The 54,471-nt window shown below is 63.3% G+C and carries 58 protein-coding genes and 4 tRNA genes (2 of these 62 cut by a window edge); 21 read left to right on the top strand and 41 right to left on the bottom strand.

The window, feature by feature from the left end:
- Positions 1 to 484, bottom strand: the beginning of a protein-coding gene (locus ACKTEK_RS07275; protein ID WP_409164565.1) for a two-component system sensor histidine kinase NtrB. Its footprint begins 692 nt before the window's first position; the window shows 484 of its 1,176 coding nt (coding positions 1-484); its start codon is at positions 482 to 484; the stop codon falls past the left edge of the window.
- The gene (dusB, locus tag ACKTEK_RS07280; RefSeq protein WP_409164907.1) at positions 481 to 1,509 is read right to left on the bottom strand and encodes a tRNA dihydrouridine synthase DusB; all 1,029 of its coding nucleotides are present in this window, start codon (positions 1,507 to 1,509) and stop codon (positions 481 to 483) included. Before dusB ends, ACKTEK_RS07275 begins: the two co-directional genes overlap by 4 nt.
- 132 nt (positions 1,510 to 1,641) lie before the next feature.
- On the opposite strand from dusB, the gene ACKTEK_RS07285 reads away from it, so the two are divergent.
- Together ACKTEK_RS07285 and ACKTEK_RS07290 are read left to right on the top strand one after the other, a co-directional pair.
- The gene (locus ACKTEK_RS07285; protein WP_409164566.1) at positions 1,642 to 2,859 is read left to right on the top strand and encodes a bifunctional 2-C-methyl-D-erythritol 4-phosphate cytidylyltransferase/2-C-methyl-D-erythritol 2,4-cyclodiphosphate synthase; all 1,218 of its coding nucleotides are present in this window, start codon (positions 1,642 to 1,644) and stop codon (positions 2,857 to 2,859) included.
- A gap of 2 nt (positions 2,860 to 2,861) precedes the next feature.
- On the top strand, positions 2,862 to 3,392 hold the full coding sequence (locus ACKTEK_RS07290; RefSeq protein ID WP_409164567.1) for a CinA family protein: 531 nt from the start codon (positions 2,862 to 2,864) through the stop codon (positions 3,390 to 3,392).
- 13 nt (positions 3,393 to 3,405) lie between these two features.
- Here ACKTEK_RS07290 and ACKTEK_RS07295 read toward each other — a convergent pair whose 3' ends face one another.
- From ACKTEK_RS07295 to ACKTEK_RS07345, 11 genes are all read right to left on the bottom strand, one after another.
- Positions 3,406 to 3,864: a type II toxin-antitoxin system RatA family toxin gene (locus ACKTEK_RS07295; RefSeq protein ID WP_409164568.1), complete on the bottom strand. Its 459-nt coding sequence runs from the start codon at positions 3,862 to 3,864 to the stop codon at positions 3,406 to 3,408.
- Between the two features lie 18 nt (positions 3,865 to 3,882).
- Positions 3,883 to 4,845, bottom strand: coding sequence for a lipoyl synthase (lipA, locus tag ACKTEK_RS07300; protein ID WP_409164569.1), 963 nt, complete (start codon positions 4,843 to 4,845; stop codon positions 3,883 to 3,885).
- Between the two features lie 26 nt (positions 4,846 to 4,871).
- Positions 4,872 to 5,120, bottom strand: coding sequence for a GlsB/YeaQ/YmgE family stress response membrane protein (locus ACKTEK_RS07305; RefSeq protein ID WP_409164570.1), 249 nt, complete (start codon positions 5,118 to 5,120; stop codon positions 4,872 to 4,874).
- A gap of 26 nt (positions 5,121 to 5,146) precedes the next feature.
- Entirely contained in the window at positions 5,147 to 5,398 is a 252-nt protein-coding gene (locus ACKTEK_RS07310) for a GlsB/YeaQ/YmgE family stress response membrane protein (protein ID WP_409164571.1), read from the bottom strand.
- Between the two features lie 34 nt (positions 5,399 to 5,432).
- Positions 5,433 to 6,872 carry a dihydrolipoyl dehydrogenase gene (lpdA, locus tag ACKTEK_RS07315; RefSeq protein WP_409164572.1) on the bottom strand — a complete coding sequence of 480 codons (1,440 nt, stop codon included), beginning with the start codon at positions 6,870 to 6,872 and terminating at the stop codon, positions 5,433 to 5,435.
- Between the two features lie 33 nt (positions 6,873 to 6,905).
- Entirely contained in the window at positions 6,906 to 7,493 is a 588-nt protein-coding gene (locus ACKTEK_RS07320) for a GNAT family N-acetyltransferase (RefSeq protein ID WP_409164573.1), read from the bottom strand.
- An 18-nt stretch (positions 7,494 to 7,511) separates the two neighbouring features.
- Positions 7,512 to 7,751: a YdcH family protein gene (locus ACKTEK_RS07325; RefSeq protein ID WP_409164574.1), complete on the bottom strand. Its 240-nt coding sequence runs from the start codon at positions 7,749 to 7,751 to the stop codon at positions 7,512 to 7,514.
- A 215-nt stretch (positions 7,752 to 7,966) separates the two neighbouring features.
- On the bottom strand, positions 7,967 to 9,409 hold the full coding sequence (locus ACKTEK_RS07330; RefSeq protein ID WP_409164575.1) for a pyruvate dehydrogenase complex dihydrolipoamide acetyltransferase: 1,443 nt from the start codon (positions 9,407 to 9,409) through the stop codon (positions 7,967 to 7,969).
- Between the two features lie 40 nt (positions 9,410 to 9,449).
- Positions 9,450 to 10,889 (bottom strand): pyruvate dehydrogenase complex E1 component subunit beta, encoded by a 1,440-nt coding sequence (locus ACKTEK_RS07335; protein WP_409164576.1) that lies wholly within the window; start codon positions 10,887 to 10,889, stop codon positions 9,450 to 9,452.
- Positions 10,890 to 10,941: 52 nt separating this feature from the next.
- Positions 10,942 to 11,970, bottom strand: coding sequence for a pyruvate dehydrogenase (acetyl-transferring) E1 component subunit alpha (gene pdhA / locus ACKTEK_RS07340; RefSeq protein ID WP_409164577.1), 1,029 nt, complete (start codon positions 11,968 to 11,970; stop codon positions 10,942 to 10,944).
- Positions 11,971 to 12,120: 150 nt separating this feature from the next.
- Positions 12,121 to 12,420, bottom strand: a complete 300-nt coding sequence (locus ACKTEK_RS07345) for a hypothetical protein (RefSeq protein WP_409164578.1) — start codon at positions 12,418 to 12,420, stop codon at positions 12,121 to 12,123.
- A gap of 126 nt (positions 12,421 to 12,546) precedes the next feature.
- Between ACKTEK_RS07345 and ACKTEK_RS07350 the strand changes: the two genes are divergently transcribed.
- The 6 genes from ACKTEK_RS07350 to ACKTEK_RS07375 all read left to right on the top strand — a co-directional run bounded on the left by ACKTEK_RS07350 (position 12,547) and on the right by ACKTEK_RS07375 (position 18,681).
- Positions 12,547 to 12,622, top strand: a tRNA-Asn gene (locus tag ACKTEK_RS07350).
- A gap of 177 nt (positions 12,623 to 12,799) precedes the next feature.
- Complete coding sequence (locus ACKTEK_RS07355) at positions 12,800 to 14,236, top strand: cryptochrome/photolyase family protein (RefSeq protein WP_409164579.1); 1,437 nt, start codon at positions 12,800 to 12,802, stop codon at positions 14,234 to 14,236.
- 96 nt (positions 14,237 to 14,332) lie between these two features.
- Positions 14,333 to 15,373: a cysteine synthase A gene (locus tag ACKTEK_RS07360; RefSeq protein WP_409164580.1), complete on the top strand. Its 1,041-nt coding sequence runs from the start codon at positions 14,333 to 14,335 to the stop codon at positions 15,371 to 15,373.
- Positions 15,370 to 16,098, top strand: a complete 729-nt coding sequence (locus ACKTEK_RS07365; protein ID WP_409164581.1) for an alanyl-tRNA editing protein — start codon at positions 15,370 to 15,372, stop codon at positions 16,096 to 16,098. The genes ACKTEK_RS07360 and ACKTEK_RS07365 overlap by 4 nt, the downstream gene beginning before the upstream one ends.
- Positions 16,099 to 16,119: 21 nt before the next feature.
- On the top strand, positions 16,120 to 16,968 hold the full coding sequence (gene sseA, locus ACKTEK_RS07370; RefSeq protein WP_409164582.1) for a 3-mercaptopyruvate sulfurtransferase: 849 nt from the start codon (positions 16,120 to 16,122) through the stop codon (positions 16,966 to 16,968).
- A gap of 186 nt (positions 16,969 to 17,154) precedes the next feature.
- The gene (locus ACKTEK_RS07375) at positions 17,155 to 18,681 is read left to right on the top strand and encodes an OmpA family protein (protein ID WP_409164583.1); all 1,527 of its coding nucleotides are present in this window, start codon (positions 17,155 to 17,157) and stop codon (positions 18,679 to 18,681) included.
- Positions 18,682 to 18,790: 109 nt separating this feature from the next.
- Here ACKTEK_RS07375 and ACKTEK_RS07380 read toward each other — a convergent pair whose 3' ends face one another.
- From ACKTEK_RS07380 to ACKTEK_RS07395, 4 genes are all read right to left on the bottom strand, one after another.
- Positions 18,791 to 19,498, bottom strand: a complete 708-nt coding sequence (locus ACKTEK_RS07380) for an amino acid ABC transporter ATP-binding protein (protein ID WP_409164908.1) — start codon at positions 19,496 to 19,498, stop codon at positions 18,791 to 18,793.
- Between the two features lie 335 nt (positions 19,499 to 19,833).
- Positions 19,834 to 21,165 carry an amino acid ABC transporter permease gene (locus ACKTEK_RS07385; RefSeq protein ID WP_409164584.1) on the bottom strand — a complete coding sequence of 444 codons (1,332 nt, stop codon included), beginning with the start codon at positions 21,163 to 21,165 and terminating at the stop codon, positions 19,834 to 19,836.
- Positions 21,166 to 21,175: 10 nt separating this feature from the next.
- Positions 21,176 to 22,363: an amino acid ABC transporter permease gene (locus ACKTEK_RS07390; protein ID WP_409164585.1), complete on the bottom strand. Its 1,188-nt coding sequence runs from the start codon at positions 22,361 to 22,363 to the stop codon at positions 21,176 to 21,178.
- 146 nt (positions 22,364 to 22,509) lie between these two features.
- Positions 22,510 to 23,523, bottom strand: coding sequence for an amino acid ABC transporter substrate-binding protein (locus ACKTEK_RS07395; RefSeq protein ID WP_409164586.1), 1,014 nt, complete (start codon positions 23,521 to 23,523; stop codon positions 22,510 to 22,512).
- A 478-nt stretch (positions 23,524 to 24,001) separates the two neighbouring features.
- On the opposite strand from ACKTEK_RS07395, the gene metC reads away from it, so the two are divergent.
- On the top strand, positions 24,002 to 25,195 hold the full coding sequence (gene metC / locus ACKTEK_RS07400; RefSeq protein WP_409164587.1) for a cystathionine beta-lyase: 1,194 nt from the start codon (positions 24,002 to 24,004) through the stop codon (positions 25,193 to 25,195).
- 24 nt (positions 25,196 to 25,219) lie between these two features.
- Here metC and ACKTEK_RS07405 read toward each other — a convergent pair whose 3' ends face one another.
- From ACKTEK_RS07405 to ACKTEK_RS07435, 7 genes are all read right to left on the bottom strand, one after another.
- Positions 25,220 to 26,737, bottom strand: a complete 1,518-nt coding sequence (locus tag ACKTEK_RS07405) for a methyl-accepting chemotaxis protein (protein ID WP_409164588.1) — start codon at positions 26,735 to 26,737, stop codon at positions 25,220 to 25,222.
- Between the two features lie 219 nt (positions 26,738 to 26,956).
- Positions 26,957 to 27,033 (bottom strand) — tRNA-Arg (locus ACKTEK_RS07410).
- Positions 27,034 to 27,069: 36 nt separating this feature from the next.
- A complete protein-coding gene (locus ACKTEK_RS07415) occupies positions 27,070 to 27,375 on the bottom strand; it encodes an ETC complex I subunit (RefSeq protein ID WP_409164589.1) in 306 nt (101 codons plus the stop codon).
- Positions 27,376 to 27,446: 71 nt separating this feature from the next.
- Positions 27,447 to 27,523 (bottom strand) — tRNA-Pro (locus tag ACKTEK_RS07420).
- 149 nt (positions 27,524 to 27,672) lie between these two features.
- A complete protein-coding gene (locus tag ACKTEK_RS07425) occupies positions 27,673 to 28,254 on the bottom strand; it encodes a DUF192 domain-containing protein (RefSeq protein ID WP_409164590.1) in 582 nt (193 codons plus the stop codon).
- Positions 28,255 to 28,261: 7 nt separating this feature from the next.
- Positions 28,262 to 28,912, bottom strand: a complete 651-nt coding sequence (locus ACKTEK_RS07430) for a cold-shock protein (RefSeq protein WP_409164591.1) — start codon at positions 28,910 to 28,912, stop codon at positions 28,262 to 28,264.
- Positions 28,913 to 29,152: 240 nt separating this feature from the next.
- Entirely contained in the window at positions 29,153 to 29,938 is a 786-nt protein-coding gene (locus ACKTEK_RS07435) for a Sir2 family NAD-dependent protein deacetylase (protein ID WP_409164909.1), read from the bottom strand.
- Between the two features lie 127 nt (positions 29,939 to 30,065).
- Between ACKTEK_RS07435 and ACKTEK_RS07440 the strand changes: the two genes are divergently transcribed.
- The 4 genes from ACKTEK_RS07440 to ACKTEK_RS07455 all read left to right on the top strand — a co-directional run bounded on the left by ACKTEK_RS07440 (position 30,066) and on the right by ACKTEK_RS07455 (position 31,655).
- Positions 30,066 to 30,506, top strand: coding sequence for a VOC family protein (locus tag ACKTEK_RS07440; RefSeq protein ID WP_409164592.1), 441 nt, complete (start codon positions 30,066 to 30,068; stop codon positions 30,504 to 30,506).
- Positions 30,507 to 30,590: 84 nt separating this feature from the next.
- A tRNA-Glu gene (locus tag ACKTEK_RS07445) sits at positions 30,591 to 30,666 on the top strand.
- A 59-nt stretch (positions 30,667 to 30,725) separates the two neighbouring features.
- The gene (locus ACKTEK_RS07450) at positions 30,726 to 30,887 is read left to right on the top strand and encodes a hypothetical protein (protein WP_409164593.1); all 162 of its coding nucleotides are present in this window, start codon (positions 30,726 to 30,728) and stop codon (positions 30,885 to 30,887) included.
- Positions 30,888 to 30,947: 60 nt separating this feature from the next.
- The gene (locus ACKTEK_RS07455; RefSeq protein ID WP_409164594.1) at positions 30,948 to 31,655 is read left to right on the top strand and encodes a DUF2848 domain-containing protein; all 708 of its coding nucleotides are present in this window, start codon (positions 30,948 to 30,950) and stop codon (positions 31,653 to 31,655) included.
- Positions 31,656 to 31,677: 22 nt separating this feature from the next.
- On the opposite strand, the gene ACKTEK_RS07460 is transcribed toward ACKTEK_RS07455, so the two are convergent.
- The 12 genes from ACKTEK_RS07460 to ACKTEK_RS07515 form a co-directional block, all read right to left on the bottom strand.
- Positions 31,678 to 32,058 (bottom strand): cupin domain-containing protein, encoded by a 381-nt coding sequence (locus tag ACKTEK_RS07460; RefSeq protein WP_409164595.1) that lies wholly within the window; start codon positions 32,056 to 32,058, stop codon positions 31,678 to 31,680.
- Between the two features lie 9 nt (positions 32,059 to 32,067).
- A complete protein-coding gene (locus ACKTEK_RS07465) occupies positions 32,068 to 33,552 on the bottom strand; it encodes a 4-hydroxyphenylacetate 3-hydroxylase family protein (RefSeq protein ID WP_409164596.1) in 1,485 nt (494 codons plus the stop codon).
- A 30-nt stretch (positions 33,553 to 33,582) separates the two neighbouring features.
- On the bottom strand, positions 33,583 to 34,119 hold the full coding sequence (locus ACKTEK_RS07470; protein ID WP_409164597.1) for a flavin reductase family protein: 537 nt from the start codon (positions 34,117 to 34,119) through the stop codon (positions 33,583 to 33,585).
- Complete coding sequence (locus ACKTEK_RS07475) at positions 34,116 to 34,616, bottom strand: MarR family winged helix-turn-helix transcriptional regulator (protein WP_409164598.1); 501 nt, start codon at positions 34,614 to 34,616, stop codon at positions 34,116 to 34,118. The genes ACKTEK_RS07470 and ACKTEK_RS07475 overlap by 4 nt, the downstream gene beginning before the upstream one ends.
- Positions 34,617 to 34,791: 175 nt before the next feature.
- Positions 34,792 to 36,429 (bottom strand): benzoate-CoA ligase family protein, encoded by a 1,638-nt coding sequence (locus ACKTEK_RS07480; protein WP_409164599.1) that lies wholly within the window; start codon positions 36,427 to 36,429, stop codon positions 34,792 to 34,794.
- Positions 36,430 to 36,468: 39 nt separating this feature from the next.
- The gene (locus ACKTEK_RS07485; RefSeq protein ID WP_409164600.1) at positions 36,469 to 37,212 is read right to left on the bottom strand and encodes an ABC transporter ATP-binding protein; all 744 of its coding nucleotides are present in this window, start codon (positions 37,210 to 37,212) and stop codon (positions 36,469 to 36,471) included.
- Entirely contained in the window at positions 37,209 to 37,979 is a 771-nt protein-coding gene (locus ACKTEK_RS07490; RefSeq protein WP_409164601.1) for an ABC transporter ATP-binding protein, read from the bottom strand. Before ACKTEK_RS07490 ends, ACKTEK_RS07485 begins: the two co-directional genes overlap by 4 nt.
- Positions 37,976 to 39,034 (bottom strand): branched-chain amino acid ABC transporter permease, encoded by a 1,059-nt coding sequence (locus tag ACKTEK_RS07495; RefSeq protein ID WP_409164602.1) that lies wholly within the window; start codon positions 39,032 to 39,034, stop codon positions 37,976 to 37,978. The genes ACKTEK_RS07490 and ACKTEK_RS07495 overlap by 4 nt, the downstream gene beginning before the upstream one ends.
- 7 nt (positions 39,035 to 39,041) lie before the next feature.
- The gene (locus ACKTEK_RS07500) at positions 39,042 to 39,929 is read right to left on the bottom strand and encodes a branched-chain amino acid ABC transporter permease (RefSeq protein WP_409164603.1); all 888 of its coding nucleotides are present in this window, start codon (positions 39,927 to 39,929) and stop codon (positions 39,042 to 39,044) included.
- Between the two features lie 94 nt (positions 39,930 to 40,023).
- The gene (locus ACKTEK_RS07505; RefSeq protein ID WP_409164604.1) at positions 40,024 to 41,238 is read right to left on the bottom strand and encodes an ABC transporter substrate-binding protein; all 1,215 of its coding nucleotides are present in this window, start codon (positions 41,236 to 41,238) and stop codon (positions 40,024 to 40,026) included.
- Positions 41,239 to 41,501: 263 nt separating this feature from the next.
- A complete protein-coding gene (locus tag ACKTEK_RS07510) occupies positions 41,502 to 41,957 on the bottom strand; it encodes an RrF2 family transcriptional regulator (RefSeq protein WP_409164605.1) in 456 nt (151 codons plus the stop codon).
- A 27-nt stretch (positions 41,958 to 41,984) separates the two neighbouring features.
- Positions 41,985 to 42,449, bottom strand: coding sequence for a GNAT family N-acetyltransferase (locus ACKTEK_RS07515; RefSeq protein WP_409164606.1), 465 nt, complete (start codon positions 42,447 to 42,449; stop codon positions 41,985 to 41,987).
- Between the two features lie 369 nt (positions 42,450 to 42,818).
- Here ACKTEK_RS07515 and ACKTEK_RS07520 point away from each other — a divergent pair, with 369 nt between their 5' ends.
- The 6 genes from ACKTEK_RS07520 to ACKTEK_RS07545 are packed head-to-tail and all read left to right on the top strand — an operon-like array spanning position 42,819 to position 49,417.
- Positions 42,819 to 45,740 carry a xanthine dehydrogenase family protein molybdopterin-binding subunit gene (locus tag ACKTEK_RS07520; RefSeq protein ID WP_409164607.1) on the top strand — a complete coding sequence of 974 codons (2,922 nt, stop codon included), beginning with the start codon at positions 42,819 to 42,821 and terminating at the stop codon, positions 45,738 to 45,740.
- On the top strand, positions 45,737 to 46,570 hold the full coding sequence (locus tag ACKTEK_RS07525) for an FAD binding domain-containing protein (RefSeq protein ID WP_409164608.1): 834 nt from the start codon (positions 45,737 to 45,739) through the stop codon (positions 46,568 to 46,570). The genes ACKTEK_RS07520 and ACKTEK_RS07525 overlap by 4 nt, the downstream gene beginning before the upstream one ends.
- Positions 46,558 to 47,082, top strand: a complete 525-nt coding sequence (locus ACKTEK_RS07530; RefSeq protein WP_409164609.1) for a (2Fe-2S)-binding protein — start codon at positions 46,558 to 46,560, stop codon at positions 47,080 to 47,082. The genes ACKTEK_RS07525 and ACKTEK_RS07530 overlap by 13 nt, the downstream gene beginning before the upstream one ends.
- A complete protein-coding gene (locus tag ACKTEK_RS07535) occupies positions 47,079 to 48,110 on the top strand; it encodes an MBL fold metallo-hydrolase (protein WP_409164610.1) in 1,032 nt (343 codons plus the stop codon). The genes ACKTEK_RS07530 and ACKTEK_RS07535 overlap by 4 nt, the downstream gene beginning before the upstream one ends.
- Before the next feature lie 33 nt (positions 48,111 to 48,143).
- On the top strand, positions 48,144 to 48,614 hold the full coding sequence (locus tag ACKTEK_RS07540) for a cupin domain-containing protein (protein WP_409164611.1): 471 nt from the start codon (positions 48,144 to 48,146) through the stop codon (positions 48,612 to 48,614).
- An 11-nt stretch (positions 48,615 to 48,625) separates the two neighbouring features.
- A complete protein-coding gene (locus ACKTEK_RS07545) occupies positions 48,626 to 49,417 on the top strand; it encodes an alpha/beta fold hydrolase (protein ID WP_409164612.1) in 792 nt (263 codons plus the stop codon).
- 29 nt (positions 49,418 to 49,446) lie between these two features.
- On the opposite strand, the gene ACKTEK_RS07550 is transcribed toward ACKTEK_RS07545, so the two are convergent.
- Positions 49,447 to 49,905 (bottom strand): MaoC family dehydratase, encoded by a 459-nt coding sequence (locus ACKTEK_RS07550; protein WP_409164613.1) that lies wholly within the window; start codon positions 49,903 to 49,905, stop codon positions 49,447 to 49,449.
- A gap of 203 nt (positions 49,906 to 50,108) precedes the next feature.
- On the opposite strand from ACKTEK_RS07550, the gene ACKTEK_RS07555 reads away from it, so the two are divergent.
- Together ACKTEK_RS07555 and ACKTEK_RS07560 are read left to right on the top strand one after the other, a co-directional pair.
- Positions 50,109 to 50,993, top strand: coding sequence for an alpha/beta hydrolase (locus ACKTEK_RS07555; RefSeq protein WP_409164614.1), 885 nt, complete (start codon positions 50,109 to 50,111; stop codon positions 50,991 to 50,993).
- Between the two features lie 143 nt (positions 50,994 to 51,136).
- Entirely contained in the window at positions 51,137 to 51,697 is a 561-nt protein-coding gene (locus ACKTEK_RS07560) for a PadR family transcriptional regulator (RefSeq protein ID WP_409164615.1), read from the top strand.
- Here the strand turns inward: ACKTEK_RS07560 and ACKTEK_RS07565 are convergent.
- The 4 genes in view from ACKTEK_RS07565 to ACKTEK_RS07580 are tightly spaced (at most 43 nt apart) and all read right to left on the bottom strand, a layout consistent with a single transcriptional unit that may run on beyond the window.
- Positions 51,694 to 52,311, bottom strand: coding sequence for a phenylacetic acid degradation protein PaaY (locus ACKTEK_RS07565; RefSeq protein ID WP_409164616.1), 618 nt, complete (start codon positions 52,309 to 52,311; stop codon positions 51,694 to 51,696). The genes ACKTEK_RS07560 and ACKTEK_RS07565 overlap by 4 nt on opposite strands.
- Positions 52,312 to 52,328: 17 nt before the next feature.
- Entirely contained in the window at positions 52,329 to 53,132 is an 804-nt protein-coding gene (locus ACKTEK_RS07570) for an enoyl-CoA hydratase (protein ID WP_409164617.1), read from the bottom strand.
- Between the two features lie 43 nt (positions 53,133 to 53,175).
- A complete protein-coding gene (locus tag ACKTEK_RS07575) occupies positions 53,176 to 54,399 on the bottom strand; it encodes an acyl-CoA dehydrogenase (protein WP_409164618.1) in 1,224 nt (407 codons plus the stop codon).
- Positions 54,396 to 54,471, bottom strand: the end of a protein-coding gene (locus ACKTEK_RS07580; RefSeq protein ID WP_409164619.1) for a tetratricopeptide repeat protein. The gene runs 1,340 nt beyond the window's last position; only the last 76 of its 1,416 coding nucleotides appear in the window; the start codon falls outside the window, past its right edge — the gene reads right to left on this strand; it ends in the stop codon at positions 54,396 to 54,398. The genes ACKTEK_RS07575 and ACKTEK_RS07580 overlap by 4 nt, the downstream gene beginning before the upstream one ends.

Below are 54,471 nucleotides of genomic sequence, written 5' to 3' on the forward strand. Positions count from 1 at the left end.
GCGGGTTCTTGATCTCGTGCGCCAGCATGGCCGCAAGGCCGGTGACACTGCGTGCCGCGCCGCGATGGGTCAGCTGCCGGTCGAACTTGTCGGCAATCGAGCGCTCCTGCAGCAGCAGGATGGTCGCACCGGGCATGTCCGGCAGCGGAGCGGAATAGATGTCGCATACGCGCTCACCATCCGAGCGCGGCGTCGTCAGGTCGACCTTGTATTCGTGGACGGGTGTCAGCCGGTCTTGCACCTGCTTCACCAATGCGAGGATCGGGCTGCCAAACGGCACGAAGGCATCCAGCGTGTTGCGCTGGAGCACGTTGCGGCTGGCCGCGAAGAAGGCTTCCGCCGCGTCGTTGGCATAGCGGATTTCGCCGTTCGGCCCGATGACGACCGCCGGCAGCGGCAATGCATTGACGACCGACTCCGAAATGGCGACGCCGCGCTGTGCAATCGCCGCCGGCACGGTTGCCGTGTCCCCTGCCCCCTTCATGCCGCCACCTCGAGCTTTGCTACGTCTTCATCGTGTTCGAGACAGGCTGAAAGCGCGCGAAGCACGTCCTTTGGATCGGCCTTTGTCAGAACCTTGCGGCGCAGCTCGGCATAGACCGGGTCGCGCTTTTCCAGCCCCGCGCCGAAGGCTGAGTCCAGATACCAGCCAAGATGTTTGCGCGCGGCACGCAGGCCGATGCGCAACCCGTAGTGCGACAGCAGGTCCTGGTAATGCTCGCTCGCGATCTGACCGATCTCGACGCGTGACGGTGGAGCATCCGGGGTCTCGCCCTTAAGGCCCTTGTCGATCTCACCGATGGCCCACGGGCGGCCATACGAGCCGCGCCCGACCATCACAAGGTCCGCACCGGACGCTTCGAGTGCCTGGTTCGCGGTATCAAGGTCGGTGATGTCGCCATTGACGGTGAGAGGCACGTCGACCGCGTCGCGAACCGCGCGCACCGCGTGCCAATCGGCCTCGCCCTTGTAGAACTGGCAGCGCGTGCGGCCATGAACCGTGATGGCCTGCACGCCGGCATCGACGGCGCGGCGCGCAATTTCCGGGGCATTGAGCGAGCCGTGATCCCAGCCAAGCCGCATCTTGAGCGTTACGGGGACCGCCCCCGCGGCCGCAACGGTCGAATCGACAAGGTCGAGCGCATGGTCGGGTTCGCGCATCAGGGCCGACCCTGAATAGCCGTTCGTCACCTTGCGGGCGGGACATCCCATGTTGATGTCGATGATATCGGCACCACTGTCGACCAGCCGGCGCGTGGCTTCCGCCATCCAGACGGATTCGCGACCGGCGATCTGCACAACGTGCAATCCGCATCCAGCGGACTGCGCCTTGAGCTGCATTTCCTCGTTGCCGGTGCACAAACCTTCGCTTGCCACCATCTCGGAGACGACAAGCGGCGCACCGAGGCGAACGGCCAGCTGCCGGAAGGGTGCATCCGAGACCCCCGACATCGGCGCCAAGCACGCGCGTGCGTCAATTTCGTGCGGCCCAATACGGATCACCGGCAACCCCTCAACAATGCACACCAAAAGGGCAAACGTCCTTTTGCCCTGTTTATAATCAATCGCACCCCATGACAACGGGGGTGGCTGCGTATAACACCGAAGCCCCTTGCAGTTGGGTCAAGGCAGCGATGCAATATGAGTGAAGTTCTGCAAAGCGTCGGCGTCGTCATCGTCGCAGCCGGGCGAGGAAACCGGGCACGGGGCGACGATTCAGCGCGACCGCCAAAGCAGTATCGGACTGTCGGTGGTATTCCGGTTCTCGCAAGCTCGGTCAAGGCTTTCACGGCCCGCGATGACGTCACCGCCATTGTCGTGGTCATCGGTGCGGAGGACGACGCCCACTTCGACGCGCTCGGGCTGGACGACTCGCGGCTGCGCGTGGTCGCCGGAGGCGATACGCGGCAGGCATCCGTCTCCGCAGGGCTGGAGGCACTCAAGGCCGAAAGCTCCGTTCCTGCCCTCGCCCTGATCCACGATGCGGCCCGCCCCTTCGTTGCCCATGAATTGATCGACCGCGTGATCGCTGCACTTGCTATGTGCGACGCAGCAATCCCGGTGGTCGCCGTTACGGATACGCTGAAACAGGTCGACAATGACGGCCATGTGCTTGCGACCGCGGACCGGGATGCACTGCGCGCGGCACAAACACCGCAGGGCTTCCGCCTTGAGGCAATCCACGCAGCGCACGAAGCGGCACGCGAGGCCGCCGATGTCACGTTCACGGACGACGGATCAATCGCCGAATGGGCCGGATTGCGGGTTCAGGTGGTGGATGGTGACGCGGCCAACTACAAGCTGACGACACCGGACGATTTCGAACGGGCGGAAGCAGCTTTCAACGCCAGCAATGGAAGCGCCAGCATGATGCAGACGCGCACAGGCCAGGGTTTCGATGTTCACCGGTTCACGGACGGCGACCGCGTCACGCTCGGCGGGATCATTATCCCGCACGACCGCGCCCTCTCTGGCCATTCCGACGCGGACGTGGTCCTGCACGCCATCACCGACGCGATCTACGGCGCGTTGGCCGACGGCGATATCGGCCACCACTTTCCCCCGAGCGAACCGCAGTGGCGCGGCGCGGATTCCAGCATTTTCCTCGAACACGCCGTGTCTTTGTTGAAAGCACGCGGCGGCGAGATCGTGCTGCTCGACGCGACCATCATGTGCGAGGCACCGAAAATCGGCCCGCACCGTGATAGAATGCGCGAGAGGATCGCAGAAATTGCGAAAATCCGCCTTGGCCAGGTGGCGATCAAGGCCACGACCACCGAGCAGCTCGGGTTTGCGGGCCGCCGCGAGGGCATTGCCGCCATGGCGCTGGCAACCGTGAACCTGCCGCGGGAGAACTGACCATGTCCGCCCACCGTCATGAACCGCTGGCGCGTGCCGTCATCCTCGCCTGCCGGCAGCGTCATCTGATGATCGCGACCGCTGAATCCTGCACCGGCGGCAAGGTGGCTGTCGCGCTCACTGATATCGCGGGCTCCTCCGACGTGGTCGAGCGGGGTTACGTAACCTACTCCAACCGCGCCAAGTCCGAGGCGCTCGGAATTCCCGAAGGCATCATCGAGCGGCATGGCGCGGTCAGCGTCGAGACGGCCTGCGCAATGGCGGAAGCAGCACGTGACCGGTCGGGGGCAGACATGGCCGTCTCCATCACCGGGATTGCCGGTCCGGGCGGCGGCACTGCGACGAAGCCGATCGGGCTGGTGCATTTCGCGTGTTCCGGCCCCGGCGACCATTTTGCCGAGCGGACGCGTGAGTTCGGAGATGTGGGTCGCTCGGAAGTGCGCGAGCTTGCGACCGAACAGGCATTGAAGATGCTGTTGCAGGCTGCGAAATCGGCCCCGGCAGGCAGCCAGGCAGCCGTTCCCACGAAGTAAGCCGGATAAAGTCCTATGCGGCCTCGCCGTAGACCTCATCGGCGCGCTTCTCGAAGGCTTCGGAGAAGTGCGAGAACGCCCTGTCGAATACGAGGCCCGCGACCGCCTCGAACGTGCGGCTCTGGAATCCGTAGACCAGCGAGAATTCGACGTTGCAGGACGTCCCGTCGATCGGGTGGAACCGCCAGTTGTTTTCCAGCCGTTTGAATGGCCCTGCGATGTTGCTGACCTCGATGGCCATCCCCGGGCGGTCAAGCATGATGCGGCTCGTGTAGGTCTCGCGGATCAGCTTGTACTTCACCGTCATGTCGGCGAAGACGATCTCGCGTCCCTCGCCGTCCGCCTTGCGGCTGCGCACCATGATGGCCGAGCACAACGGCACGAACTGCGGGTACTTCTCGACATCCGCTACGAGCGCGAACATGTCTTCGGCAGAGTGCGGGACCTGCCGCAATGTCCTGAACTGTTTCATTTCAGAAGGTGCCGCCGCTCAGGCCCTTGCCGCGCCAGCGCGGGCGGCACGCAGCTTGGCGAAGTCATCGCCCGCATGGTGCGAGGAACGCGTCAGCGGGCTGGACGAGACCAGCAGGAAGCCCTTGGCGGAGGCGACGGTCGCGAAGGACTTGAACTCCTCCGGCGTCACGAACCTGTCGACAGGGTGGTGCTTGCGGGTCGGCTGTAGGTACTGGCCGATGGTCAGGAAATCCACGTCGGCGACGCGCAGGTCATCCATCAGCTGCAGGACCTCGTTCCGCTCTTCGCCAAGCCCGACCATGATGCCGGACTTGGTGAACATCTCGCGGTCAAGCTCCTTCACCCGCTGCAGCAGGCGGATGGAATGGAAGTACCGCGCACCGGGCCGAACGGTGAGATAGAGCGAAGGCACGGTTTCAAGGTTGTGGTTGAAGACGTCCGGCTTTGCCTCGACCACCGTTTCCAGTGCGCCGGGCTTGCGCAGGAAATCGGGCGTCAGCACCTCGATCGTTGTCTTGGGGCTCGCCTCGCGGATGGCGCGGATGACGTCGGCGAAATGCTTCGCACCGCCGTCTTCCAGGTCGTCGCGGTCAACCGAGGTGATGACGACGTGTTCCAGACCGAGCTTCAGCGTCGCATCCGCCACGCGGGTCGGCTCGTCCAGGTCGAGCTTTTCGGGAAGACCCGTGCGCACGTTGCAAAAGGCACAGGCGCGCGTGCAGATCTCGCCGAGGATCATGAAGGTCGCGTGCTTCTTCGACCAGCACTCACCGATATTCGGACACCCGGCTTCCTCGCAGACCGTGACAAGGTTGTGCTCGCGCACGATCTCCATTGTCTCGCGGTAGACCGGCGAGCCTGGCGCCTTCACGCGAATCCATTCCGGCTTGCGCAGGACAGGCGTGTCTGGACGCTTCGCCTTTTCCGGGTGGCGAGGACGAATCGGCTTGCCCGATACGGTATCGACGAGCGTGACCATGTGCGGCAGTACCCCTGCGCGTCAGTTCAGGCGAGCAGCCTTGCGATAAGCACGACTATGATTGCACCGATGGTGGCGATCAGAATCTGCTCCACGAAGGCATTGCCGAAACCGAAGCTGAAATTGAACCGGTTCGCAAGCCAGCCGCCGACAAACGCACCGACGACGCCGGTCAGCAAGTATCGCAGCAGCCCCCCGCCGCCGACGATAAAGCTGGCCAGCCAGCCTGCAATCAGGCCGATGAGCAAGAAAATCAGTAGCGCTCGTGTATCCATTTGAAGGGACCCACCCCGTTCAAGTCTTAGCGCGAGCGGATCGCGCGGTAGGCGAAGATCAGCCCGCAGGCACCGATGACGGCAACGATCAGCTGGCCGATGAAGCCACCAAGCGTCGAGCCGACGACGGCCACGAGAATGAGATTGAGGACGACAGCGCCCAAGATACCGAGAAGGATGTTCGTCAGCAGCCCGTGGTCTGCCTTCATGATTTTCTCGGCGATCCATCCGGCGAGTGCGCCGATGATGATCGACATCAGAAATCCGTAACCAGCCATATTAGGTCTCCTTTGTTGCCTCTAGGTGACGCGTCTAGATATGGATCGCACGTCCGTACGCGTCCAGCGCACTTTCGTGCATCATTTCCGACAGCGTCGGGTGCGGGAAGACCGTGTGCATCAGCTCTTCTTCGGTCGTTTCCAGCGTCATGGCAACCACATAGCCCTGAATAAGTTCCGTCACCTCGGCTCCGACCATGTGCGCACCCAGCAGCTGACCTGTCTTTTCGTCGAAGATGGTCTTCACCAGTCCGTTCGGCTCGCCAAGCGCGATGGCCTTGCCGTTTCCGGTGAAGGGAAAACGCCCGACCTTCACCTTGTAGCCGGCCTCCTTGGCCTTGGCCTCCGTCAGGCCGACCGAGGCCACCTGCGGATGGCAATAGGTGCAACCGGGGATTTTTAGCTTGTCCATCGGGTGCGCATCGAGACCTGCGATCTTCTCGACGCAGATGACGCCCTCGTGCTCCGCCTTGTGGGCGAGCATCGGCGGGCCTGCGACATCGCCGATGGCGTAGATACCCTCGACATTGGTGCGGCCGTAGCCGTCGATCACCACGCAGCCGCGCTCCGTCTTCACGCCGAGGTCTTCAAGGCCGAGTTTCTCGATATTGCCGACGACACCGACGGCGGAGATCAGCTTGTCGGCCTTCAGCTCCTGCGTCTTGCCATCCTTGGTCTCGACGCTTGCGGCGACGCCCGATCCGGACTTCGTCACCTTGGCGACCTTAGCCTCGGTGAGGATCTTGATGCCCTGCTTCTCAAGCTGCTTGCGTGCAATACCGGCGATCTCGGCGTCTTCCACCGGCATGATCTGCGGCAGCAGTTCGATGACCGTCACGTCGACGCCCATGGTGTTGTAGAAGCTGGCAAACTCGATACCGATGGCACCCGAGCCCATGACCAGCAGCGATTTCGGCATCTCCTGCGGGACCATGGCTTCGAAATAGGTCCAGATCTGCTTGCCGTCCGGCTCGATGCCCGGCAGCACGCGCGGGCGCGCGCCTGTTGCAACAATGATGTGCTTGGCCTTGTAGGTGCCGGGCTCCTTGACGCCTTTCGGCACCGGGTGCTGCGGCTCCATGGCCTTCTTCTCCGGCTTGGAGACGGTCACCTCGCCGCGCTTGGCAATCTTCGCCTCGCCCCAGATCACATCGACCTTGTTCTTCTTCAGCAGGAAGCCGACGCCACCATTGAGCTGTCCGGAAACCCCGCGCGAGCGCTTGACCACGGCAGCGGCATCGAAGCCGATATCCTTGGCCGACAGGCCGTAATCCTTGGCATGCTGCATGTAGTGGTAGATCTCGGCAGAACGCAGCAGCGCCTTGGTCGGGATGCAGCCCCAGTTGAGGCAGATGCCACCCAGGTGCTCGCGCTCGACAACCGCCGTCTTCAGGCCGAGCTGTGCCGCGCGTATGGCCGTCACGTAGCCGCCCGGCCCACCGCCGATCACGATAACGTCGTAGCTGTCTGCCATGTGTCCTGCCTGCTCTCTATCGGTCCCGGCGCGTCACAGCGCCTTGGTCAGAAGTTGCCATTTGGTCGACTTGCCACGTTCGTTGAACGCAACAAAGTCGCGCTCGCCCGTCACCGCGTAGCCTTCGCGTTCATAGAGTGCGCGTGCACCGGCGTTGGAATTTTCAACAATCACCGAAAGGCCTTTGGCGCCGGCCTCGCTCGCAATCTGATCGGCCTTGCGCAGCAGTGCCGTACCGACACCCTGGCCGCGGAATTCCGCATGGGTGCCCAGCACGTTGACGTACCAAGTCGACGGCGCCATCGCTTCCAGCTCCGCCAGCGGGCGGATGAGCGGGCCGAGTTCGGCGAACTCGGACGTGTCGAAATCGTCGGGCTGCATGTAGCCGGTCAGCATGCCGGCAACGCGGCCGTCAAGTTCCGCCATGAAGGCGTTGCGCCAGGAAAATGAACCTTCGTCACGCAAAGCGCGCAAGCGACCGATCTCCAGCACCGAGTCAGGACTATCGGGACCGCGGCCCTTCTCCCAGAAATAGGCAGCAAGGCCGTGGCCCGCGATATCGACAAGCACGGCCATATCGGACGCATCAGCCTGCGTCGCGGGTCGGATCGATATGGTCATGCGTGTCAGGTCACTCCATCATGGCTGGCGCAGCATTCCCGCCAGTTCATCGACCAGCGCCAGGCGCTGCTTCTTCAGATCCTCCAGATGAAAGTCATCCGTCGGCTCGACTTCGGTCTCGGCGCGGTGAATGGCGCGGTTGACCTCGTGATACTTGCCCGCGAGTTGCGCGAAGTGCGGACTTGAGACCTTGAGCGCATGAATCTTCTCGGCGTGCTCGGGGAACTCGTCATGCAGTTCGTGGGGCGTGTGGCTCATGGGGCGTCTCCAGTGAGTGAATGGTGTCACCACCACCTTGGAACCGCCTCCTTTGCGCGCCCTTGCGCTATCGCAACTCCGGGTCTGTCTCGTCCTTTTCCAAGCCGTTTGTCTTCTGCTTCGGCTTTCGCATGTGATCCAGAAGCATCGATCCGATCATCGCCGGGATCGAGATCGCAACAAGAATATCGAGAAACGTCTCCAATTCCTGCCCGTCAAACCAGCATGGACATGGGGTTCTCGATGTAGCGCTTCACCAATCCGATGACTTCCGCCGAAAGCGCCCCGTCGAGGCAGCGATGGTCGGAGGTCAGCGTGATGCTCATGATCGTCGCAACCGCCAGCGCGCCATCCTTCACCACCGGGCGCTGCTCGCCCGCGCCAACCGCAAGGATCGAGGCGTGCGGCGGGTTGATGACGGCGGTGAAGTCTTTCACGCCGAACATGCCGAGGTTGGAAATCGCCGTGGTGCCGCCCTGGTATTCCTCGGGCTTCAGCTTCTTGTCGCGCGCACGGCCAGCAAGGTCCTTCATCTCGTTTGAAATCGTGGACAGCGACTTTTCCTCCGCCCGGCGGATGATCGGCGTGATCAGCCCGTTGCCCGGCAGCACGGTCGCGACGCCGATATCGACGTTCTTGTGGCGCACCATGGCACTCTCGGTCCACGAGACATTGGCGGCAGGCTTCGCCTTGAGCGCCATCGCCATGGCCTTGATGACCATGTCGTTGACTGAAATCTTGTACGCCGGCTTGCCATCGACGTCCGGCGCGGCCGCGTTGAGCTGTGAACGCAGGGCCAGCAGCGCATCGATCTCGCAATCGAGCGTGATGTAGAAGGCCGGCACCTGCTGGCGTGCTTCCGTCATCCGCTTGGCAATGGTCTTGCGCATCCCGTCGTGCGGGATCAACTCGTATGAGCCTTCGGCAAAGAGCTTGAGGACCTGGTCGTCCGACGGCGGCGCGGAAGAAGCCGCCTTGGCCGGCGCATCGGCCTTCTTGCCCTGTTCTGCCGCCTTGCCCGGCGCAGCTTTCGCCCCGCCCGAGCTGATCGCATCTTCCACGTCCTTCTTGACGATGCGGCCATGCGGGCCACTGCCCTTCACGGCGGACAGGTCGATGCCCTCGGCCTTGGCGATGCGGCGCGCGAGCGGCGAGGAAAAAATGCGCTCGCCCTTGTCGTCCTTCGGTGCGGGGCCTGCCTTCACGTCGTTGGGGACGGACGCGCCGCCACCGCTGGCGCGCGGCTGGGCACCGGCATCGTCCTTCTTCGCCGGTGCGGCGTTCTCGGACTTCTTCTCTGCGGCCTCTGCGGTCTTGCCTGCCTCGGCATCGGGCTTTGAATCCGCCTTGGCATCCGCTTTCGGCTTGGCCGGCGCGTCGCCACCGGACACTTCGTCCAGCGCGCTCTCGTCTTCGCCTTCTTCCAGCAGCAGCGCGATCAACTCGTTGACCTTCACCGCCTCGGTGCCTTCTTCGACGAGGATCTTGCCGACCTTTCCCTCGTCCACGGCCTCGACTTCCATCGTGGCCTTGTCGGTCTCGATCTCGGCGATCACGTCGCCGGAATTGACCTCGTCACCTTCCTTCACGTGCCACTTGGCGAGCGTGCCCTCCTCCATGGTGGGCGACAGCGCGGGCATCAGGATCTTGATGGGCATTGTTTGCTTCGCTTCCGGTTCTGGCCGACGGCCGCACGTATCAGAGGTAGAGGGTGCTCTTCACCGCCGCGACGACTTCATCGACGCTCGGCAGGGCAAGCTTTTCCAGGTTGGCAGCATAGGGCATGGGCACGTCCTTGCCGCAGACGCGGACCGGGGGCGCATCGAGCCAATCGAAGGCAAGCTCGGTGACGCGCATACCGATTTCCGCACCAACGCCGGACTGCGGCCAGCCTTCCTCGACGCTGATGACGCGGCCAGTCTTCTTCACCGACTTCACCACCGTCTCGATATCCATGGGGCGGATGGTGCGCAGGTCGATCACCTCGACCTGGATGCCGTCCTGGGCAAGTTTGTCGGCTGCCTTCATGGCGTAGGTCATGCCGATGCCGAAGGACACGATCGTCGCCGCATCACCTGACTTGACAACCTTGGCCCGCCCGATGGGGACGATCCAGTCCTCGACCTGCGGGACCGGGAAGGTCTGACCGTAGAGGATTTCGTTTTCGAGGAAGATGACCGGGTTCGGGTCGCGGATGGCGGCTTTCAGCAGGCCCTTGGCGTCGGCAGCCGTCCACGGCTGCACGACCTTGAGACCGGGAATCTGCGAATACCAGGCCGCATAGTCCTGGCTGTGTTGTGCACCGACGCGCGCAGCGGCGCCGTTCGGCCCACGGAACACGATGGGACAGCCCATCTGCCCGCCGGACATGTAAAGCGTCTTGGCGGCGGAGTTGAGGATCTGGTCGATCGCCTGCATTGCGAAATTGAAGGTCATGAACTCGACGATGGGGCGCAGGCCCGTCAGCGCCGCACCGACGCCGAGACCGGCAAAGCCATGCTCGGTGATCGGCGTATCGATGACGCGCTTGGCGCTGAATTCATCCAGCAAGCCTTGCGTGATCTTGTAGGCGCCCTGGTACTCGGCAACTTCCTCGCCCATGACGAAGACATCGCCATCGCGGCGCATTTCCTCCGCCATCGCGTCACGCAGTGCCTCGCGCACCGTCGTGTCGGCCATTTCCGTGCCTTTGGGCACTTCCGTGTCCGCCGGCGGCTCTTCGCGGGTGAGCTGCGTCTGAACGGCGGGCGCGACGGGCGCATCCTGCGTGGCGAGATCGCCAGCGCGCGAGCCGTCACTCTCCGGCTTGCTCTCGGCTTCATCGTCCTCGCTCGAGGGTTCGGCCTTCGCCTCGCCGCCGGACTTGGGCGAAGCGTCGATGTCGTCGGCGGATTCGCCCTCGCCGAGAATGACGGCGATCGGCGTGTTCACCTTCACATTCTCGGTGCCCTCGGAAATGAGGATCTTGCCGAGCGTGCCCTCATCGACCGCCTCGACCTCCATGGTCGCCTTGTCGGTCTCGATTTCGGCAATCACGTCACCGGCGGTGATCGTGTCGCCTTCGGATTTCACCCACTTGGCAAGCGTGCCCTCCTCCATGGTCGGGGACAGGGCTGGCATCAGGACTTCAGTCGGCATCTTGTTCGTTTCCTCGCATGACGCGCGGTTTCAGCGCCGCGCACTGGGGCGCTCAGGCGTAGACGTCAGTCCACAGTTCCGACGGATCGGGCTCGGGGCTCGACTGGGCGAAATCGGCGGCTTCGGCCACGGTCTCGCGGATCTTCTTGTCGATGGACTTCAGCTCGTCCTCGGACATGGAATGCTGGTCCAGCAGCCGCTTCTTCACCTGCTCGATGGGGTCATGCTCCTGACGCATCTTCTGCACCTCTTCCTTGGAGCGGTACTTCGCCGGATCGGACATGGAGTGGCCGCGATAGCGGTAGGTCAGCATTTCGAGAATGAACGGGCCCTTGCCGGAGCGCGCGTGTTCGATGGCGCGCTTCGCGGCGTCCTCGACGGCGCGCACGTCCATGCCGTCGACCTGCTCGCCGGGAATGTCGAAGGACGCGCCGCGCTGGGACAGGTCCGTGGTGGACGAGGCACGGTTGATGCTCGTGCCCATGCCGTACTTGTTGTTTTCGATGACGTAGACGACCGGCAGGCTCCAGAGCTTGGCCATGTTGAAGCTCTCGTAGACCTGGCCCTGGTTGATGGCACCATCGCCGAGATAGGTCAGCGAGACCTTGCCGTCTTCCCGGTACTTGTTGGCGAAGGCGAGACCCGTGCCGAGCGACACCTGCGCACCGACGATACCATGGCCGCCGTAGAAACCCTTTTCCACGGAGAACATGTGCATCGAGCCGCCCTTGCCCTTGGAATAGCCGCCCTCGCGACCGGTCAGCTCGGCCATCACGCCGCGTGATTCCATGCCCGTGGCCAGCATGTGGCCGTGGTCCCGGTAGCTTGTGATGACCTGGTCACCGTCCATCATCGCGAGCTGGACGCCGACGACAACCGCTTCCTGGCCGATATAGAGATGGCAGAAACCGCCGATCAGGCCCATGCCGTACATCTGGCCCGCCTTCTCCTCGAAGCGGCGGATCAGCAGCATCATGCGGTAGGCTTCGAGTTCCTGATCCTTGCTCAGTTCCAGCTTGGCGGAACCCGACGGCTTTTTCGCCGTGCTCTTGCGTGATGCGGTCTTCGGCCTTGAAGCCATGGAGCCCCTCTCCCTGCATCGCCGGGCCGTGGCGGCCGGCTGTCGTTTCTGCCCGCACTGCGGGTGCGACGAAATTCATACACGATTGCAGGGCGGCATGCACTAAGTAATTGTGCGCAAACACATTTCCGGGATTTAACCGAAATCTTGTTAATTGCGAAATCCGGCTTTAATTTTTCGCAATGCACCCACGACTTTTACCTCCACCCTGCGCCGCCATCTGCGTAGCGTTGCACTGTCGCTCGAAAGAACAATGACACCGAGCGGGAGCATCCACAATCCCAGAACCGGCAGGAACCAGAGCAGCCCGCCGAGGATCAGCGCGATGCCCAGCGCCGTCCGCGCGAGGCGCGTCGCCGGCAGCGCAACCTTGAAGCGCCCGAAGCCGACTTTCCTGCGATCACCGGTCCGGCAGCGCGCCGCGTCTTGCTCGTCGGTCTGGGTGGTCAAGCGCCCTCCTCGCCCGCCGGTTGGCAGGCGTCTTTCGGAGTCGTTCAACTTGGTGATGGGAAACGCGTCTGAAAAGGTTTGCAAACGCAAATGTCTCTGCTATTACCGCGGCCCTGAATTGCGCTTTCCCCGGTAGCTCAGTTGGTAGAGCAAGCGGCTGTTAACCGCTTTGTCGCTGGTTCGAGTCCGGCCCGGGGAGCCAATTCAAGCAACAAGGCACGATCCGTCCGCGGATCGTGCTTTTTTCTTTTGTGGTCTGCCGATTTCGGGCGTGCCGCCGGAAGAACGGATTTGCAACACGCGGCGTTCATCCAATCGTGCCGGCACTGCGTAGTGTCTGCGAACCCGTTTGAACTGCCCGCGAAAGACCACCTTCCCCATGCCTGATGCCCCTGCAATCGCCTGGCTGCGCAATGACCTGCGCCTTGAGGACAATCCCGCGCTCGCCGAAGCCGCAAGGGCCGAAGGCGGTGTCGTCGTGGTCTATATCCTTGATGAGGAAAGCGAGGGACTGCGGGCCAAGGGCAGCGCATCCCGGTGGTGGCTGCATCACAGCCTCGCCAGGCTGTCGGGGGCCATTGCCGACAAGGGCGGCCGCCTCGTGCTGCGCAGCGGCAACGCGCTGAATCACCTGCTCGACATCGCCAACAAGACCGGCGCCGAGGACATTCACTGGAATCGGCGTTACGGGCCGGGCGAGTTCGACGTCGACACGCAGATCAAGGACACGCTCAAGGAGCGCGACCTGAACCCCGTCAGCCACCCCGGCAACCTGCTGGTGGAGCCGTGGGAGGTGAAGACGCAGGAGGGCAATCCATACAAGGTTTTCACACCGTTCTGGCGCTCGGCGCGCGAACATGGCTGGCGCGACACGCTGCATGCCGCCCCGCGCGAGATGAAGGACGCATCCGGCGATCTCGGCAGCGACGATCTGGATGACTGGAAACTGCTCCCCACCACCCCGAACTGGGCAGAGAACTTCTCTGAACGCTGGCAACCGGGGGAAGACGGCGCACGCGGACGCCTGCGCGATTTCATCGACAGCGAGCTGGACGGCTACGGCAAGATGCGCGACCGGCCCGACAAGGACCACACGTCGCGGCTGTCCGCCCACCTGCATCACGGCGAGATCAGCCCGCACACCATCGTGCGCGCGGTGAACCACGCGGTCGACAAGGGCGATGTGCCGGAGAACGATGCCGCGAAGTTTCTCTCCGAAATCGGCTGGCGGGAGTTCTCCCACAACCTGCTCTATAACTTTCCGAAAATCCTGAAGGACAACCTGCAGGAGAAGTTCGACAATTTCCCGTGGGAGAAGAACGATAAGGCGCTGACCGCCTGGCAGCGCGGGCGCACCGGGTACCCGATCGTCGATGCCGGGATGCGCGAGCTCTGGCGTGATGGAATCATCCACAACCGCATCCGCATGGTCGTCGCGTCCTTCCTCATCAAGGACCTGCTGATCGACTGGCGCACGGGCGAGGACTGGTTCTGGGACACGCTGCTGGATGCCGACCTCGCCAACAACACGGCAAGCTGGCAGTGGGTCGCCGGCAGCGGCGCGGACGCTGCGCCCTATTTCCGCGTGTTCAATCCGGTTCTGCAGGGCGAAAAATTCGATCCCAAGGGGGATTACGTGCGCCGCCACGTGCCGGAACTGGCGGACATGCCGGACAAGTACATCCATAAGCCGTGGAAGGCGCCGAAGGACGTGCTGGAAAAGGCAAGCGTGACGCTCGGTGATACGTATCCCGAGCCGATTGTCGATCATGGCGAGGCGCGCGACCGCGCGCTCAAGATTTTCGAGGATCTCTAGGCCAATAGTCTGTTTGCAACGGCGCGCGTGGTGTTGCCGCCCTATCTTTGCGCGGATACCCTCTCCGCCCGAATTTCAGGAAGCGCCGAACATCCCATGAAGATTGCCAACGATATCGTCGAAACCATCGGAAACACGCCGCTCATCAAGCTGCGGCGCGCCTCCGAGGAGACCGGCTGCACCATTCTCGGCAAGGCCGAATTCATGAATCCCGGCCAGTCGGTGAAGGATCGTCCGGCCCGGCAGATGATCCTCGAAGCGGAAGCACGCGGCGACCTGAAGCCTGGCGGGCTCATCGTGGAAGGCACTGCGGGAAATACCGGCATCGGCATATCGCTTGTTGCGCGTGCGCGCGGCTATCGCAGCGTGATCGTCATGCCCGACACGCAGAGCCAGGAAAAGAAGGACACGTTGCGGCTGGCGGGCGCGGAACTGGTGGAGGTTCCGGCTCTTCCTTACTCGAACCCGAACAACTACCAGCACGTGGCGCGCCGAACGGCGGAGAAGCTTGCAGAAAGCGAGCCGAATGGCGTGTTGTTCGCCGACCAATGGAACAACCTCGACAATCGCAAAGCCCACTACGTCACGACCGGCCCGGAAATCTGGGATCAGACCGCTGGCAAGGTCGACGGCTTCGTCTGCGCGGTCGGGACCGGCGGCACGCTGGCCGGCATCTCGACCTACCTCAAGGAGCAGAACGGCAACGTCCGCATCGCCTGCGCCGACCCGGAAGGTGCCGCGATGTATTCGCTGTTCACCACCGGCGAGGCTGTCGCCAGCGACGGCGGGTCCGTGGCCGAAGGCATCGGCCTCGGGCGCAATACACCGGTGATCGACGGCATTCCGGTCGATACCGCCTACCTTGTGCCGGATGAGGAGGCGATTCCGCTGCTGTTCACGCTCGCGGAAGAGGAAGGTCTGCTTCTGGGCGGCTCCAGCGCGATCAATCTCGCCGGGGCCTACCGCCTGGCACGCGAACTTGGCCCCGGGCACACCATTGTCACCATCCTGTGCGATCACGGCTCGCGCTACCAGTCCAAGCTCTACAACCCGGACTTCCTGCGCTCCAAGGACCTACCCGTTCCCGCGTGGCTTGAGGCGGGTTCGTCCGTCAGCCCGGAGTTCGTCGACGAATGAGCGACCCTGCCGAGCCACTGTTCAGCCGCAATGCCTACGCGCGATCGTTCGACGCGCGCGTTGTCGCCATCAACGAACGCGGCGGCATCCTCCTCGATGACACCGCCTTCTACGCGACCAGCGGCGGCCAACCGGGCGACACCGGGTCCCTGACGCTTGATGATGGCCGGCAGATCATCATCGCCAAAACGGTGAAGGGCGAAGTGCCGGGCGAGATCGTCCACGTACCGGCGGACGGTGCCGACCTGCCGCGTGTCGGTGATAGCGTTCGCGGCGAGATCGACTGGGCGCGGCGGCACAACCTGATGAAGATGCACACGGCGTGTCACCTTCTGTCGGTTGCCTGCCCCTTCCCCATCACCGGCGCATCCGTCGGTGAAACCGAGTCGCGCGTCGATTTCGACATGCCGGGCGATCCGCCCTTGAAGGACGACCTCAACGCTGCGCTTGCCGAGATGATTGCAGGCTCCCATCCCGTCACCACGAACTGGATCAGCGAAGCCGACCTGGAAGCGAACCCGGGGCTTGTAAAGTCGAAGAACGTGCGCCCGCCGCGCGGGGCCGGCCGCATCCGGCTCGTGCTGATCGGTGAGGACGGAGTCGTCGACAGTCAGCCCTGCGGCGGCACCCATGTTGCTGACACGTCCGAAATCGGCACATTGATCGTCAAGAAAATCGAGAAAAAAGGCCGCGAAAACAGGCGTATCCGCATCGCGCTTGCCTGATCCTGGAGGGGAACGACCACAATGAGCGACAATCGCGACAAGTATCTGGTTTCGACTGATTGGCTGGCCGACCACATGGATGCGCCGGATATTCTCGTCATCGACGGAAGCTGGCACCTGCCGCCGACCGGCCGCGATGGACGCGCAGAATACAACGAAGCCCATATTCCGGGCGCGATCTTCTTCGACATCGACGACATCTCGGATGACGCCTCCGACCTGCCGCACATGCTGCCGCGCCCGGAGAAGTTCGCCTCGCGGATGCGCGCGCTCGGGATCGGCGATGGTCAGAAGATCATCGTCTACGACCAAGCCGGCCTGTTTTCAGCTCCGCGCGTGTGGTGGATGTTCCATGCCATGGGCCATCAGGACGTTGCGATTCTTGATGGCGGGTTGCCGAAGTGGATGGCCGAAGACCGTCCCGTGACCGACGAACTTCCGAAGGTCCGGCATAGCCATTTCAGCGCGCGCCGCAACGCGGGCATGGTGGTGGATGCCGATGAGGTCGCTGCGCGGCCGGACCATGTCCAGCTTCTCGATGCCCGCCCAGCCAATCGGTTTGCCGGCGAAGCGGATGAACCCCGCCCCGGATTGCGCAAGGGCCACGTGCCCGGTGCCTGCAACCTGCCCTTCGGCAATCTTCTCAACGAAGACAAAACCTTGAAGGGCAATGACGAGCTGAAGCGCGCGTTTGCCGATGCGGGGCTCGACCTGTCCCGCCCGGTAATGACCATGTGTGGTTCCGGCGTAACGGCGGCCATTCTTTCCCTCGCTCTGGAAATCACCGGCAATAAGCCGGCTGGCCTCTACGATGGCTCGTGGGCCGAATGGGGCGGCGACGCCTCACGGGACATCCAGACAGGAGCCTGAGAGCGCGGAACCTTTCTCGGACCTTGGTGTTGATCTGACCTGAATTCATTCAGGCGGGGCGATGGATTTTGAGGAAACCGCGCAAGAAAGCGTCGTTCAGGTGAGGTTCAGCCGGACTTTGCCATGTTGGTCATCGAGGCAACGACCATCGCTTAACTGCACACTCCCCCAACCAAGGTGCAACCAATGAAATACACCACATCCAAACTGGTCATTGCCACGGCGGTTTTCGCCTCGGCGAGCCTCGCCGTTCCGGCATTTGCCCAGGATGGCAAGGTCGAGACTCCCGAGCAGAATTACGTGGAGCCCTCGGACCGCCAGGCACAGAATCAGCAGGAAGCCGCTGAAGAGGCGCTTCGCCATCAGCAGGCCGCCGAGGAAGCTGCCAAGCAGCAGGCTGCAGAGGCTGCCGCACAGCAGCAGGCCGCAGAAGCCGCTGCACAGCAGCAGGCCGCCGAGCAGCAGAAGGCCGCAGAAGCCGCAGCTCAGCAGCAGGCCGCAGAAGCCGCTGCACAGCAGCAGGCCGCAGAAGCCGCAGCTCAGCAGCAGGCTGCCGAGCAGCAGAAGGCCGCAGAAGCCGCAGCTCAGCAGCAGGAAGCCACGCCGCAGCAGGCGACGGAAGAAGCTCCCCGCCGTCAGCGTCGCGAGGCCAATCAGGATCAGCAGCAGCAGGAGGGCACGCAGCAGCTCCAGCAGGCTCCTGAACAGCAGGCCGAGGACGGCGATCGCCGCCGTCGCGGTGACGACGACCAGCAGCGTGCCCGCCGCGGTGATGATGACCGCCGTGGTGACGACAGCCAGCGCGCACGCCGTGGTGGCGACGACCGCGACTTCGACCGTCGTGCAGGACGTCGCCGCAACGACGACGGCAATCTCGTCGTCGATCTCGGCATTCCCGGCATCAGCGGCCGCGTGATCATCAATGAAGATGGCGACGTGCGCGTCCGCGCCGACGATGACCGCCGCTTTGGCCGTGACCGGAACGACCGTCGCACCGTCGACCTGCCGAACGGTCGGACCCGCACCGTGGTCGAGCGCCCGAACGGCGTTCGCATCATTACCGTGCGTGACCGTCGCGGCAACATCATCCGCCGTGTGCGTGAGGCGCCGAATGGGCGCACTGTCGTGCTGATCGATCAGGAACGTTTTGGCGAACGTCGACGTCCGGTTCGTCGTGATCCCATCCGCCTGACCATCCCGCAGGATGAATACATCGTGGATAGCCGTCGCGCCAATCGCCGTGTGATCTCGCAGACCCTTCAGGCTCCGCCTGTCGTCGAAATCGAACGCGATTACTCGCTGGAAGAGATCCGCAACGAGCCGACGGTGCGTGCAACACTGCGCCGCGTCGACCTGAGCACGATCACCTTCGAGACCGGTTCGGCCACGATCAGCCGCTCGCAGATCGATGCGCTTGACGGGATCGGCTTCGCGATGTCCGAGATCATCAAGGAAAATCCAGAAGAGATCTTCCTGATCGAGGGTCACACGGACGCCGTTGGTGACAACGTCTCCAACCTGGCGCTGTCGGACGCCCGCGCCGAGTCCGTCGCCATCGCTCTGTCGGAATATTATGACGTTCCGCCGGAAAACATCGTGACCCAGGGCTATGGCGAAAGCGATCTCAAGATCGAGACTGAACGCGCAGAGCGTCAGAACCGCCGTGTCGCGGTGCGCCGCATCACGCCGCTGATGCAGCAGAGCAGCCGCTAACAGTCATTGCTAAATTGCGACGCAAAAAGAAAGCCGCGGACGGCGACGTCCGCGGCTTTTGCTTACGTGAGCAGCATTGAAGGCGACGGGCGCCTGGCGCCCTGCCCGCCTAGTGCAGGATCTGCGACAGGAAGAGCTTGGTGCGCTCGTGCTGCGGATTGTCGAAGAAGGCCGCAGGCTCATTCTGTTCAATGATCTGCCCCTGATCCATGAAGATGACGCGGTTGGCGACCTGGCGCGCGAAGCCCATCTCGTGGGTCACGCACAGCATCGTCATGCCGTCTTCGGCGAGCGAAACCATCGTGTCGAGCACTTCCTTGATCATCTCCGGATCGAGCGCCGAGGTCGGCTCATCGAACAGCATGATGCGCGGGTTCATGCACAGCGAGCGGGCGATGGCCACACGCTGCTGCTGACCGCCGGATAGCTGCCCCGGATACTTGTGGGCCTGTTCGGGGATCTTGACGCGCTCGAGATAGTGCATCGCGACCTCGTCGGCCTCTTTCTTCGGCATCTTGCGCACCCAGATCGGGGCAAGCGTGCAGTTTTCCAGGATCGTGAGGTGTGGAAACAAGTTGAAGTGCTGGAACACCATGCCGACTTCGCGGCGGATCTCGTCGATCTTCTTCAGGTCATCGGTGAGTTCGATGCCATCGACGACGATTTTCCCCTTCTGGTGCTCTTCCAGACGGTTGATGCACCGGATCATTGTCGACTTGCCGGAGCCGGACGGGCCGCAGATGACGATCCTCTCGCCGCGCATGACGCGCAGGTTGATGTCTTTGAGGACATGGAAATCGCCATACCACTTGTGCATGTCGGCGATTTCGATCGCCACCTCGGTGTCCGAGATATGCAGCTTGCTGCGGGCCGGTGCAGCGGGTTCTACCGGGGCTGACGCAGCTGCAGCAGGCTCAACTGCTGCCTTGGCCGCGGCCGGCTTCTTCGCTGCAGGCTTCTTGGCAGCCGGTTTTGCTGCCGCCGGCTTTTTTGCTGCCGGCTTCTTGGCGGCCGGTTTCGCGGCGGCGGTCTTCGCCTCCGTGTCGTCAACCTTGGGCGCGGCCGGCTTGCGGCTACGCGTTGTGGAACCGGTGGACTTGCCCGAGCCGGAGCCGGTTGAACGGGTGGACTTTGCCATTGTTTATCCCCTCGTTATCGCTTGTGGCCCGTATCGAGGCGCTTTTCCATGAAGATCGAGTAGCGCGACATCCCGAAGCAGAAGATCCAGAATGTAATCGCTGCGAAGAGGTACCCGGTGTGTCCCTGCGTTGGGGTCGACCAGGTCGGGTCGGTGAAGGACGACTGGATCTGCCCGAGCAGGTCGAAGAGACCGACGATCAGCACCAGCGTCGTGTCCTTGAACAGGCCGATGAAGGTGTTGACGATGCCGGGAATGACCAGCTTGAGCGCTTGCGGCAGCACGATGAGACCCATCTTTTGCCAGAACGTCAGGCCGAGTGCGTCGGCACCTTCGTATTGTCCCTTCGGGATCGCCTGCAGGCCGCCGCGCACGACTTCCGCCATATAGGCAGACGCAAAGAGCGTCACGCCGACGAGCACGCGGAACAGTTTGTCGACGGTCACCCCCTCGGGCATGAACAGCGGCAGCACCACGCTCGACATGAAGAGCACGGTGATGAGCGGCACACCGCGCCAGAACTCGATGAACACCACCGAGACCAGCCGCACGATCGGCATCGCTGAACGCCGTCCCAGAGCCAGTGCGACACCGAACGGCAGAGAGGCCGCAATGCCGGTGATCGCGATGACGAGCGTGACCAGCAACCCGCCCCACCGGGACGTCTCGACCGGGCGCAGCCCGAAGTCGATGGTGAGGATCACGAGGACGGCTGCCGGAACCAGCAACCCGAGCCCCAGCGCGATCAGCGCTGGCTGCACATCCTTGATGCCAGAACGACCGGCAAAGACCGGCAGCAGGATCAGGCCGGCGATTATGAGGCCGATGATGACCAGCGTGATCCAGGCAAATGCGCCCGGATCGACATTGCCGCCGGTGAGCAGGATGAAAGCTGCCAGCGGGAAACCGACAAGCATGAACAGCGTGTTGGCGCGCTTGTATGGAGCCGACGGGATCAGCAGCGGGATGAGCCCGGCTGCCAGCAGGAAGAACACCAAGTCGACGCGCCAGCGCGAGGCATCGGGATACCGCCCGTAGATGAACTGCGAGAAATAAGCCTTCACGTAGGCCCAGCAGGCGCCGTGATGGCCGAGGCACGCTTCGCGGTCCTCCCCGGTCCAGACCGCGTCAAGGATCGCGAATTTGATCAACGGCCAGATGATCAGATAGGCGATATAGGCGCCGACCAGCGTGAGAATCGTGTGCGGGATGCTGGAAAACAGGCTCTTCCTGGCCCAGCCGATCGCGCCCACGTCCGAGAGAGGTGCGGGAAGCGGCTCGGCCATCTGGGAACGGACCCAGGCGGGCGAGCTTCCGGCGGCGAGAGGCTTTTGTGTGTCTGACATGATCTGCCCCTTACCGCTCAACCAGCGCCATGCGGTTGTTGTACCAGTTCATGAACCCGGACGTGAGCAGGCTCAGCGAGAGGTAAACAACCATCCATATGCCGATGATCTCGATGGCCTGACCCGTCTGGTTCAGCACCGTGCCGCCCACCGACACGAGGTCGGGATAGGCAATGGCAACGGCCAGCGAAGAATTCTTGGTCAGGTTGAGATACTGGCTCGTCAGCGGTGGAATGATGACCCGCATCGCCTGCGGCACGACCACGAGGCGCAGCGTCGGACCGTTGCGCAGCCCGAGTGCGTGGGCGGCTTCCGTCTGGCCGTGTGAGACAGCAAGGATACCGGCACGCACGATCTCGGCAATGAACGATGCCGTGTAGATCGACAGCGCCATCAACAGCGCGATGAACTCCGGCGTCACCTTCATGCCGCCCTGGAAATTGAATCCGCGAAGCTCTGGATACTCGAAGCTGACCGGGAGACCGGCCAGAAGGTATCCGAGGAACGGGAGGCCGAGGATCAGAGCAACGCTGACACGGAATGTCGGGAATTGCTGGCCGGTCGCCATCTGTCGCTTGTGCGCCCAACGCGCGATCAGGAAGGCCGCCACGATGCCGACGATCAGACCGATCAGGATCAGGATCGACCCGGACTCAAACAACGCACGCGGCATGAACACGCCACGATTGTTGAGGAAGAACAGCCCGAAAATGTCGATCGAATTTCGCGGATTGGGCACAGCACGCAGAACGGCAAAGTACCAGAAGAAGATCTGCAGCAGCAGCGGGATGTTCCGGATCACCTCGATATAGACGTAGGCGAGACGGGAGATCACCCAGTTGTTCGAAAGCCGCGCGATGCCGACGATGAACCCGATGGCGGTCGCGAAGACGATGCCGATGAAGGCGACCAGGATCGTGTTGAGAAACCCGACGATCAGCGCGGTGCCGTAACTCGACGTCTCGGCATAATCGATCAGCGACTGGATGATACCGAAGCCGGCGGTGTTCTCCAGGAACCCGAAGCCGGAAGCGATATTCTGTTGTTCGAGATTTCGCGCTGCGTTGGTGACGATTTCCCAACCCAGCCAGATAACAGCGGCAACCAGAATGACCTGGTAAAAAATTCCGCGAACTTTTGGATCATAGATAAGCGAAGCCTTTGCAGGCGCTTCGCCCATGCTTTCCTGTACAGCCATAGCCCCTCTGCCCGCCGAAAATCCGTCTGGTTATATGTTCTGATGACGGATTGGTGGAGATGGCCGGGCGCCGGCGGGGCGCCCGGTGCGTTTTGGTCATCCGCGCGCGGCAGGCAGCAGCCCCGCCACGCGCGAACGTTCAACCCTTAGCGGATCGGCGGAGCGTACTGCAGGCCGCCCTTGGTCCACAGTGCGTTCTGGCCGCGGGCGATGCCCAGCGGGGTGTCCGGACCGACGTTGCGGTCGAACATCTCGCCGTAGTTGCCAACTGCCTTGATGACATTGGCGGCCCAATCGTTGCCGAGGCCGATGGCCTCGCCATAGGCGCCTTCGGAACCGAGCAGACGCTTGATGGACGGGTTGTCGGAACCCATCATCTCGTCGACGTTGCCCTGGGTCACGCCGAGTTCTTCAGCGTTGATCATCGCGAAGTAGACCCACTTGGCGATGTTGAACCACTGGTCGTCGCCCTGACGGACAACCGGGCCAAGCGGCTCCTTGGAGATGATTTCCGGAAGAACGACGTGGTCGTCCGGATTCGTCAGCTTCAGGCGCTGCGCGTACAGGCCGGAGGCGTCCGTGGTGTACACGTCGCAACGGCCCGCATCGTAGGACTGCACGACCTCGTCGGCCTTTTCGAAGGCGACGATTTCGTACTGCATGTTGTTGGCGCGGAAGTAGTCGGCGACGTTCAGCTCGGTGGTGGTGCCGGTGTTCGTGCAGACGCTGGCGCCTTCGAGTTCGAGCGCGGACGCGATGCCGAGCGACTTGCGGACCATGAAGCCCTGACCGTCGTAGTAGGTCACGCCGGCAAAGTTCAGGCCGAGCGAGGTGTCACGGCCCATCGTCCAGGTCGTGTTGCGCGACAGGATGTCGACTTCGCCGGTCTGCAGAGCGGTGAAACGCTCCTTGGCCGAAAGCGGGGTGAACTTCACCGCGGTGGCGTCACCGAAGACAGCCGCGGCGACACCACGGCAGTAGTCGACGTCGATGCCGCTCCAGTTGCCGCTGTCGTCAGGGTTGGAAAAGCCGGGCAGGCCCTGGCTCACGCCGCACTGAACGAACCCCTTGGCCTTGACGTCGTCCAGAGTGGCGGCCTGCGCGGATACTGCGCCGAGGCCAAACGCGGCAACTGCCGCGGCCGTGAAAAGATGTTTCATCTTGCAGCCTTTTTTCTAGATTGCTGTATTCAAGACTTTCACTGTGACGAAAGGCCGTCAGGGGGCAGCAGGCGATAAGCCAAGCCGGCCCGTCCGTATCGCGGCATTTCATGAAACAGTTCCGGTCCCCTCTCTCCTGTGCTTCCGCCGGAAGCGGTCAACAGGTGTTACCTGCTTGCCGATCCTGCGTGGGCGACGGTCAGACAATCCGGAAAAAAGAATGCACCTGTGCGCACGTGATGCGCCCGCAGTGTGCGATGCCGAAAGTGACACCTCTATTCCCATCCGGCTGTCCGGCGGTTTTCCCGCCTTGTTGACCGTGTCCGGCGACAGCTGCCCCATCCAAGGCCAATGTTGCACCGCCGTCAAGGAATTTGAGCCGATCCGGCTGAATCGTGATGCAAATGCTTAAACGGTTTGGAAACCAAGCCCAATCGCGCTAACTCCGCGCCATAACAACACGGAACGGGAGACGCGCATGAGCAAGGACGCGACGCTGGGAAACAAGCACTACGGACCGGGAACGCGGGTGGTCGCGGCAGGCCGCAAGCCGATGGATCACCACGGATTCGTGAACCCGCCCGTCTACCACGGCTCCACCGTGCTTTATCCCGACGTTGCGACCATGAAGACCGGCCAGAAATACGCTTATGGCCGGCGCGGCTCCCCCACCATGGAAAGCCTCGAGGTGGCGCTGACGGAGCTGGAAGGCGGCCGGGGAACCAAGCTGGTCGGCTCGGGGCTCGCGGCAATCGCGCTCACGTTCCTCAGCTTCGTGCGCGCCAACGGGCACGTGCTGGTGCCCGACAATGTCTACCAGCCATCCCGCCACTATTGCGAAACGGTGCTGAAGCGGCTCGGTATTTCGACGACTTACTACGACCCGCTGATCGGCGCCGGCATCGCGGACCTGATCCAGGACAACACGCAGCTCCTGTTTCTCGAAGCGCCCGGCTCCCAGACCTTCGAGATGCCCGACATCGAGGCCATCGTCACGGCGGCGAAGGCGCGGGACGTGACGGTCGCCATGGACAACACATGGGCGACGCCGCTCTTCTTCCGCCCGCTCGACCACGGGATCGATGTCGCCGTCTATGCCGGCACCAAATACCTTGTCGGCCATTCCGACGCGATGATGGGCACGGTCACGGCCAATGCCGATGCCTGGCGGCCCATCCACGACACATGGGGCGCGAGCGGCCTCGTCAGCGGACCCGATGACATCTACCTCGCCCAGCGCGGACTGCGCACCATGGACATTCGCCTGCAGCGCCACATGGCATCCGCGCTGACCATCGCGCGGTGGCTGGAAGGCCGCGGCGAGGTGTCCCGCGTGCTGCATCCGGGGCTTGAAAGCGATCCGGGACACGAACTCTGGAAGCGTGATTTTTCCGGCAGCTCGGGCCTCTTCAGCCTGATCCTGAAGCCGGGGCCGCAGGAGGCGGTCGCGGCCCTGCTCGACAATCTTGAGCTCTTCGGCCTCGGTTATTCGTGGGGCGGATACGAGAGCCTCGCGATCCCCTTCGACTGCTCCAGCTATCGCTCGACAACGAAGTTCGAGCCGGAAGGCCCTGCCCTGCGCCTCCACATCGGGCTGGAAGACCCTGACGACCTGATCGCGGATCTCGAAGCCGGGCTGGATCGGTGGCGCGAGGCCGGCGGCGGTTCGTAACCGCCGCCTGCAGCTGCTTGCGGGTCAGGCCGCGAGCAGCTCGTCGAGATCCCCGAGCGTTTCGGAAAACTGCACGCCGATATGGTCATCCTCGCAGCGCACGATGCGGCCGGTGACCGTCGCGCCGTGGTTCATCTGGATGCGAATGGCATCGCCGACCATTGCACCCTGGAGGTGCGTCAGGCGCGCGCCACCCGTGCTGACATCCAGCATCTCGGCCTGGATGTGCCGGCCATCATGGGCGATCACCACCACCTCGCGAAGCTGTTTGCGGCTGGCGGCACGGCGGTCCTCGACGTCCTTCGTCACGTCTTGCAGGAACTGGTCCACCTCGCGGGCGAGTTGAGCCGTTGCGTCCGACAGGCTGCTGGAACTGGTGTCGACCTCGGTTGCAAACAGCGATGTCTGCTCGATCGAACCGGCCACCGCGTCCACGTTGCCGGTCGCGGTCGCGGTACCCTGCGAGGCATTGCCGACCGCGCTGGAAATCTCTCCCGTCGCGCTCAATTGTTCGGACACCGCCTGTGCGATGTGGGTCGTCAGGCTGCGAACATCCTTCATCGCTTCGGTGATCTCGGCGATGGCGTCTGCCGCCCCGTGCGTTTCCTGCTGGATATGGCCGATCTGGGCTGCGATCTGCTCGGTCGCCTTGCCGGTCTGGCCCGCCAGGGTCTTTACTTCCGATGCGACGACCGCGAACCCCTTGCCGGCATCGCCCGCGCGCGCAGCCTCGATGGTCGCGTTCAGGGCCAGAAGGTTCGTCTGCTCGGCGATGTCACGGATCATGCTGATGATGGAGCCGATTTCGTCGGCTGCCTCGGACAGCTTGCCGACGCGTGTGTTCGTTGCGACGACCCGCGCTTCGGTTTCATCCATGAGCGCGCTCGCCTGCTCCGTCTGCCCGGCGATTTCTGAAATGGACGCTGCCAGCTCCTCTGCAGCCGCAGCCATCAGTTCCACGTTTTCAGCAGCCGTGCCGCTGGCAGAGCGTGCGGACCGGGCGTTCTCTGCTGCGCCGCTTGCAATGGTGTAGAGTTTTTCGGAGGCCGAACGCATGCTCACTGTCTTGGTGTCGGCGAGTTCCAGCGTCTGGGCGACGATCTCGCGAAAGCGCGTGATGAGGCTCTCGGTGTGCGACTGACGCTGCCGCTCGCGATCGCGCTCCCGCCAGCTCTGCTCTTCGAGCTGCGAGCAGTCGACGGCCGTTTCACGGAAACTGGCGAGCGCGCGTGCAAACGCGCCGATTTCATCCTGTCTCTGGGTGAAGGACGGTTCAGCCGTCAGATCGCCATTCGCCACACGGTGCATCGTTTCCGTGAGCTGGCCCAATGGCACGACGACAGACTGGAATGTTCCGATTGCGAGCGCGACCAGCGCGACTGACAGAATGCTGAAAACGGTCAGCGTTCCGAAGATCGCCTGCCCGGCCGAAATATTACTGTAGAGCGCAAAGCATCCAAGTCCCAACAGTGCCAGGACCGGCGCTATACATAGTACAGTCAATCGGCGTGAAATGGACCGATTGAGCGCGAAAGTGGTCATGTTCTATCCCCACATTTCCAAAATCCAACGGATTTCTACTAAAAATGGAGGGATTCCTCTAACAAATATCTAACTCTGCGCCAGTTTCCAAACATTTGCGCAAAATTGCAGGCATTTCTGCGAATACTTTGATGAGGAAGCAAGCGCGCTACGGATCACATCGGCTGCCACTGCGGCAGCGAACACTGGATCTTGAGAAGATTCGCAGACGAAAGGGAGTGGCGACCCCGGCAGGATTCGAACCTGCGACCATCAGCTTAGAAGGCTGGTGCTCTATCCAACTGAGCTACGGGGCCTGACTGCACCGTGCCGCAGGTCACGCGAAGGCTGGATCAGTGGGTCCAGGTGCCGCGGCGGTCGAAGCGGAAGTTGTCGGAATAGGACACCACGCGGCGCCGGCGAACCGGCTCGGCGAAGACCTGCGCGTCGATGCCGTTCTTGGCGGCATAGGCGAGCGCTTCTTCCTTGCTGTCGAACTTGAGACGAAGCTGCTGGCGGGTATCCTTGGAACTGGTCCAGCCCATGAGCGGCTCGATCTCGCGCGCGGCGGAATGCTCGAACTCCAGAAGCCAGAACCGGGTCTTGGCCTTGCCGGACTGCATCGCCGTCCGGGCGGGTCTGTAGATCTTCGCGCGCATGTTCGTTCCCGTTGTTGTTATCAGCCGTCGTCGCCGTCTGGTGCGGCGGCGCCCTTGCGAGGGGCGCGGAATGGTCGGGGCAGCAAGATTCGAACTTGCGACCCCCTGGTCCCAAACCAGGTGCGCTACCAGACTGCGCTATGCCCCGACAAGCACCGCTTGCGGCGGCACAACTCGTTAACGCTTGGTGCCATCATCCCGCGTTCTTGGCAAGGCGAAGTCGCACCAAACGCCAGTTCGCCAGCGTGTATGTCGCGGCGTCGTTAACGAAGGTGCGTGCAGCTACCGCGAAAGCAGCTATTGCGTATTTCCGAAAATCGAATGACGGACCGTGTCGCCCTTGCGGATGCCGTACTTCTCGGCGCTGCCGGCGGCTAGTTCCAGTACCGCCCTCACGCGGCCCTGCGAGCCGACAATGTCCAGCGAGAGCGGCTCTGTACCGCGCGCGACGCGATGGACCGTGCCGTCGGCGTTGATGAACACCATGTCGAGGGAGATCAGCGTGTTCTTCATCCACATGGAGACTTCGCGCTCCGGCCCGAAGTCGAACAGCATGCCGTGGCGCTCGGGCAGCGAATTGCGGAACATCAGCCCGCGCGCCTGCTGCTGGCTGGTCAGCGCAAGCTCTACAGAAAAAGCCTGTGCGCCGTCCTGCGTCATGATGACGACGGACTTGTCGGCGTCCTTCGCATGGACGGAAAGCGGCGCTGCGGCTGCAAGAACCAGGAAAAGGCCGGCGACAAGCGCCAGCATGCGGCAAGCGTGGAGATGAAGAGCGTTGGTCATCAGCGTGCGATAGCCGCCAATTGCGGCAAGAACGGCGCCGGATTGAAAGCGGGCAGCCGAAACAGTGCGGCTGCCCTGCCCGCGCGTGCCCATGCTGGCGTCAGTGAGAGGAGAACCCGCCCGGACCATCGGGCTTCAGTTCAGCGGCCATTTCGCCCTTTGGGCCATTGCCGAAGCGCACGAGCAGGGTCTGGCCCTGTCGCAGTTCGGTGAAACCGAAGCGGCGCAGCGTCTCCATGTGCACGAAGATGTCCGCGGTGCCGGCACCGCGCGTCAGGAAGCCGTAGCCGCGGATGCGGTTGAACCACTTCACCTCGACGCGCTCGAAGTCGCCCTCCGGCGTCACGTTGACGTGGGTGCGCGGTTCGACCTGTGCCGGGTGTACGGCGGTCGACTCGTCCATGGAAAGAATGCGGAATGCCTGCAGGCCCTTGGGCCGGTTCAGCGCTTCGCAGACGACCCGTGCGCCCTCGTAGGCGGTCTGAAATCCGTCGCGGCGCAGGCAAGTCACGTGCAGGAGAACATCGGGCATGCCGTTGTCGGGCACGATGAAACCGAACCCCTTGGAGACGTCGAACCACTTGATGCGGCCCGAAACCTCGATGACATCGACGCCTTCGGTATTTTCAAGATCACCATCACGAAAGGCAGCCAGATCGTCACCGAATTCGCGCTCGGCCGCCTCGCCTTCCGGATATGCCTCAGATTGCCGTTGCGAGGCGTTGAGGTCGTCCCTCACCTTCTGCCCCATGGCACTACTCCCCCCAAACTCAACCGGCCGCATGTGCTGCCGTCTCGATGCGGACACGCCCCACCCCTCGACACATCGCACCAAGGGAGTGAATCGCCGACACCGCACAAAGCCCGCATCGCCTGCGCACGGCACATCGATTCGAGCCCAAGGATAACACCGCATCTGCGCGCGAAAAGGGCCTTTCGACGACTTTTGCACGTCCAGCCCCCAATTCATGGGAGGTGTGGATTCGCGGTATCAGCGCGCGCGCGCCGAAAGCCACGGCCGGAACGCCACGCCGATATCGCCACGCACCACGATTTCGGCGTGTCCGTCGAGCGGCGTTTCCTCGCGATTGACGATGGCGAGCCGTGCCCCGTTCTGCGCTGCCAGCGCCGGCAGCGTGGCAGCCGGGTGCACCACCAGCGACGAGCCGAGCGCGAGGAACAGGTCGCAGGCGAGTGTCTCGGCCTGCGCCCGCAACATCTCTTCCTGCGGCATGGACTGGCCGAACGAGATCGTTGCGGTCTTCAACGTGCCGCCGCACGCCGTGCACGGTGGCGGCCCTCCGGCATCGTCGAACCGCTCGCGGATGAAGGGAAGCTCGTGGCGCGTGCCGCAATCGAGGCAGGCGGCATACGAGCCATTGCCGTGAAGCTCCACGACGTCGTCCGCCGGGATACCCGAGGCCTGGTGCAGGTTGTCGATGTTCTGGGTGATGACCGCGGACACGCGCCCGGTCTCGTAAAGCGTGCGGATGGCCGAGTGTGCCGGGCTTTTTTTCACGCCGTCTCGCTCGGCGGCCTCGAAACTCGGCTGGATCGCGAACTTGCGCCGCCATGCCTCGCGCCGCATCTCCTCGCTTGCCATGAACTCCTGGAAGGAAATCGGCTTGTTGTCCTGCCAGATGCCGGTGGGGCTGCGGAAATCCGGGATGCCGCAATCGGTGGAGACACCGGCCCCGGTGAACACCACGATTCGGGCAGCCGCCTGCAGGGCCGAGGCGAGTTCGGCGGCTGCCTGTTCATCAACGCCGGGCGTCATCATCAGCGGGGAACCATCCTGCACGTGAAACCATGGGCTGCGTGGGCTTGGACAAGCCGGCCAAGGGACCTAGTTAGTCTGTTCATCGACATATCGTTCTAACCACGACGGGGAAGGTCAATCGCCCATGCAATATCTCCACACCATGGTCCGCATCAGCGACATCGACAAATCGCTCGACTTCTATTGCAACAAGATGGGCATGGTGGAGACCGCACGCCGCGAGGATGAAGGCGGTCGCTACACGCTGATCTTCCTCGCCGCCCCCGATGATGAGGGCCGCGCGAAGGCCGACAAGGCGCCGCTGCTGGAACTGACCTACAACTGGGACCCGGAGGAATACGGCGAGGGTCGCAACTTCGGCCACCTCGCTTTCCGCGTTGATGACATCTACGCGACCTGCCAGAGGCTGAAGGACGCCGGCGTCACCATCAACCGCCCGCCGCGCGACGGGCGCATGGCGTTCGTGCGCTCGCCCGACAACATTTCCATCGAGCTTTTGCAGAAGGGCGATGCCCTCGAAAATGCCGAGCCGTGGGCCTCGATGGAGAACACCGGACACTGGTAAAATCGTCCACTGCAGAAAAATCGTCACACAACCGGCAACCGGTCTTGATGCCCGGGTATGAGGCACGTATAAGCCAGCCCCGGAGCGCCCTTCGTCTAGCGGTCTAGGACGCCGCCCTTTCACGGCGGAAACACGGGTTCGAGTCCCGTAGGGCGTACCAAGTTCCCAGGTTTTCCAAGACCTGATGCCGGGCATGACCAGCCCGAAAGGAATATCTCCATGGAAAAAGAAGATCGCCCCGTCTCCGATGCGGATCGCACCGTCAAGGAGCCCGTCAGCGCACGCCAAGGCGTTTCGTCCGGCCGCGTCGTGACGATTCTCGTCGTTTCCGTAATCCTGGTCGTCATCGCCTTCGCACTGTCCGGCGTTCTCGGCAGCTGATTGCTGCCGCTCACCACGTGCGGACGCCTGTTTTGATCGCGACACCGGAGTTGCGGGACCATGGCCAATTCTGCTGAAAAGACCCTCCAGGTCACGCTGCACCGCAAGGACGGCAGCGAGAACGCCGAGGCGACCATCACGCGGCTGATCGTGGCCGGCTGGACCGGCCGCGATGCGGACGCCATGGAAGCCCATATCCGCGAGTTGGAAGAGCTCGGCATTCCGCGCCCGGCGCGCACGCCAATCTTCTATCGCAATGCCGTCTCCAACATCACGACTGCCGACGTCATCGAGGTGACGGGCGACAATACCAGTGGCGAAGCCGAGTTCGTGGTGTTGCGGACCGGCGGCGAGACGTGGATCGGCATTGGCTCCGACCACACCGACCGCGAACTGGAAAAGCAGGGAATCACGGTCGCCAAGCAGATCTGCGACAAGCCGGTCGGCACGGATTTCTGGCTGTTCGACGACGTTGCAGACCACTGGGACCAGCTCCAGCTGCGCGCAACCATTACCGAGAACGGCAAGGACGTCGTCTACCAGGAAGGCCCGGTCGCGAAGATGCGCCCGGCCTCCCAGCTGATCGAGATGTTCGGCAAGGAAGACGCATCCGGCCTTCAGGACGGCGACGCCATGATGGGCGGCACGCTTGCCGCCATCGGTGGCATCCGCCCTGCCTCGCGCTTCACCTGCGAGCTGATCGACCCGGTCCTCGACCGGCGTATCTCCCACTCATACGAAATCGTGGAATTGCCGGTCGAAGGCTGACGGGCCGCGAATTCGGCGTGGCTCAGGTCTCGTCGAAGTAGTGTGTTTCCAGCAGCAGGCAGCCGCCTTCCGACTTGAACGGCCCGTGATAGGCGCCGGGCGGGCGGCAGGCGTATGTGTTGGGCTGGAAGCTCTCGCCACCCTCCCCGTTCTCGTCATTGCCGACCGTCAGGTCGCCTGAGACCAAATACACCTCTTCCCAGTAGTCGTGGACGAAGGGCTTGGTGGTGTAGGTGCCCGCATCGAACTTCAGCAGCCGCGTGCGGTTGCCGGTCTTGCCGTCTTCGTCGAGGTGGCCGGCAAGGATCTTCTGCTTGATGCCGCTCGGATAGCCTTCCGGCACTTCCCAGCCGCTGCTCAGATCGACGGCATGAAATTCCTTGTGTTCTTTTTGTATGGGCATGGTGCCTCCCTATTCTGCGGCGTGGCCGTAAGTATTGAGTTCATCTTCCAGCGAGTAGCTGTCGAGCATTGAATCGACCATCCCCTGGCTGCGCTCCCAGTCGAAGGTGCGGAAGCTGTGGTTCTTGGTCACGAAGGTCGCGCCCGAATAGAACATCTCGTACTGGGTGTGGCGCGAGGCGAATTCCGACCCGATGGCATCCCATGCCAGCTTGAAGAACTTCACGCGGCCCTCCGATGAGGCGGCCGGCGACTGCTGCGTCTTGCCGATCAGATCCGCCATTTCCTCGTTGGAGAAATCCGCGATCGAGGACGGCAGCATGATGACACCGCCACCGGCGAGATCGCGCAGTGTCGTGATGAACTTCGGGTAGAGCTGCTGGTTGATGACGGAAGCCGCGTAGAGCGTGTGCCGGTCGGGTACGAAATACGGGCCATACTGGAAACCCTTGGTCTCCATCGCGTGGACCATGGAATCGACCATGCCGCAATCGGCGGCGAGCGCGCCAAGCGTCTCGCGCACCTGCGGGAAGTTGGTGACGCCGTTCACGTCCGCGATGCGGCGCGCGAGCCCGGTCAGGAAACGCATTTTCACCATCAGGCGCACCTGCGCCTGGTAGTTCTGGTAGACGTGCGCGGGCGTCGCGTGGAACTGCTTGTTGCACATCTCCGTGTCCTGGTTGATGAACACGCGCTCCCACGGCACCTTCACGTCGTCGAAATACAGGACGGCATCGTTCTCGTCGTAGCGGCTCGCCAGCGGGTTGTCGTAGACGCTGCGCGCATCCGCCTCGTAGGACTTTCGCGAGAGGATCTTCAGCCCCTTGGCGTTCATCGGAATGGCAAAGGACAGCGCGTAAGGCTCCTCGCCCTTACCGAGCGGCTGGATGCAGGTGACGAACACCTCGTTGGCCATGATGCCGGCCGTCGCCAACATCTTTGCGCCACGGATCGTCAGGCCTTCGGCGTCCTCGTCCACCACGCCGGCGGTGAGGAACTGCGACTTCTGCTCATGCGCCGCCTTGGAGCGGTCGGCCTGCGGATTGATGATGACGTAGGTGAGGTAAAGCTCGTTGTCGCGCGCGTAGCGGTAGTAGTCGGCAAGTGCGCCGGCACGGTTCTTGTCGTAGGCTTCAAACACGTCGAGGCCCATGTACATGCCCGATATGCAGGACGCGACATGGTCCGGCGAGCGGCCAAGGAAGCCGCAATGGACATTGGCCCAGGCTTCCAGCGCGCGGCGGCGCTCGACCAGTTCCTCGTAAGACGTGGGAAGCTGCCAGATGCGGTTTGCGCGGGTGCCCGTACCCTCGACCTCGTAGGTCATCAGATCGCGGTTCTCCGGGCGGGCCTGGAAATCGTAGATTTCACCAACCGTGGCGCAGGCGTTGCGGAATGCCGGGTTGACCGTGACGTCTCCGGCCTCGCCGCCTTCAATGAGCACCCTGCGCCCGTCGCGCAGGCTTTCAAGGTGCTGGGCCCCAGTCTTGATCATGTTCAACCTCCCTTCAGGGATGCGAGGTGTTCAGTAATGGATGTTGAGTGGCCAGATGTCGGCGTCACCGTGGCCCGACCCCAGTTCACTGTAGCGCCCGCCGCAGAACACCAGCGGACGGCGATCCGCGTTCATGGTGAAATGGTCGACACGGGCGATGAACAGCACGTGGTCGCCTGCCTCGTGCTGGGTATCCGGGCTGCAGTGAAACACGGCGACCGCACCCGACAGGATCGGCGCACCCGCCGGTCCGCGCTGGTAGGTAACGCCTTCCCACTTGTTCTCGCCGGGCTTCGCAAACCGGTTCGACAGTTCGCGCTGGCCTTCCGACAGAACGTGGATGACGTAGGCTTCGGCCTGCTGCCACTGCGGCAGGCCGCGGGCGCGCTTGTCGACACTGAAGAGCACGAGCGGCGGATCGAGCGACAGCGAGTTGAACGAACTCATCGTCATGCCGACAGGCTCTTCCTCGCCCGGTGCGGTGATGATGCACACGCCGGTTGGAAACTGGCCGAGGCAGTTGCGAAACGCGCGGGGGTCGAAACCCGTGTCGGTCTCTGCCGTCATACGTCCGCGTTGCCTTTCGTGTCGGACAGGAGGTAGTCGGCAAGCGCGATGGCGCGTTCGCCGTTGTGGCGCAATGCGGCCGCCTCCGTGCACAGCGCGTCAAACCGTTCCTCGTCCAGCGCCTCGAAGATCAGGTCGTTGATCTCGCGCTGTACCGGCGCAAGCTTGTGCAGGCAGGTGCGGCCCTTGTGGGAGACGCTGAGAAGCACGCGGCGGCGGTCCAGCGGGTTGGGCCGCTTCATCAGCATGTCTTCCTTGATGAGCTTGCCGGTCTCGATGGTGACGAACGCGCCCGAAAGCCCGAGATGTTCCGCCAACGCCTTCACGCCGACGCCCTCCTCGCCTTCCAGGTGCCGAACCGAAATCAGGATCGTGTACTGGATTCCGGTCAGGCCCAGATGCGCGCCGAAGCGGCCGCGGATGGCTTCAAGCCGGGCAGAAAAGGCAAGCAGGTTGTGGACGAGTTCGCGAAACCGCGCATCAGAGTCATCGCGCAACAGTTCGGAGCGCCCAACTGTGAGCGGGTGTTCTTCTTCCTGTCGGCGGGGCGGGTTTCCGCGCGGAGCCTCGGTTCCGAGGGACACTATTTTATCCTTCAATTATTTGCTTTCTTACAAAGCTATATCAGTGAGCATGAGAGTCAAGGAAAGAGCCGCGCAACGGCGCACGAATTCAAGCGGATGAGCCGGTTTCGCGGTCGCGCAGCGCGCGCCGGTCGATCTTCTGGAGCGTCGTGCGGGGCAGCTCGTCGACGAACTGCATCTCCTGGGGAACCTTATATCCACCAGCTTCCTCTCTCACCCGCTGATTCAACGCATCGACGAGAGACTGGTCAGGCTGTGTCCCCGGCCGCAATACGACAAATGCCTTAACCGTGGTGAGGCCATCGTCCCCCTCGATGCCGATGGCTGCTGCCTCCAGCACGCGCGGATCAAGGGTGATGGCGGCCTCGATCTCAATGGGCGAAACCCACAGCCCCTTCACCTTGAAGACATCGTTTGAGCGGCCCGCGAACCAGAAGAATCCGTCTGCGTCAAACTGGAGCTGGTCGCCGGTGCGAACCCATGGCCCCTGAAACGTCTTCTTGGTCTCGTCGAACTTGCGCCAGTAGTAGAAGCAGGCGGTGCGGGACTTCACCCAGCACTCGCCGGGCGTGTCCGGCGACGTTACGTCATTGCCGTCCTCGTCGACGAGCCTGATCTCGATTCCCGACACCGGCTTGCCGAGCGAACCCCGGCGATAGTCTGCGGGCCGGTTGGCGATCCATTCATAGGTGACTTCGGACGAGCCGATGCTGTCCATCAGTTCGACGCCAAAGCGGTCCTGCCAGCGCTCGAAGATTTCCGGCGGCATCTTTTCAGACGCCGAATAGACCGCCTTCACGGAGGCGAAGTCCGGGTCGCGGTCCATGTCGTCGAAATGGGCCAGCAGGAGCTTGATCACCGTCGGCACGGTGATGAGCTTGGTCGGCTTGTGCGCTTCCACCAGCGCCGTCACCACGTCCGGGCGTGGTGGCTGCGACGTGATGATGCTCGTCGCACCCCAATAGAGCGGGATCAGCAGCCCCGGCCACAGGCCGTGGGTGAAGTACTTCTTGGACGTCGCGAACACGATGTCATCAGCGGAATATTCCCACCACGGCCCGTGGCGCTCCGGCACGAGGATGAAGTCGTGGGCCAGATGCGTGATGCCCTTGGCGGTCCCCGTCGTGCCGCCGGAATAGAACATGTAGGTGACGTCGTTGCAGTGACGGGAAACCGGCTCTGCGGCTTCCTCCCGGCCCTTCACCATCTCGGCATAAGCGATGACAGTGATACCGCGCGCGCTCAGATGATCGTGCGCGCCGACCTCGCCATTGACGATGACGACCTTGAGCGTGTCAGGCAAAGCGTCGCCGGCTTCTTCCAGCTTGCCGAACTGGGCGGCATCGATGAACAGCGACGTTGCCGCCGTGTCGCGCAGAAAGTAAGCGAGCTGGTGCGCCTTGTAGAGTTCCGAAATCGTCGCCGGAACGATGCCGCTGCGCACCGAGCCGAGCCAGGTCGCGATGGTCGCCAGCGAGTCCGTTGCGAAGATCAGGATGCGGGAATCGACCGCAAGTCCGAGGTCGCGCAGGCCGTTCGCCGCGCGGCTGCACTCAGACAGCAACGACTGGAAGGAAATCTCGCCTTCATCGGCGATCAGGGCCGTCTTGCCGCCCTGCCCGGCCTCGATGTTCCGGTCGAGCAGGATGGCGGTTGGATTGAAGAATTCCGGGACTTCGGGATCCTGCCAGGCAAGCCATGCCTCGCTGTAGATCGGTGCGTCCATGGTGGTGAGATATCCAATCGTGAAGATGAATGGCGTGCGTCAGGCGATGCCGAGATAGGTGTCCTTGATCTGCGGCTGGGCCTCGAGTTCCGCCGGTGTGCCGGTGAACTGCACCATGCCCTGCGACAGCACGACGACGCGGTCGGCAAGCGCGAGCGCCATGGCGACGTTCTGCTCCACGAGCAGGATCGACGTGCCGGTGCCCTTCACCTCTTTCAGGGTGTCGCGCACCTCGTCGACGATGATCGGCGCAAGGCCTTCGGACGGCTCATCGAGGATCAGCAGCTTCGGCTTGGTCAGCAGTGCGCGCGCGATGGAGAGCATCTGCTGCTCGCCACCGGAAAGCTGCTGGCCAAAATGCTCCATGCGCTCGGAAATGCGCGGGAAGATCTTCAGGACCTCGTCGCGGCGTTCCGCGGTCTGCTTGCCGGCCCACATGGCGACGTCGAGATGTTCGCGCACGCTGAGCGAGGAGAAAATGCCGCGGTCCTCGGGCACGTAGCCGATGCCTTCGCGGATGATGCGGTGGGTCGGCCAGCGGGTGATGTCGAAGCCCCCGAACGAGACCTGCCCGCGACGCACCGGCGTCAGCGACACGATGGAGCGCAGCGTGGTCGTCTTGCCTGCGCCGTTGCGGCCAAGCAGCGCGACGCATTCGCCGGGCTTCACGTCCAGCGTGACGCCCTGCAGCACGTGGCTGTCGCCGTAGTAGGTGTGGATTTCGCGCACGTCGAGGAGCGCGTCTGTTGCGGGTGCCTGTGCGGCGGTTGCAGCCTGGCTCATGCGCTGATCGCCTCTTCGTCGTGGCCGGCGGACTCGCCAAGATAGGCGGCCCGCACTTCCGGGTCGCGGCGCACTTCGTCCGGCGTGCCGGAGGCGACGATGCGGCCATAGTTGAGAACGGTGATGTGGCTGCACACGCCGAACACCACGTCCATGTCGTGCTCGACGAGAAGCAGCGTCACATCGTCCGGCAGCGTGGTCAGCAGCCGCACCAGCGTCGCGCGCTCAGCTGGCGAGGTGCCGGCAGCCGGTTCGTCCAGCAGCAGGATCTTGGGCGAACAGGCCAGCGCAAGCCCGACTTCGAGCTGTCGCTTCTGGCCGTAGGACAGCGCCTTCACCTGGCTGCCGAAGACATTCTCCAGTTCCATCTGCCGCGCGACTTCATGTGCGCGCCGGTTGATGGACTTGAAGCGCCGCGCCGGCTGCAGAAAGTTGAACCGCGCCTTGGAGTGCGCTTGCACCGCAAGCCGCAGGCTCTCGCCGACGGTCAACCCATCGAAGAGCGTGTTCTTCTGGAACGAGCGCGCCAGACCCGACTGCGTCACCGACTGGGGCGAGTGGCCCGTCAGGTCTTTGCCTTCGACCTTGATGGTGCCGGTATCCGGCGTCAGCCAGCCGGAGATCATGTTGAAGAGCGTCGTCTTGCCCGCACCGTTCGGACCAATGACGGCGTGGCGTTCGCCGGTCTTCAGTTCAAGATCGAACTTGTCGATGACACGCAGCGCACCGAAGGACTTGGAAATGTTGCTGACAGCAAGCTGGGTCACGACTGGTCCTCCTTGCCGGTGCTCCGCCCTGTGAAGCGGCGCGAGATGTTGGCCGCGAACCCGGCCAGTCCGCCCTGGAAAAAGGCGACGACAAGCACAAACAGCAGGCCGAAGAACATCAGGTAGGCTTCGGTGATATCCGACAGGAAGTCCTTGGCCAGCACATAGAACGCTGCGCCCAGCAGCGGCCCGTAAAAGGCCTGCGAACCGCCTATGATGACCATCAGGAGCGCCTCGCCAGACATCTGCCACGTCATGATGTGCGGGTTGATGAAGAAGCTGTGCTGCACCCACAGGCAACCGGCAAGCCCGGCCAGCATTCCCGAAATCCCGAACGCCAGCGCCTTGTAGGGGAACGTCGTGTAGCCCATGGCGGACATGCGCTTTTCGTTCTCGCGTATGCCGACCAGCACGTGGCCGAACGGGCTTTCCACGATCCGCCGCAGCACGAGCATGGACACCACGAAACAGGCCAGCACGAAGAAGTAGAAGACGATGTCGTGGTCGGAATTGAGCCCGATGAACGAAAGGTCGATGCGCGGGATGCCGGTCATGCCGTCGTCACCGCCGGTGTAGCGGGTCTTCTCGGCGATGGCGTGGAACATCTGGCCGAAGGCCAGCGTGATCAGCAGGAACTGCACGCCCTTGGTGCGTACGCTCAACAGGCCGACACCGTAGGCAATCACGAAGCTCACGATGACCGAGGCGATCATGGAAAACCAGACCGGGTAGCCCAGAAGCGCCGCGAGCACTGCGGTCGTGTAGGCGCCAAGCCCCATGAAGGCAGCATGGCCCAGCGACACGAGGCCGGTATAGCCAAGCAGCAGGTTAACCCCGGACACGAGAATGCCGAAGATCAGAATCTCGCTCATCAGCGAGATGTAGTACTTGCCGACCAGGAAGGGCACGGCGACGAGCACGACAAGCCCGACGACCGACATGAGCAGAAAGCGGCGGTACTCGGCGGAATTGTGCTGCTCGAGCGGGTCGTAACCCTCGCTCGTTGCATCGCCGGACGGCTCCCAGCTCTCGTTGGTGGTGTTTTCCATTGTCATGGCCGCCTCAAACGGTTTTCGGCGCGCGGCCGAAGAAGCCCTGCGGGCGGAAGATGAGCATGGCAGCCAGCAGCAGGTACGTTGCAAACAGCGCCAGCGCCGGAACGTAGGCCTGAGACAGCGTCTCGGTCATGCCGACGATCAGCGAGCCGAGGAAACACCCTTTCACCGACCCGAGCCCGCCAAGAACCACCACGACCAGCGTCGGGATCAGGATCTGGACGCCCATCGTGATGTTGATCGAAAGTTCGGCCGCCGCGATGACGCCGGCGAGTCCTGCCAGCGCGCAGCCAAGCGCGAACACGCTCGCAAAAACCGCATAGACGTTGACGCCCATGGCGCGGACCATTTCGCGGTCGTCGACACCGGCGCGGACCACCGCACCGATCACGGTACGCTCGAGGATGAGCCAGACAACAACGGCGACGATCAGACCGACCGCGATGATGAACAGGCGGTAGGAGGGATAGAACGTGCCGATATCCACGTAGCTGCCGAGGCCGGCAGGCTTGTCGATGGACATGAAGGTCAGGCCCATCGTCTCGAAGAAGATGAGGTCGATCAGCCCGATGGTGAAGAACAGCAGGCCGAAGGTCAGCAGCGCCATGTCGAGGTGGGCACTGCGGCCCCGGTCGATCAGCGGCTGAAGCACGAAATATTGCAGCAGGAACCCGAGGATCAGCGGCAGCATGGGTGCGAACACCAGCGCCATCCAGAAACTCCCGGTCCCCTGGAAGACGATGTAACCGAAATACGCACCGGCCATGTAGAAGGCGCCGTGCGCGAGATTGAGGATGTCCATCAGGCCGAAGATCACCGTGAGGCCGATGGCCATCAGGAAGATCAGCATCGAAAGCTGAAGGCCGTTCAGGAGATTGAACAGAAAGAAGGTCATGCCGGTCGCCAGATCAATGCGGGAATGAACGATGCGAGGATAGACAATAAAAAGGCGGCGGCGCGAGTCCGCGCCGCCGCCCTGTTTCGCGTGATTACTTCTTCATCTCGCAGCCGGGCAGATCCTCGCCGTATGCGAAGCGGTCGATGACCTTGTGCGTCGGCTTGCCGTCCGGACCTTCAACGATCTGCACCATGTACAGCTCGTCCTGCATGGCGTTGTTGTCCTTGTTGAAGTGAACAGGACCGCGCGGGTCGTTGTCGAACTTCAGGGACGCGAGCGCCGTGATGATCGCGGCCTTGTCTTCCGGCAGTTCGCCGCCGTTCTCCTCGATGGCCTTCTCCAGGCCGCCGAAGATGGCATTGGCGTTGGTGTAGCCCATCGCATTGGACGCGACCGGCAGGCGGCCGTACTTTGCCTCGAAGGCCTTCTCGAACTTCTCGGAAGCTTCGGTGTCCAGCGCGTTGGTGTAGTTGGTCACGTGGATGGCGCCCATCTGCACGCCGCCCATGGCGTCCCAGAGAGCTTCATCGTAGATCCACATGGCGCCACGCAGCGGCATCTTCTCCTGCATGCCGAAGGCAGCGTGCTGCTTGACGACCTGCACGGCCTCGGAACCGGCGTAGAAGGTGTAGATCATGTCGGCACCGGTCTGCTGCGCCTTGAGCAGCGACGGGCCCCAGTCCTTTGTGGTCTTGAACGGCGTCAGCTCTTCGAGGACGACCTTGCCGCCAGCAGACTCAAAGCCGTTCTTGAAGCCGGCGAGCATCGCCTGGCCGGCCGCGTAGTCCGGACCCATAAAGACGGCTGTCTTCATGCCCTTGTTGGCCCAGTAGATGCCGGCTGCAGACTGCAGCGCGTTCGCCGAGAAGGACGTGCGCGCGACGTAGGGGCTGCAGAACTTGCCCGTCAGCGGATCGGCAATCGAGAAGCCGGCCACGAACGGCACCTTTTCCTTGTCGGCCACGCCGGCAAGCGCGATGCCGACGCCGGAGGAGATCGAGCCGCCGAAGATCGCGACATCGTCCTGCTTGATGAGCTTGTTGGCCTTCTGCACGCCAACCTGCGGCGAGTTCTCGGCATCTTCCTTGATGATCTCGACCTTGTAGCCGGCAATCTCGCCGCCACGCTCTTCGAGGGCGAGCATCCAGGCATCCTCGACATCCTTGGCGAGCTGCGCGAAGACGCCGCTGAAATCGCTCAGAAGGCCGACCTTGACGGTCTTGTCCTGCGCGAAGGCCGAACCGCTGGCGGTGGCCAGAAGGCTGGCGCCGGCAAGCAGGCACGTGAATTTGCGTTTGAAGTCCATTTTGATCCTCCCAGTGCACCATCTGAGGGTGCAGCAGATCTGCCGTGCGTCGAATTTGAATTCCGTTATTCCAACACCAAACGGCAAATTGGTATTGGATTGCGTATTTATTCCATCCCGCTTTGGGGTCCCCGTCAAGAGCGGAATTCCAAAATGCGGTGATTCCTGCCGAAAACCACGCAGGCAGGCGCGATTCGAAACAAAGCGCGGCGGCGGCGAAACCGGGTGAGATTGGCGATGAAAGGCGACCCGCGAATCCGGGGTCAGTCGGCAATGACGACGCTGTGCAGGCCGATCTTTCCGCGTCGTCGGCGCTGGGAACGCTGCGCGTTGTTCAGGATCGTCTGCAGCGTCACGGATTGAAGCGTCGCGGCGGTGTGGCGATCGACCTCGTCCATGACCCGGTACAGTTCGGCAGCCTCTTCGGACGGTGCATCCGGCTCCGTGCCGCGTGGCGTGGTCCAGCCCGATTCGAACAACTTGATGATGTCGAAGAGCGTGATCTTGCGTGCATCGCCGATGAAGCTGCACCCGCCACCTGCCCCGCGCGTCGATTCGACAATTCCCGCCAGCGACAGGGTTCGCAGCACCTTGGCCAGGTGATGCTGGGACACGCCGTAAACCTCGGCGATCTCGTTCGCCGGGATCTGCTCCTGTGGACGCGAGGCCATGTGCAGCACCGCCAAGATGGCGCACATCGTTCCCTGCTGCAGTTTCATGGCGTTTCCTCGGGGCTCACCGGCACGTCAGTCGGTGAACATTTCCAGTTCGATATAAGGCCCTGCGGCCATGCCCTGCATGCGGAAGAACGAGATCAGCTGGTGATCGTCGATGTGCAGCATGGTGCGCACGTTCTCGATGCCGTTTTCGCGAAAGAAGCCGACGACCGATTCAAACAGCTGCGTGGCCACATGCGAGTTCCGGTGCCTGGGCGAAACTGAGATCACCTCGACCCAGCCGCATGGCGGTGAACCAAATTCCCATGCCTGAATCGTGCCGAGCGTGTATCCGGCCACCTCGCCATCGCGCCGCGCCACGAAAAACTTGCACTTGTTGTCGGTGTTCTGGCGCGCGTAGCATCCGTACCAGAAATCGGCCTTGGCAGACCCCGTGACCTCCTCATCGATTGCAACGATCGCGGGAATGTCTTCCAGCGTCACCGGTTCGATCGACAGGTCACTTTCAGCCCGTTTTGGATTTGCGAGCGCCATCCACAACCTCGATTGCCTCGTTGCGCACCCATCCGCCGCGCGCGCCTCCGACTAAAGAGCACCATAACCGGCATGACGCGGATGGGGCAACAATTTTGGTACATGACTGCGCAATAAGGGTTTACCGATACTGGACCCGGTGTTAGCGTCGCCCAATAATACTGCAACACGGTCGGATCACGACCGGAGCAGATGGGCGCGGAAACGCTGTTTCTTACAAAATAACAACGCTTTAGGGTCGATAAGCCGGTGAACAAGCCTTCGAACATAAATGCGCATAGCAATGCGCATTTAACCGACGAAACCGATGGCAAATCCACCCCATGGGTCGGCCGCAGCCTTGAGCGGCGCGAAGATGCCGCGCTTCTGATGGGCGCCGGCCGTTACGCCGACGATGTCGCAGCCCCGGTCGGCACCCTGCACGCAGCGATTGTGCGCTCGCCCCATGCCCACGCGAAGATCACCTCCATGGACGTCAGCCGCGCCGAGGCCCTGCCCGGCGTGCACAAGGTGCTGACCGGCGAGGATATCCGCGCCATTTCCGACCCGTTCCTCATCGTGCTGAAGAAGCCCATCGACCAGTGGGCACTCGCTGTCGAGCGTGTGCGCTACGTCGGCGAGGCCGTCGCCGTCGTCATCGCCGACGACCGCTACCTCGCCGAGGACGGTTGCGACCTGGTGGACGTCGTCTACGAGCCGCTTCCCGTCGTCATGGACCCGCGTGAGGCCGTGAAGACCGACGCCGAGGTCCTGCACCCGGATGCGGGCTCCAACGAACTCTCGACGCGCGAATTCACCTATGGCGAGCCGGACAAGGCCTTTGCCGACGCCGACCGCAAGGTGTCGCTGGAGGTCGAGTATCCGCGCAGTTCCTACACGCCAATGGAGTGTTTCGTGGTCGTCGCGAACTACCTGCGCGGCGAGGACAGCTACGACGTTCTGTCCAACTTCCAGGGACCGTTCTCCATACATCCGGTGATGGCGAAGTCGCTGCGCATTCCCGGCACACGGCTGCGCCTGCGCATCCCTGCCGACAGCGGCGGCAGCTTCGGCATCAAGCTTTCGGTCTTTCCCTACATCGTGCTGATGGCTCTCGCCTCGCGCGTCGTCGGCAAGCCGGTGAAGTGGGTCGAGGATCGGCTGGAACACCTTCAGGCCGCCAATTCCGCGCCGAACCGCATCACAAAGATCGAGGCCGCGGTGAAGTCCGATGGCCAGGTCACCGCGCTGCGCTTCGACAACATGGAAGACTATGGCGGCTACCTGCGCGCGCCGATGCCCGGCCCGCTCTACCGCATGCATGGCGCGACGACGGGTGCCTATGACATCCGCAACCTGCACATGGTCAACCGGGTGGTGGTCACCAACAAGATGCCGGCAGCGCTTGTGCGCGGCTTCGGCGGGCCGCAGCTCTACCTCGCGCTGGAACGCCTCATGCAGCGGATCGCGGTGGAACTCGATCTCGATCCGCTCGAGGTCATCCGCCGCAACCTCATCCCCGCCGGCAGCTTCCCCTACCGCACCTGTGCCGGTGCTCTCTACGATTCCGGTGACTACCAGAAGGCCATCGATCTGGCCGTCGGCGACGGGCGGCTCGATGAACTTCGCAAGCGCCGCGACGAGATGCGCGCGCAGGGCAAGCTCTACGGCATCGGCCTTGCCACGGTGGTCGAGCCGGGCATGTCCAACATGGGCTATCTCAGCACGATCAATCCGGTGGAAGTCCGCGAGAAGCAGGGTCCGAAGAACGGCGCGGTCTCCATGGTCAACGTCAATGTCGATGCGGTGGGCACCGTGTCGGTGACGGCGGACCTGACCGTGCAGGGACAGGGCCATGCCACCGCGCTATCCCAGATCGTTGCCGACCAGCTTGGCCTCGACCCGGCGAACATTTCCATCAACCTGGAGCTCGACACGCAGAAGGACGCTTGGTCCATCGCGGCGGGCACCTATTCGTGCCGCTTCTCTCCCGGCACTGCCGTTGCCGCGCATATCGCGGCCGGCAAAATTCGCGAAAAGGTCGCCCGCATCGCGGCCAAGCAGCTGAACACCGTCGCAGGCGACATCGACATGGCAGGCGGCCGGGTGTTCTCGAAATCGAATCCGGACAACGGTGCGCCGTTCGCCCGCGTCGCCGGTACTGCGCACTGGTCGCCGGTGCTGATGCCGGAAAGCGACGAGCCGGGGCTGAGCGAAACCGGCATCTGGTCGCCGGACGAATTGCAGCCGCCGAGCAGCAAGGACGAGATCAACACGTCCCTGACCTATGGCTTCGTATTCGACATCTGCGGCATCGAGATCGATCCGATCACGATGAAGCTGCGCGTCGATCGCTATATCTCGATGCACGACGCGGGCAAGCTCATCAATCCGCTGCTGGCGGAAGGGCAGATCCACGGTGCCTTCGTCCAGGGGCTTGCAAGCGCGCTCTACGAGGAGATCGTCTACGACAATTCCGGCGCGCTCCAGTCCGGCACCTTTGCCGAATATCTTGCGCCGACCGCCTGCGAAGTGCCGCCGCTGGAACTGATGCACATCGAGACACCCTCCCCATTCACGCCGCTGGGCGCGAAGGGGCTGGCCGAGGGAAACTGCATGAGCACGCCGGTGTGCATCGCCAACGCGATTGCCGATGCACTCGACGTGAAGGACATCCCGCTGCCCGCAACGCCCGATCGGCTGAATGCGCTGGTCGCAGGCGAAGAACCGCCCGCACCTGAAAAGGCGGCTGGTCCTGTTGGCGCACCTGCGAGCATCGACGACGCCGGCGTCACCGGCGACGGCAATGTCACCGTCGATGCAAGTCCTGCGGAGATCTGGAAGGCGCTGCTCGATCCGCAGAGCCTCAAGCACATAATTCCCGGATGCCACACGGTCGAAGCCGTGACGCCGGAACACTACCGGGCGGAAGTCTCGCTCGGGGTCGGACCGATCCGTGGGCGTTTCACGGCCAACGTGAAGCTGAGCGACATGGAAGAAAATCGCGCCGCGACACTATCCGGCGACCTGACCGGCCCGCTCGGCAAGGCTGAGGGCAAGGGCCGCGTGACGCTGACGCCAAGCGATGACGGCACGCATATCGCCTACACTTACGGCGTCGACGTGGGCGGCAAGGTCGCCTCTGTCGGCGGGCGCATGATCAAACGCGCCGCGCAGATCGTCATCGGCCAGTTCTTCGAGCGCCTCGCAGCCGTCGCCTCCGGCGACAAGGCACCGGAAGAGGTCGCGGCGAACAAGACATCCACATCGAAGCCTTCGTGGTTTGCGCGCCTGTTCGGAGGCAAGAAATGAAGCCGGTCCCCTTCACCTACCTGCAGCCCGACGATTTGGGCGAAGCCGTCGAGGCGCTTGCCGAGCACGGCGGTGACGCACGCATCCTCGCGGGCGGGCAGTCGCTGATGGCGATGCTCAACTTGCGGCTGGTCGAGCCGAAGGCGCTGATCGATATTTCGCAGCTTTCCGAGTTGCGCGACATCCGCATGGACGGTGACAGCATCGTCGTCGGTGCTGCCGTGACGCAGGCCGAACTGCTGGCGTGGCCGGAACTTGAGGACAAGGCGCCCTTCATCGCGCGCGCCCTGCCGTGGGTCGGCCACTTCCAGACCCGCAATCGCGGCACGGTCTGTGGCTCGATCGCCCACGCCGACCCAAGCTCCGAACTGCCGCTGTCGCTGGCACTGCTGCAAGGCGAAGTCGTTCTCAAGTCCAAGTCCGGCGAGCGCCGTCTGAAGGCTTCCGAGTTCCAGACCGGAATGCTCCAGACAGCCAAGCGCGACGATGAAATCATCACCGCGGTGCGCTTTCCGGCAAGGGTCGGCGCGAAGGGCGCAGGCTTTGAAGAAGTGGCGCGCCGCCACGGCGACTTCGCCATCGTCTCGGTCGGCGTGGTCGCGGCCGGGGGCGGCGCCTTGCGGCTCGCGGTCGGCGGCGTTGCCGACAGGCCGACCTGCATCGACCTCGAAGCCGGGATTTCGGACTCCGACCTCAAAGGCCGGATCGAGGATCTCGCCTGGCAGCTTGGCGGCTACGACGACATCCACGCCAGCGCCCGTTTCCGCCGCGACCTCGTGCGCAGGCTCGCCCCCAAGGTCATTTCGGAGGTTCGCGCATGCGCCGCGTAGCGATAGACGAAACCGTTCCCGTCACCATCGAGCTCAACGGAATGAAGGTTACCGGACAGGCAACCTCGCGGATGCTGCTGACCGACTTCCTGCGCCACCAAATTGGCCAGACGGGCACCCATGTGGGCTGCGAGCACGGCGTGTGCGGCTGCTGCACGGTGCGAGTGGATGGTGTCGCAGGGCGCTCCTGCCTCATGCTTGCCGTACAGGCGGATGGCCGCAAGGTCGACACCGTCGAGGGCCTCGCCCCCAGCCGCGACGCGCTCAACGCGCTTCAGCGGGCGTTTCGCAAGAACCACGCCTTGCAGTGCGGCTTCTGCACGCCTGGCATCCTCATGTCCTTTTCCGATTTCCTCGCCCGGAAGCCGGACCCGAGCGAAGAAGAAGTCCGTGAAGTCCTCGGCGGCCACATCTGCCGCTGCACGGGCTATGCGGGCCTGATGAAAGCCATCATGGAAGCAGCCGCCGAAATGCGTGGCGAGACCACGGACGCGGAGACGAGCGCGGCATGAGCCTGACCGCCGCGCCCATCGTGCCGACAGATGACATCCACATGCCGGTGGAGGTCGCGCCGGGGCTGTTCCGCGTCACCGTGCCGGTGCCGTTCCGCAGCCTGCGCGCGGTCAACCTGTGGCTGCTGGAGGAGCCGGACGGCTTCACCATGATCGACTGCGGGTTCGGCGATGCGGAGACGCGCGGACGACTGGAAGCCGCCTGGGACGCGCTGCTTGGCAAGAAGCCGATCAAGCGCCTGATCGTCACCCATTTCCATCCCGACCACATCGGCAATTGCCGGTTCATCTGCGATCGCTGGAACCTGCGCCCGCAGATCACCCAGCTGGAATGGATGGCAGCCAACGCCGCGCTCAAGTCGCTCTACAGCGACGACTACGAATTGCGCGCGAGCTTCTGGGCCGCCAATGGTGCGTCGGACGAACTGATCCGCCTCTACCGCGAAGAGACCGTTCTGTATGACACCGGCGTCGAACTGACCGACGGGTTCGACCGCATCGCGACCGGCGACGTCATCAATATCGGCGACCGCGACTGGCTGGTGACGACCGGACAGGGCCACTCGCCCGACCTCGCGACCCTCTACAACGCCCGCGACGACATTCTCATTGCTGGTGACCAGATCCTGCCGAAGATCACGACCAACGTCAGCGTCTGGCCGTGGGAGCCGCTGGCCGATCCGCTAGGTGAATTCATCGCCTCGCTGGACCGGCTGGAGCGCGTCGTCACCCGCGCAACCTTCCTGCTGCCCTCGCACCGCGAGCCGTTCCACAATCCCAAGGCCCGTATCGCGGAACTCAAGCACCATCATATCGAGCGCCTGAACGAAGTGGTTGATCTGCTGGAGGGCCATAAAAGCCGCATGGCGGGCGAACTGCTCGAACCGCTGTTCAAGCGTCCGCTCGACGGGCACCAGGTCAATTTCGCCATGGGCGAGGCTCTCGCCCATCTCAACCGTCTCGTCTTCGACGGCCGTGCAAAACGGCACGAGGACGACGACGGCAAGATCCGCTTTTCACTCAGCTGAGCGCGAAACGCGCACGCACACGGAGGGTTTTCGATGTCAAAGACACCGACACGCGAAGTCATCACCATCGACGGCAAGAACGTCGTCCTGCAGCGGGATTCCTCCCCGATGGTCAATGGCGGCGTCCTCGAGAATGCCGAGGCGCTTCGCCTCTTCAACATCTTCGAGGAGAAGTTCCAGCCTTCCAACAAGGGCCTGGCCGACGGCAAGCCGCTGCGCATGTACGACGCCAAGACGGTGAAGATCGACCTGTCCAAGCGCAGCAAGGAAGACATGGGCTTCTGGCATCGCAATTCCGATGCGCACGAGATCATCTTCTGCGTGAAGGGCGCGCTGCGCTGGGAAACCGAGATGGGCGTGCGGGTTATGAAGCCCGGCGACATGCTGTTCATCCCGCGTGGCATCGCGCACCGCTCCACGCTTTGCGAAGAGTCTGAAGCGGAAAACGTCCTCGTTGAGCTGAAGATCTCCGAGGAACTCACCTACGTCGCCGAAGACAAGTAAGGACCGCTCAAATGGACGTTCAATCGAACGGGGTTCGCTTCAATTGCAGGGTCGACGGGCCTGATGGTGCGCCGTGGGTGACGCTGTCGCACGCGCTCGCCAACAACCTGACGCTGTGGGACGAGATCGCCGACATGCTGTCGGATCGCTTCCGCGTGCTGCGCTATGACCAGCGCGGCCACGGGCAGAGCGAAGCGCCTGCCGGTCCTTACACCTTCCCCATGCTGATCGACGACGTGCTCGGCATCTGGGAGCATTTCGGCGTCGAGAAGAGCCACTGGATCGGCCTGTCCATCGGCGGGATGATCGGCTACGGCATCGGCATCCATCACCCCGACCGGCTGCTGTCGCTGATCGCGTGTGATTCACGGCCCGACGCGCCGCCGGACTACGCGGCGTATTTCCAGTCGCGCATCGACAAGGCGCGCGACGGCGGCATGGAAAATCTCGTCGAGACAACCATCAACCGCTGGTTCACGCCGGAAACGGTGGCCGCCAATCCGCCAGTGCTCGACCGCGTGCGCCAGATGATCCGCACCACGAACGAAGTCGGCCACGAGGGCTGCTGCGAGGCCTTGAAGACGCTCGCCTACGGGCCGGAGCTTCACAAGATCAAGGCGCCGTCGCTGCTGCTTGGCGGGGCGAAGGACAAGGGCGCGCCGCCGGAAGCGTTGAAGGAAGCCTCGGAGAAGATCCCGAATGGCGAGCACCTGGTGATCCCCGATGCGGGACACATCAGCGCGCTGGAAAATGCACCCGCCGCACAGGCTGCCATCAACGACTGGCTGACGCGGCACGCATGAGCGCGCGGCGCGTCATCGCCGGTTGCCGTTCAGTGCGCGCGCACCGGCACGACCAGCTTCGGTGTCATCTCCAGCACGGTTTCGCCGTTCTGGTTGATGCCCAACACGGTGATCGACACGATTCCGATTTCCGGGCGGTTGGCGGAGACACGTCCCTCGCCGACGGTGATTTCAAGGTGCAGGACATCGCCGGGAAAGACCGGGCGCGGCCAGCGGATCATCTCGCACCCGGCGCCGATCACGCCGTCTGCAATCGGCATCGCCTCGACCATCAGCCGCATGGAAAACGCGGTCGTGTGCCAGCCGCTCGCGACGTGCGCCTTGAAGAAGGTATCGGATGCTGCCTGCGGGTCGATGTGGAAGGTTTGCGGATCGAACTGCCTGCCGAAGGCGACGATATCTTCCGCCGTGATCCGGCGTTCCGGCGAGACGAATTTGCGCCCCGGAGTCATGTCCTCGAAATAGATCAGGTCCTGCCCGTCGCTCATCGCCCTGCCCCCGGTTCGAAACTGCGTTCACGGCAGCCAAACCGGCCCGCGAAAGCGCTTCGGGAACCTAGACAATTCACGCGCTGCTCGCAACGCCAAATATGCACTAAGTCTCTGTTATCATTGAATCATTGCACGGCTTAGACCACAGCCTGCAAGACCAGACTGACACGACCACGACACCACGCAGGAAGGCCCCAGACATGCAGCCCGACAGCTTCATCATCTCCATGGATGACGGCGCCGACATCCTCGTTCGCCACCACCCGCGCGCCGGCGCGACGCGGCTTTACATCTCGCATGGCAACGGCTTTGCAGTTGATGGCTACAAGGTGTTCTGGGAGCCGCTGCTGGAGCAGTTCGACGTGGTGCTGTTCGACATGCGCAACCATGGCCGGAACGACCCGACCGGGGCGGACGGCCACACCTACCAGCAGATGGCGCGCGACCTGACGACCGTCCATAAAAAGGTCGAGGCAAGGCTCGGCGCGGCGTCAAAGGCCGTCGGCGTGTTCCATTCCATGACGTCGCGCGCCGCGATGAAGAACGCCGTGGAGCTGGGCTCGCCCTACGACGCGCTGGTGCTCTACGACCCGCCGAGCGTGCCGCCGCGCGGTCATGCGCTCTACGAAGCCATGCGCGGGTTCGAACTGAAACTCGTCCAGTGGGCCAGCGAACGGCCAGACCGGTTCACCGACCCTGCCGAACTGGAAGCGCAGTATGCCGCAGCGCGTGCCAGCGCCAAGTGGCTGCCGCAGGCGCGCGCCGACATGGCACGCGCGGTGACGCGCAAGGCTGCAGACGGCGGCTACACGCTGGCCTGCGCGCGCGAACTCGAAGCCTCGATCTACCTGGCGGCTCTCACGCTGGACCTGTGGCCCGACGCCCAAAGCCTCGGCGTGCCGACGAAGCTGATCGGCGCGGACCCGCAGGGCAATGGCGGGCCGCCCACCGGACCGGCCAACAACGCGCTCGCCAGCGAAGGCGGCTACGACTACGTGGGCGTGGAGAATGTCGGTCACCTGCTCCAGATCGAGCAGCCGGAGACCTGCCGCAACATCCTGACGGACTTCGTCTCAAGCCTCTGACACAGAAGCATTTCCTCGTTCCCGCTCACGACACTCTTGCTGTGTGCGGGGCTGGACCTCGCAACCGATAGGCTTCATTGTGGGGGGCAGGTTTCGCGCGTTTTCGTCGCGCGGACGCGAACGCTCAGGTCACGTTTCCCGCAATGTCGCTCCGGTTTGCACTTCTCGGTCTGATCTCGATGAAGCCGGCGTCGGGCTATGACCTGAAGCAGACCATCGAACGCTCGATCAACTTCATCTGGAACGCGACCTCGCCGCAGATCTACAACACGCTGCGCAAGCTGCGCGAGGACGGCTACATCTCGACGCAGGACCTGCCGCAGAAGGGCAAGCCCGACAAGCAGATCCACTCGATCACGCCGAGCGGGCGCGAGGCGCTGGAAGCCTTCGTCAGCGAGCCGATCCGCTCCTCCGTCACGCGCGATGAAGTGCTGCTGCGCATCTTCCTTGGCAATTTCACCGATTCCGCCGCCATGCGCCGTGAATTGCGCTCCTACCTGGAGCGCGTGCGCGAGGAGCGCTCGTTCCTGGAATCGGTTGAAGCGCGCGTCAGCTCCCATCCCGGGCCGAACCGCGAGGCGCGCCGCTACCAGCTGCTGTCGCTGCGCATCAAGGTCGCCCAATCGCGGGCGACAGAACGCGAGCTGATCGCGTTCTTCGAAGACGAGACGTCCCCGTCAGCCTTCCTGCCGATCGACGGCTAGGCCTTCTCGCCGGCCTCGCGAACGGTCTTCAGCGTCTTGGAAATGCCGCCGGTGTAGCGAGGGCGGTCCTCCTGCGGCGCAGAGAGCGGTTCGCAGGGGCGCTGCGTCGCGCGGCTGCGCCCGACCAGCTGTTGATATTCCAGCGTGCCGCCGTGCTTCCACTTCAGTTCCTGGTCGGTGAGTTCGCGCACGACCTTGGCCGGAATGCCGATGGCGAGGCTGCGGGCCGGAATTTCCGTACCTTCCATGACGTAGGCCATGGCGCCGATGACGGCCCCCTCGCCCACTTGCACCCGGTCCATGACGACCGCGTTGATCCCGACCAGCGCGCCCTTGCCGATATGTGCGCCGTGGATTACCGCGCCGTGGCCGATATGTCCGTCCACGTCGATGATGGTCTCGCCGTCCGGGAAGCCGTGCATCACGCAGGTGTCCTGCACGTTGGAGCCTTCGCGCAGCGTGATGCGCCCGAAGTCCCCGCGCAGGCAGGCGGCAGGCCCGACATAGACGCCCGGCCCGATGATGACGTCACCGATGAGAACGGCTGTCGGATGCACATAGGCGGTCGGGTCGACCACCGGGATCAGGTCTTCAATTGCGAAACACTGCGCCATGAGGTCATCCCCGATTGCTACTTGCCGGTGAAGTCCGGCTTGCGTTTTTCCATGAATGCACGGCGGCCCTCGGTGTAGTCGTCGCTGGCGTAGCAGCGCAGGGCCATGTCGTTGAGCCGCTCGATCTCCTCGGCGCTCGCGCCCTTTTTGATGGCGAGCTTGCCGGCCTTGGCGAGCCCGACGGTCAACGGGGCATTCTCTGCAATGCGCGCGGCGTAATCGTCGACATATGCGTCCAGTTCGCTGCGCGGCAGGACCCGGTTCACCAGCCCCATGCCGGCGGCTTCATCGGCTGAAAACTGCCGCGCGGTGAAGAGGATTTCGCCGGCATAGGCGGTCCCGACCACGTCGGCGAGGCGCTTCTGCGCGGCATAGCCATAGCCAAGCCCAAGCCGCGCGGCCGGCAGCGCGAAGCGTGAATCCTCGCCGCAGATGCGAATGTCGCAGCACACCGCCAGCGCCAGCCCGCCGCCGACGCAATAGCCTTCGATCTTGGCGATCACCGGCTTGGGAAAGCTCTCGATGGCCTCGTATACCGAGGACGAGACGGCCGCATAGGTTTCCACGTCAGCTGCGGTGGACCGCTCGTCGCCGAACCTGGAGATATCTGCACCCGACGCAAAGGCCTTGCCGCCCGCGCCCGACACGATCAGCAGTCGCGTGGCTTCGTCGGCGGAAAGCTCCGCCAGCACCTCGGCGCAAGCGCGCCACATGTTGAGCGACAGCGCGTTACGGCGTTCGGGATTATTGATGACAAGATGCCCGACCGGACCGATGCGCCCGCAGCGTATCTTTCCGTCCGCGTGGTCCTTCAGTTCCATGCCCGGTCCCTCCGGGAACCAGCGTAAGGCGAGAGGCCGCGCATCAAAAGAACGCCTGGATGCCGGTCTGCGCGCGCCCGAGGATCAGTGCGTGGATGTCGTGCGTGCCCTCGTAGGTGTTCACCGTCTCCAGGTTCACCATGTGGCGCATCACGTGATACTCGTCGCTGATGCCGTTTCCGCCGTGCATGTCGCGGGCGACACGGGCGATATCCAGCGCCTTGCCGCAATTGTTGCGCTTGATGAGCGAGATCGCTTCCGGCGCAAGTTCGCCGGCATCGAACAGCCGGCCCGCCTGAAGCGCTGCATGCAGGCCGAGCGTGATCTCCGTCTGCATGTCGGCAAGCTTCTTTTGGACGAGCTGGTTGGAGGCCAGCGGCTTGCCGAACTGCTTGCGCTCCAGCGTGTAGTCACGTGCTGCCTGCCAGCAGAATTCCGCCGCACCCATCGCGCCGAACGCGATGCCGTAGCGCGCCCGGTTGAGGCAGCCGAACGGACCAGCCAGCCCGGTCGCGTTGGACAGCAGGTTTTCCGCCGGCACGAAGACGTCTTCCATGACGATTTCGCCCGTCAGCGACGCGCCGAGGCTGAGCTTGCCCTCGATCTTCGGGGCGCTCAGGCCCTTCATGCCCTTTTCGAGAATGAAGCCGCGGATGACGCCATCCTCGGTCTTGCCCCACACGACCATCACGTCGGCTTCCGGGGAATTGGTGATCCAACTCTTCGCGCCGTTGAGCAGGAAGCCGCCGTCGACGCTGCGCGCGCGGGTCGCCATGTTGCCGGGGTCGGAGCCAAAATCAGGCTCGGTCAGGCCAAAGCAGCCGATCCACTCGCCGGAGGCGAGCTTGGGCAGGTACTTCATCCGCTGCTCTTCGTTGCCGTAGGCATATATCGGATGCATCACCAGCGAGCTTTGCACGCTCATCATCGAGCGGTAGGCGGAATCCACCCACTCGGTCTCGCGTGCCACCAGCCCGTAGGCGACGTAGGTGCTTCCCGCGCAACCGTATTTTTCCGGAATCGTGAGCCCGAGAAAGCCGAGTTCGCCGAACTCGTTGATGACGTCGCGGTCAAATCGCTGCTCGCGGTTGGCGGTCAGGATGCGCGGCATCAGCTTCTCGCGCGAATAGGTGCGCGCGGTGTCGCGGATCATCCGCTCCTCTTCGCTCAGCAGCTTGTCGAGCGCGAGCGGGTCCTGCCAGTCGAACGCGCCGTACTTGTTCTGCGGGACGGTCTCGACCTTCTTCGGAAGAACGGCCTGGTTCATTGGATGGCTTCCTTTGTGCGGGCGTGGGACGCGCCTGTCTCCAGTTCGCTGGCGCGCGAACGGGCCTGCGCG

The sequence above is a fragment of the Tepidamorphus sp. 3E244 genome (assembly GCF_046159835.1).
Lineage (GTDB): Bacteria > Pseudomonadota > Alphaproteobacteria > Rhizobiales > Tepidamorphaceae > JACKJK01.

Bases quoted from the DNA above. Each gene is read 5' to 3' on its own strand.
- ACKTEK_RS07285 (WP_409164566.1), top strand. From the start codon at position 1,642: ATGAGTGAAGTTCTGCAAAGCGTCGGCGTCGTCATCGTCGCAGCCGGG.
- ACKTEK_RS07290 (WP_409164567.1), top strand. From the start codon at position 2,862: ATGTCCGCCCACCGTCATGAACCGCTGGCGCGTGCCGTCATCCTCGCC.
- ACKTEK_RS07295 (WP_409164568.1), bottom strand. From the start codon at position 3,864: ATGAAACAGTTCAGGACATTGCGGCAGGTCCCGCACTCTGCCGAAGAC.
- lipA (WP_409164569.1), bottom strand. From the start codon at position 4,845: ATGGTCACGCTCGTCGATACCGTATCGGGCAAGCCGATTCGTCCTCGC.
- ACKTEK_RS07305 (WP_409164570.1), bottom strand. From the start codon at position 5,120: ATGGATACACGAGCGCTACTGATTTTCTTGCTCATCGGCCTGATTGCA.
- ACKTEK_RS07310 (WP_409164571.1), bottom strand. From the start codon at position 5,398: ATGGCTGGTTACGGATTTCTGATGTCGATCATCATCGGCGCACTCGCC.
- lpdA (WP_409164572.1), bottom strand. From the start codon at position 6,872: ATGGCAGACAGCTACGACGTTATCGTGATCGGCGGTGGGCCGGGCGGC.
- ACKTEK_RS07320 (WP_409164573.1), bottom strand. From the start codon at position 7,493: ATGACCATATCGATCCGACCCGCGACGCAGGCTGATGCGTCCGATATG.
- ACKTEK_RS07325 (WP_409164574.1), bottom strand. From the start codon at position 7,751: ATGAGCCACACGCCCCACGAACTGCATGACGAGTTCCCCGAGCACGCC.
- ACKTEK_RS07330 (WP_409164575.1), bottom strand. From the start codon at position 9,409: ATGCCCATCAAGATCCTGATGCCCGCGCTGTCGCCCACCATGGAGGAG.
- ACKTEK_RS07335 (WP_409164576.1), bottom strand. From the start codon at position 10,889: ATGCCGACTGAAGTCCTGATGCCAGCCCTGTCCCCGACCATGGAGGAG.
- pdhA (WP_409164577.1), bottom strand. From the start codon at position 11,970: ATGGCTTCAAGGCCGAAGACCGCATCACGCAAGAGCACGGCGAAAAAG.
- ACKTEK_RS07355 (WP_409164579.1), top strand. From the start codon at position 12,800: ATGCCTGATGCCCCTGCAATCGCCTGGCTGCGCAATGACCTGCGCCTT.
- ACKTEK_RS07360 (WP_409164580.1), top strand. From the start codon at position 14,333: ATGAAGATTGCCAACGATATCGTCGAAACCATCGGAAACACGCCGCTC.
- ACKTEK_RS07365 (WP_409164581.1), top strand. From the start codon at position 15,370: ATGAGCGACCCTGCCGAGCCACTGTTCAGCCGCAATGCCTACGCGCGA.
- sseA (WP_409164582.1), top strand. From the start codon at position 16,120: ATGAGCGACAATCGCGACAAGTATCTGGTTTCGACTGATTGGCTGGCC.
- ACKTEK_RS07375 (WP_409164583.1), top strand. From the start codon at position 17,155: ATGAAATACACCACATCCAAACTGGTCATTGCCACGGCGGTTTTCGCC.
- ACKTEK_RS07380 (WP_409164908.1), bottom strand. From the start codon at position 19,498: ATGCACAAGTGGTATGGCGATTTCCATGTCCTCAAAGACATCAACCTG.
- ACKTEK_RS07385 (WP_409164584.1), bottom strand. From the start codon at position 21,165: ATGTCAGACACACAAAAGCCTCTCGCCGCCGGAAGCTCGCCCGCCTGG.
- ACKTEK_RS07390 (WP_409164585.1), bottom strand. From the start codon at position 22,363: ATGGCTGTACAGGAAAGCATGGGCGAAGCGCCTGCAAAGGCTTCGCTT.
- ACKTEK_RS07395 (WP_409164586.1), bottom strand. From the start codon at position 23,523: ATGAAACATCTTTTCACGGCCGCGGCAGTTGCCGCGTTTGGCCTCGGC.
- metC (WP_409164587.1), top strand. From the start codon at position 24,002: ATGAGCAAGGACGCGACGCTGGGAAACAAGCACTACGGACCGGGAACG.
- ACKTEK_RS07405 (WP_409164588.1), bottom strand. From the start codon at position 26,737: ATGACCACTTTCGCGCTCAATCGGTCCATTTCACGCCGATTGACTGTA.
- ACKTEK_RS07415 (WP_409164589.1), bottom strand. From the start codon at position 27,375: ATGCGCGCGAAGATCTACAGACCCGCCCGGACGGCGATGCAGTCCGGC.
- ACKTEK_RS07425 (WP_409164590.1), bottom strand. From the start codon at position 28,254: ATGGGCACGCGCGGGCAGGGCAGCCGCACTGTTTCGGCTGCCCGCTTT.
- ACKTEK_RS07430 (WP_409164591.1), bottom strand. From the start codon at position 28,912: ATGGGGCAGAAGGTGAGGGACGACCTCAACGCCTCGCAACGGCAATCT.
- ACKTEK_RS07435 (WP_409164909.1), bottom strand. From the start codon at position 29,938: ATGACGCCCGGCGTTGATGAACAGGCAGCCGCCGAACTCGCCTCGGCC.
- ACKTEK_RS07440 (WP_409164592.1), top strand. From the start codon at position 30,066: ATGCAATATCTCCACACCATGGTCCGCATCAGCGACATCGACAAATCG.
- ACKTEK_RS07450 (WP_409164593.1), top strand. From the start codon at position 30,726: ATGGAAAAAGAAGATCGCCCCGTCTCCGATGCGGATCGCACCGTCAAG.
- ACKTEK_RS07455 (WP_409164594.1), top strand. From the start codon at position 30,948: ATGGCCAATTCTGCTGAAAAGACCCTCCAGGTCACGCTGCACCGCAAG.
- ACKTEK_RS07460 (WP_409164595.1), bottom strand. From the start codon at position 32,058: ATGCCCATACAAAAAGAACACAAGGAATTTCATGCCGTCGATCTGAGC.
- ACKTEK_RS07465 (WP_409164596.1), bottom strand. From the start codon at position 33,552: ATGATCAAGACTGGGGCCCAGCACCTTGAAAGCCTGCGCGACGGGCGC.
- ACKTEK_RS07470 (WP_409164597.1), bottom strand. From the start codon at position 34,119: ATGACGGCAGAGACCGACACGGGTTTCGACCCCCGCGCGTTTCGCAAC.
- ACKTEK_RS07480 (WP_409164599.1), bottom strand. From the start codon at position 36,429: ATGGACGCACCGATCTACAGCGAGGCATGGCTTGCCTGGCAGGATCCC.
- ACKTEK_RS07485 (WP_409164600.1), bottom strand. From the start codon at position 37,212: ATGAGCCAGGCTGCAACCGCCGCACAGGCACCCGCAACAGACGCGCTC.
- ACKTEK_RS07495 (WP_409164602.1), bottom strand. From the start codon at position 39,034: ATGACAATGGAAAACACCACCAACGAGAGCTGGGAGCCGTCCGGCGAT.
- ACKTEK_RS07500 (WP_409164603.1), bottom strand. From the start codon at position 39,929: ATGACCTTCTTTCTGTTCAATCTCCTGAACGGCCTTCAGCTTTCGATG.
- ACKTEK_RS07505 (WP_409164604.1), bottom strand. From the start codon at position 41,238: ATGGACTTCAAACGCAAATTCACGTGCCTGCTTGCCGGCGCCAGCCTT.
- ACKTEK_RS07510 (WP_409164605.1), bottom strand. From the start codon at position 41,957: ATGAAACTGCAGCAGGGAACGATGTGCGCCATCTTGGCGGTGCTGCAC.
- ACKTEK_RS07515 (WP_409164606.1), bottom strand. From the start codon at position 42,449: ATGGCGCTCGCAAATCCAAAACGGGCTGAAAGTGACCTGTCGATCGAA.
- ACKTEK_RS07520 (WP_409164607.1), top strand. From the start codon at position 42,819: ATGGGCGCCGGCCGTTACGCCGACGATGTCGCAGCCCCGGTCGGCACC.
- ACKTEK_RS07525 (WP_409164608.1), top strand. From the start codon at position 45,737: ATGAAGCCGGTCCCCTTCACCTACCTGCAGCCCGACGATTTGGGCGAA.
- ACKTEK_RS07530 (WP_409164609.1), top strand. From the start codon at position 46,558: ATGCGCCGCGTAGCGATAGACGAAACCGTTCCCGTCACCATCGAGCTC.
- ACKTEK_RS07535 (WP_409164610.1), top strand. From the start codon at position 47,079: ATGAGCCTGACCGCCGCGCCCATCGTGCCGACAGATGACATCCACATG.
- ACKTEK_RS07540 (WP_409164611.1), top strand. From the start codon at position 48,144: ATGTCAAAGACACCGACACGCGAAGTCATCACCATCGACGGCAAGAAC.
- ACKTEK_RS07545 (WP_409164612.1), top strand. From the start codon at position 48,626: ATGGACGTTCAATCGAACGGGGTTCGCTTCAATTGCAGGGTCGACGGG.
- ACKTEK_RS07550 (WP_409164613.1), bottom strand. From the start codon at position 49,905: ATGAGCGACGGGCAGGACCTGATCTATTTCGAGGACATGACTCCGGGG.
- ACKTEK_RS07555 (WP_409164614.1), top strand. From the start codon at position 50,109: ATGCAGCCCGACAGCTTCATCATCTCCATGGATGACGGCGCCGACATC.
- ACKTEK_RS07560 (WP_409164615.1), top strand. From the start codon at position 51,137: ATGTCGCTCCGGTTTGCACTTCTCGGTCTGATCTCGATGAAGCCGGCG.
- ACKTEK_RS07565 (WP_409164616.1), bottom strand. From the start codon at position 52,311: ATGGCGCAGTGTTTCGCAATTGAAGACCTGATCCCGGTGGTCGACCCG.
- ACKTEK_RS07570 (WP_409164617.1), bottom strand. From the start codon at position 53,132: ATGGAACTGAAGGACCACGCGGACGGAAAGATACGCTGCGGGCGCATC.
- ACKTEK_RS07575 (WP_409164618.1), bottom strand. From the start codon at position 54,399: ATGAACCAGGCCGTTCTTCCGAAGAAGGTCGAGACCGTCCCGCAGAAC.